General features: G+C 71.1%; 39 protein-coding genes and 4 pseudogenes (1 of these 43 running past the window's edge). 23 read left to right on the top strand and 20 right to left on the bottom strand.

Annotation, left to right across the window (positions count from 1 at the left end; all coding sequences use genetic code 11):
* From ACGFNV_RS39040 to ACGFNV_RS39030, 3 genes are all read left to right on the top strand, one after another.
* Positions 1 to 224: the 3' portion of a CBM35 domain-containing protein gene (locus tag ACGFNV_RS39040; protein ID WP_393629390.1), read on the top strand. The gene continues 2,242 nt to the left of window position 1, outside the view; 224 of the gene's 2,466 nt are visible here — the last part of the coding sequence; the start codon falls outside the window, past its left edge; the stop codon is at positions 222 to 224.
* A 328-nt stretch (positions 225 to 552) separates the two neighbouring features.
* Positions 553 to 807: an EF-hand domain-containing protein gene (locus ACGFNV_RS39035; RefSeq protein ID WP_393629388.1), complete on the top strand. Its 255-nt coding sequence runs from the start codon at positions 553 to 555 to the stop codon at positions 805 to 807.
* A gap of 110 nt (positions 808 to 917) precedes the next feature.
* The gene (locus ACGFNV_RS39030; RefSeq protein ID WP_393629386.1) at positions 918 to 2,396 is read left to right on the top strand and encodes a glutamate--cysteine ligase; all 1,479 of its coding nucleotides are present in this window, start codon (positions 918 to 920) and stop codon (positions 2,394 to 2,396) included.
* A 345-nt stretch (positions 2,397 to 2,741) separates the two neighbouring features.
* Here the strand turns inward: ACGFNV_RS39030 and ACGFNV_RS39025 are convergent.
* Together ACGFNV_RS39025 and ACGFNV_RS39020 are read right to left on the bottom strand one after the other, a co-directional pair.
* Positions 2,742 to 3,434, bottom strand: a pseudogene (locus ACGFNV_RS39025) (YhjD/YihY/BrkB family envelope integrity protein); the annotation flags it as partial.
* A 274-nt stretch (positions 3,435 to 3,708) separates the two neighbouring features.
* Positions 3,709 to 4,044 carry a hypothetical protein gene (locus tag ACGFNV_RS39020; protein WP_393629384.1) on the bottom strand — a complete coding sequence of 112 codons (336 nt, stop codon included), beginning with the start codon at positions 4,042 to 4,044 and terminating at the stop codon, positions 3,709 to 3,711.
* A 169-nt stretch (positions 4,045 to 4,213) separates the two neighbouring features.
* Here ACGFNV_RS39020 and ACGFNV_RS39015 point away from each other — a divergent pair, with 169 nt between their 5' ends.
* Complete coding sequence (locus ACGFNV_RS39015) at positions 4,214 to 6,061, top strand: glycoside hydrolase family 15 protein (RefSeq protein WP_393629383.1); 1,848 nt, start codon at positions 4,214 to 4,216, stop codon at positions 6,059 to 6,061.
* Between the two features lie 65 nt (positions 6,062 to 6,126).
* Here ACGFNV_RS39015 and ACGFNV_RS39010 read toward each other — a convergent pair whose 3' ends face one another.
* The 6 genes from ACGFNV_RS39010 to ACGFNV_RS38985 form a co-directional block, all read right to left on the bottom strand.
* Positions 6,127 to 7,041 carry a cyclase family protein gene (locus tag ACGFNV_RS39010; protein WP_393629523.1) on the bottom strand — a complete coding sequence of 305 codons (915 nt, stop codon included), beginning with the start codon at positions 7,039 to 7,041 and terminating at the stop codon, positions 6,127 to 6,129.
* A 114-nt stretch (positions 7,042 to 7,155) separates the two neighbouring features.
* Positions 7,156 to 8,520, bottom strand: coding sequence for a chloride channel protein (locus ACGFNV_RS39005; RefSeq protein ID WP_393629382.1), 1,365 nt, complete (start codon positions 8,518 to 8,520; stop codon positions 7,156 to 7,158).
* A gap of 31 nt (positions 8,521 to 8,551) precedes the next feature.
* Positions 8,552 to 8,848 (bottom strand): SHOCT domain-containing protein, encoded by a 297-nt coding sequence (locus tag ACGFNV_RS39000; RefSeq protein WP_393629380.1) that lies wholly within the window; start codon positions 8,846 to 8,848, stop codon positions 8,552 to 8,554.
* Between the two features lie 177 nt (positions 8,849 to 9,025).
* Positions 9,026 to 16,411, bottom strand: coding sequence for a MupA/Atu3671 family FMN-dependent luciferase-like monooxygenase (locus ACGFNV_RS38995; RefSeq protein ID WP_393629379.1), 7,386 nt, complete (start codon positions 16,409 to 16,411; stop codon positions 9,026 to 9,028).
* On the bottom strand, positions 16,408 to 19,614 hold the full coding sequence (locus ACGFNV_RS38990; protein WP_393629377.1) for a type I polyketide synthase: 3,207 nt from the start codon (positions 19,612 to 19,614) through the stop codon (positions 16,408 to 16,410). The genes ACGFNV_RS38995 and ACGFNV_RS38990 overlap by 4 nt, the downstream gene beginning before the upstream one ends.
* Positions 19,615 to 19,769: 155 nt before the next feature.
* On the bottom strand, positions 19,770 to 20,369 hold the full coding sequence (locus ACGFNV_RS38985) for a DUF998 domain-containing protein (protein ID WP_393629376.1): 600 nt from the start codon (positions 20,367 to 20,369) through the stop codon (positions 19,770 to 19,772).
* Between the two features lie 149 nt (positions 20,370 to 20,518).
* On the opposite strand from ACGFNV_RS38985, the gene ACGFNV_RS38980 reads away from it, so the two are divergent.
* Both ACGFNV_RS38980 and ACGFNV_RS38975 read left to right on the top strand, forming a co-directional pair.
* A complete protein-coding gene (locus ACGFNV_RS38980; RefSeq protein ID WP_393629375.1) occupies positions 20,519 to 20,665 on the top strand; it encodes a hypothetical protein in 147 nt (48 codons plus the stop codon).
* A gap of 254 nt (positions 20,666 to 20,919) precedes the next feature.
* Positions 20,920 to 22,098 (top strand): phytanoyl-CoA dioxygenase family protein, encoded by a 1,179-nt coding sequence (locus ACGFNV_RS38975; protein ID WP_393629373.1) that lies wholly within the window; start codon positions 20,920 to 20,922, stop codon positions 22,096 to 22,098.
* Between the two features lie 21 nt (positions 22,099 to 22,119).
* Here ACGFNV_RS38975 and ACGFNV_RS38970 read toward each other — a convergent pair whose 3' ends face one another.
* Complete coding sequence (locus ACGFNV_RS38970; protein ID WP_393629371.1) at positions 22,120 to 23,139, bottom strand: Gfo/Idh/MocA family protein; 1,020 nt, start codon at positions 23,137 to 23,139, stop codon at positions 22,120 to 22,122.
* Between the two features lie 258 nt (positions 23,140 to 23,397).
* Between ACGFNV_RS38970 and ACGFNV_RS38965 the strand changes: the two genes are divergently transcribed.
* Together ACGFNV_RS38965 and ACGFNV_RS38960 are read left to right on the top strand one after the other, a co-directional pair.
* Positions 23,398 to 26,172, top strand: coding sequence for an AAA family ATPase (locus tag ACGFNV_RS38965; RefSeq protein WP_393629369.1), 2,775 nt, complete (start codon positions 23,398 to 23,400; stop codon positions 26,170 to 26,172).
* Between the two features lie 164 nt (positions 26,173 to 26,336).
* Positions 26,337 to 26,720: a hypothetical protein gene (locus ACGFNV_RS38960; RefSeq protein WP_393629368.1), complete on the top strand. Its 384-nt coding sequence runs from the start codon at positions 26,337 to 26,339 to the stop codon at positions 26,718 to 26,720.
* Here the strand turns inward: ACGFNV_RS38960 and ACGFNV_RS38955 are convergent.
* From ACGFNV_RS38955 to ACGFNV_RS38935, 5 genes are all read right to left on the bottom strand, one after another.
* On the bottom strand, positions 26,717 to 28,246 hold the full coding sequence (locus ACGFNV_RS38955; RefSeq protein WP_393629521.1) for an MFS transporter: 1,530 nt from the start codon (positions 28,244 to 28,246) through the stop codon (positions 26,717 to 26,719). The genes ACGFNV_RS38960 and ACGFNV_RS38955 overlap by 4 nt on opposite strands.
* Before the next feature lie 190 nt (positions 28,247 to 28,436).
* Complete coding sequence (locus ACGFNV_RS38950; RefSeq protein ID WP_393629366.1) at positions 28,437 to 30,767, bottom strand: discoidin domain-containing protein; 2,331 nt, start codon at positions 30,765 to 30,767, stop codon at positions 28,437 to 28,439.
* Positions 30,764 to 31,957 carry a hypothetical protein gene (locus ACGFNV_RS38945; protein ID WP_393629364.1) on the bottom strand — a complete coding sequence of 398 codons (1,194 nt, stop codon included), beginning with the start codon at positions 31,955 to 31,957 and terminating at the stop codon, positions 30,764 to 30,766. The genes ACGFNV_RS38950 and ACGFNV_RS38945 overlap by 4 nt, the downstream gene beginning before the upstream one ends.
* On the bottom strand, positions 31,954 to 33,375 hold the full coding sequence (locus ACGFNV_RS38940; RefSeq protein ID WP_393629363.1) for an alpha-L-fucosidase: 1,422 nt from the start codon (positions 33,373 to 33,375) through the stop codon (positions 31,954 to 31,956). The genes ACGFNV_RS38945 and ACGFNV_RS38940 overlap by 4 nt, the downstream gene beginning before the upstream one ends.
* 211 nt (positions 33,376 to 33,586) lie before the next feature.
* Positions 33,587 to 34,606: a LacI family DNA-binding transcriptional regulator gene (locus ACGFNV_RS38935; protein WP_393629361.1), complete on the bottom strand. Its 1,020-nt coding sequence runs from the start codon at positions 34,604 to 34,606 to the stop codon at positions 33,587 to 33,589.
* A gap of 63 nt (positions 34,607 to 34,669) precedes the next feature.
* Between ACGFNV_RS38935 and ACGFNV_RS38930 the strand changes: the two genes are divergently transcribed.
* Both ACGFNV_RS38930 and ACGFNV_RS38925 read left to right on the top strand, forming a co-directional pair.
* Positions 34,670 to 36,484: a glycoside hydrolase family 35 protein gene (locus tag ACGFNV_RS38930; protein WP_393629360.1), complete on the top strand. Its 1,815-nt coding sequence runs from the start codon at positions 34,670 to 34,672 to the stop codon at positions 36,482 to 36,484.
* Between the two features lie 144 nt (positions 36,485 to 36,628).
* On the top strand, positions 36,629 to 38,434 hold the full coding sequence (locus ACGFNV_RS38925; protein ID WP_393629358.1) for an RICIN domain-containing protein: 1,806 nt from the start codon (positions 36,629 to 36,631) through the stop codon (positions 38,432 to 38,434).
* A gap of 15 nt (positions 38,435 to 38,449) precedes the next feature.
* Here ACGFNV_RS38925 and ACGFNV_RS38920 read toward each other — a convergent pair whose 3' ends face one another.
* Positions 38,450 to 38,836, bottom strand: a complete 387-nt coding sequence (locus ACGFNV_RS38920) for a winged helix-turn-helix transcriptional regulator (protein ID WP_393629356.1) — start codon at positions 38,834 to 38,836, stop codon at positions 38,450 to 38,452.
* A 133-nt stretch (positions 38,837 to 38,969) separates the two neighbouring features.
* Between ACGFNV_RS38920 and ACGFNV_RS38915 the strand changes: the two genes are divergently transcribed.
* The 5 genes from ACGFNV_RS38915 to ACGFNV_RS38895 all read left to right on the top strand — a co-directional run bounded on the left by ACGFNV_RS38915 (position 38,970) and on the right by ACGFNV_RS38895 (position 44,562).
* Positions 38,970 to 39,623: an FMN-dependent NADH-azoreductase gene (locus ACGFNV_RS38915; RefSeq protein WP_393629354.1), complete on the top strand. Its 654-nt coding sequence runs from the start codon at positions 38,970 to 38,972 to the stop codon at positions 39,621 to 39,623.
* A gap of 606 nt (positions 39,624 to 40,229) precedes the next feature.
* Entirely contained in the window at positions 40,230 to 41,180 is a 951-nt protein-coding gene (locus ACGFNV_RS38910; RefSeq protein WP_393629352.1) for a TIM barrel protein, read from the top strand.
* A 9-nt stretch (positions 41,181 to 41,189) separates the two neighbouring features.
* On the top strand, positions 41,190 to 42,641 hold the full coding sequence (locus tag ACGFNV_RS38905; protein WP_393629350.1) for a sugar porter family MFS transporter: 1,452 nt from the start codon (positions 41,190 to 41,192) through the stop codon (positions 42,639 to 42,641).
* 32 nt (positions 42,642 to 42,673) lie between these two features.
* Positions 42,674 to 43,690, top strand: coding sequence for a Gfo/Idh/MocA family protein (locus ACGFNV_RS38900; protein WP_393629348.1), 1,017 nt, complete (start codon positions 42,674 to 42,676; stop codon positions 43,688 to 43,690).
* A complete protein-coding gene (locus ACGFNV_RS38895) occupies positions 43,687 to 44,562 on the top strand; it encodes a sugar phosphate isomerase/epimerase family protein (RefSeq protein WP_393629346.1) in 876 nt (291 codons plus the stop codon). The genes ACGFNV_RS38900 and ACGFNV_RS38895 overlap by 4 nt, the downstream gene beginning before the upstream one ends.
* A 124-nt stretch (positions 44,563 to 44,686) precedes the next feature.
* Here ACGFNV_RS38895 and ACGFNV_RS38890 read toward each other — a convergent pair whose 3' ends face one another.
* Positions 44,687 to 46,147, bottom strand: coding sequence for an amino acid permease (locus ACGFNV_RS38890; RefSeq protein ID WP_393629345.1), 1,461 nt, complete (start codon positions 46,145 to 46,147; stop codon positions 44,687 to 44,689).
* Positions 46,148 to 46,403: 256 nt separating this feature from the next.
* Positions 46,404 to 48,059, bottom strand: a complete 1,656-nt coding sequence (locus tag ACGFNV_RS38885) for a PucR family transcriptional regulator (RefSeq protein WP_393629344.1) — start codon at positions 48,057 to 48,059, stop codon at positions 46,404 to 46,406.
* A gap of 385 nt (positions 48,060 to 48,444) precedes the next feature.
* Between ACGFNV_RS38885 and pip the strand changes: the two genes are divergently transcribed.
* On the top strand, positions 48,445 to 49,404 hold the full coding sequence (gene pip / locus ACGFNV_RS38880; RefSeq protein WP_393629342.1) for a prolyl aminopeptidase: 960 nt from the start codon (positions 48,445 to 48,447) through the stop codon (positions 49,402 to 49,404).
* Between the two features lie 108 nt (positions 49,405 to 49,512).
* On the opposite strand, the gene ACGFNV_RS38875 is transcribed toward pip, so the two are convergent.
* Positions 49,513 to 49,764, bottom strand: coding sequence for a hypothetical protein (locus ACGFNV_RS38875; protein ID WP_393629519.1), 252 nt, complete (start codon positions 49,762 to 49,764; stop codon positions 49,513 to 49,515).
* A 366-nt stretch (positions 49,765 to 50,130) separates the two neighbouring features.
* On the opposite strand from ACGFNV_RS38875, the pseudogene ACGFNV_RS38870 reads away from it, so the two are divergent.
* Together ACGFNV_RS38870 and ACGFNV_RS38865 are read left to right on the top strand one after the other, a co-directional pair.
* Positions 50,131 to 50,625: pseudogene (locus ACGFNV_RS38870) on the top strand (lectin); the annotation flags it as partial.
* 56 nt (positions 50,626 to 50,681) lie between these two features.
* Positions 50,682 to 51,677, top strand: coding sequence for a glycoside hydrolase family 95-like protein (locus tag ACGFNV_RS38865; protein WP_393629340.1), 996 nt, complete (start codon positions 50,682 to 50,684; stop codon positions 51,675 to 51,677).
* An 18-nt stretch (positions 51,678 to 51,695) separates the two neighbouring features.
* On the opposite strand, the gene ACGFNV_RS38860 is transcribed toward ACGFNV_RS38865, so the two are convergent.
* Together ACGFNV_RS38860 and ACGFNV_RS38855 are read right to left on the bottom strand one after the other, a co-directional pair.
* Positions 51,696 to 52,385 carry a DedA family protein gene (locus ACGFNV_RS38860; RefSeq protein ID WP_393629339.1) on the bottom strand — a complete coding sequence of 230 codons (690 nt, stop codon included), beginning with the start codon at positions 52,383 to 52,385 and terminating at the stop codon, positions 51,696 to 51,698.
* Complete coding sequence (locus ACGFNV_RS38855; RefSeq protein WP_393629337.1) at positions 52,382 to 53,107, bottom strand: methyltransferase domain-containing protein; 726 nt, start codon at positions 53,105 to 53,107, stop codon at positions 52,382 to 52,384. The genes ACGFNV_RS38860 and ACGFNV_RS38855 overlap by 4 nt, the downstream gene beginning before the upstream one ends.
* A gap of 123 nt (positions 53,108 to 53,230) precedes the next feature.
* Between ACGFNV_RS38855 and ACGFNV_RS38850 the strand changes: the two genes are divergently transcribed.
* The 5 genes and pseudogenes from ACGFNV_RS38850 to ACGFNV_RS38830 form a co-directional block, all read left to right on the top strand.
* A complete protein-coding gene (locus ACGFNV_RS38850) occupies positions 53,231 to 54,385 on the top strand; it encodes a sensor histidine kinase (RefSeq protein ID WP_393629335.1) in 1,155 nt (384 codons plus the stop codon).
* Positions 54,382 to 55,032, top strand: coding sequence for a response regulator (locus ACGFNV_RS38845; protein WP_393629333.1), 651 nt, complete (start codon positions 54,382 to 54,384; stop codon positions 55,030 to 55,032). The genes ACGFNV_RS38850 and ACGFNV_RS38845 overlap by 4 nt, the downstream gene beginning before the upstream one ends.
* Positions 55,033 to 55,187: 155 nt before the next feature.
* Positions 55,188 to 55,966, top strand: a pseudogene (locus ACGFNV_RS38840) (SGNH/GDSL hydrolase family protein).
* 129 nt (positions 55,967 to 56,095) lie between these two features.
* Positions 56,096 to 56,806 carry a class I SAM-dependent methyltransferase gene (locus ACGFNV_RS38835; protein WP_393629331.1) on the top strand — a complete coding sequence of 237 codons (711 nt, stop codon included), beginning with the start codon at positions 56,096 to 56,098 and terminating at the stop codon, positions 56,804 to 56,806.
* Positions 56,803 to 57,671, top strand: a pseudogene (locus tag ACGFNV_RS38830) (hypothetical protein); the annotation flags it as partial. The gene ACGFNV_RS38835 and the pseudogene ACGFNV_RS38830, both read left to right, overlap by 4 nt.

Genomic DNA, 57,671 nt, shown 5'->3' with positions numbered 1-57,671 from the left:
GCCACGCCTACAACACCGACATCATGTCCCGTACGGCGGACATCACGGTCGGGTCCGCCGCCCCGCGCCGGGTCACCTTCAAGAACACCTGGAGCCTGGAGGACTACTGGACCGTCGGCGTCCCCGTCGACCTGAGGAAGGGCTCCAACAAGGTGACGTTCGGCAACGCGGCCGCGTGGGCCCCGAACATCGACCGCATCGAGCTCGGCCGCGTCGTCGGCTAGGGCCTGTCGTTTGGATCAGGCCGGCTGTAAGGCTCGGTGCCTTGCAGCCGACCCGAGCGGGGTCTGGTGCGTGCAGTTGCAAGGCGGAGGAGGGCGTCAACGCGGAGCGTTGGCAACCGACGACAACCCGGCAGATGTGCGTGCCAGACCCCGCGACGCCGGGATGATCCAAACGACAGGACCTAATCGATCAACCGGCCCGGCACCCCGGCGGTGCCGGGCCCCTCCGGGAGGAAGGAACGGGGAACGCGGACCGGTGCCGAGGCGTTTACGTCTGGGAGCGGGGTGGGTGGACCCGCCCCGCCGGGGACAGGAACGAGGACGAGAGATGAGCGACAAGGCCCGGAAGCTGTTCGAGGCGCTCGACCTCGACCAGAACGGGATCCTGACCCGCGACGAGGTGATCATCGCGTTGCGCTCCAAGGGACCGTCTCTGGCCGCGTCGGGAGTGCTGCCGTTCTGGGGTCTCGGCGACGTCGACGACTCCTCCGCGCTGTTCGACGCCGCCGACCAGAACGGGGACGCCGTACTGACCCTGGAGGAGTTCGCGGCCGTCGTGGACCGCCGTTTCGGCTGGCACTGACACCGGACCGGCCCGCCGGGCGGGCGATCGCCGTCCGCCTGGTGGGGGTGGCCCGGCGGTGCGACGCTTGAGAGAAGAGGTGTCGTCCGAGGAGGCCCGCGGGAGGACCGATGGGACGGGACGTCCCGGCGCTGGTCTTCACCCGTGAGGACCGCCGCCGGTACCGGATCAAGATGCAGGAGTGCCTGGACGCCTTCGCGCAGATGCTGCGCGAGGCACGGTTCGAGTCCGAGCGGCCCCAGGTCGGTCTGGAGATCGAACTGAACCTGGTCGACGACGCGGCCGAGCCGACGATGCGCAACATCGACGTGCTCGAGGCGATCGCCGACCCCGCCTGGTCCACCGAGCTGGGCCGGTTCAACCTCGAGATCAACGTTCCGCCCCGCCGTCTCACGGAGGGCGGCCCCGACGCGTGGGAGTCCGAGATCCGCGCGGCACTGAACCACGCCGATCGACGCGCCAGGTCGGTCGGCGCGCGTCTGCTCATGATCGGCATCCTGCCCACCCTGCGGCAGGAGGACATCGGTGAGGCGGCGCTGTCGGAGAACCCGCGCTACCGGCTCCTCAACGACCAGGTCTTCGCCGCGCGCGGCGAAGACCTGCGGATCGAGGTGGACGGCGTCGACCGGCTGCGGACCTACGCCGACACGATCACCCCGGAGGCCGCCTGCACCAGCACCCAGTTCCACCTCCAGGTCTCCCCCGAGGAGTTCCCCGCCTACTGGAACGCGGCCCAGGCCATCGCCGGAGTCCAGGTCGCCCTGGCGGCCAACGCGCCCTTCCTGTTCGGCAAGGAACTGTGGCACGAGACCCGTATCCCCCTCTTCGAGCAGGCGACCGACACCCGCCCGGAGGAGATCAAGGTGCAGGGCGTACGGCCGCGGGTGTGGTTCGGAGAGCGGTGGATCAACAGCGTCTTCGACCTGTTCGAGGAGAACCTGCGCTACTTCCCGGCGCTCCTGCCCCTGTGCGACGAGCAGGACCCCGTGGAGACGCTGGACCGGGGTGACATCCCCGAACTGGCCGAGCTGACCCTGCACAACGGCACGATCTACCGCTGGAACCGCCCGGTCTACGCCATCGCGCACGACAAACCGCACGTGCGCGTGGAGAACCGGGTGCTGCCCGCCGGCCCGACCGTCGCCGACACCCTCGCCAACGGTGCCTTCTACTACGGCCTCACCCGCGCCCTGGTCGAGGAGGACCGACCGGTGTGGTCCCGGATGTCCTTCTCCGCAGCCGAGGAGAACCTGCACACGGCGGCACGGCACGGCATCGAGGCACCGCTGTACTGGCCCGGGATGGGCGAGGTGCCGGTGCCCGAACTCGTCCTACGGCGTCTGCTGCCGCTGGCGCACCGGGGACTGGAGCTCTCCGGCATGGACGCGGCCTGGCGGGAGCCGCTCCTCGGCGTCATCGAGCAGCGGTGTGTCACCGGCCGCAACGGCGCGGTGTGGCAGAAGGAGATGTTCCACCGCCTGGCCGCCTCCCACGGTGGCGGCCGCCACGAGGCCCTGCGGCGCACCACGCAGCTGTACATCGACTACATGCACCTCAACGCGCCCGTCCATACGTGGCCGGTCGACTGAGCAAGGCCGTCCGGGGGTGTTCCGCGCGCCGTCGGGGGCACTCGCATGGCAAGGCGTCGTATGACACGGCGTCAAAAACCGACTCAGTCGAACCATTCAGTCGAAGGGACGGGCACCGTGCTTGCCATCGTTTCGGCAGTCCTCTTCTTCATCTCCTTTCTGATCAACGCGGCCGACATCTCCACCAACGACACCTTCACCTCGACCAACATCATGCTGCTCGGCCTGCTGGCGCTGGCCCTCCACCTCGCGGGTGTCGGCAGCGGCTGGTCGGCCCGCGGCCGCAGGCGCTGAGGTCGGCGGACCGAGGCGACGTGCCAGGAACGGCTCCTGGGAGACGACGGCGCCGACGCTGATGCTGAGGGCGACGGCCACACAGACCACGATCAGCCAGGAGAGCAGCACGAAGATCGAACCCGCGGAACCGTAGTCGGACAGGGCCCGCTCGATGGCCCGTGGCATGTAGAAGTGCGCGGTCACCGACAGGGCGGTGACCGCGATCGCCGTGATGACGGCACCCGGCAGGAGGGGGCCCCAGCGGACGATCCCGTTGAGCAGGAGGTGCTGGGTCCACCACCACAGGGCCGTCTGTGTGATCAGGGTGACCGGCACACCCAGCCATGCGCCCAGGCCGAACCCGTGGCGCAACGGCTCCTGGAAGACCAGCACCACCAGCCAGACGACGATCCACACCAACCACCGCCAGGGAGCGAGGCTCGTCCCGGCCCGGGGTGTCGTCCAGGCCCGTCTGCACAGCCGCTGCATCGCACGGCTCACGGCGGTGGCCGACAGCAGCACCATGAGCCCGCCGACCAGACCGGTGGCCTGTTGCAGATCGTCGGTCGGCGGCTGGAACGCCTGCTCCAACTGGTCCTTCGCCTTCCCGCTCAGGCCGAAGACGGCGTTCACCGACGCGATGAGCTGCTTCTGCACGCCCGTCGGGGCGTACGCGCCGACCACGAAGATCAACGGCACCGCGGTCAGGAAGCACTGGGCCGCGAGGCGGGTGGCGGAGTCGAAGATGTTCACCGACACCATGCGGTCGACGACTCGTGTGATCACCGGCAGCCGGTGCTCCACGCGCGCGTGGTACGCCTGCGCCGAGACGGTCAGCCCATGGGCCCGGTCACGCCACCAGGACGCGCGCAGCAGGGCGGGGATCCGGCGACGCGAGCCGCCCTCGTGCCTCGCCTCGCCGGGCTCGGGCTCGGGCTCCATCGAGCTGCTCCTTCGCGGCTCCGTCGTCGGTGCGGCGGCGGTACCCGCTGTGCTCCTCCAGCCGTGGGGACTGATGGCGATCGCCTCGGGTACCTCAGTGCACGATGGTGAAACTGCGCCACAGCCCCTCAGTGGGGGCCACGCCGTCCGACGTCTGGGTGCTCAGATAGATACTCGCCCCGCCCGGCGGTTCGGTGCAGTCGGCTGTCGGGTAGAGCACGATGTCGTTCTGGGTGTGGTTGTCGACGTGGGTCACCCCCTCGATGAAGCGGTGACACCCGTCGACCCCGGGGTTCGAGATCTTCTCGACGCGCTTGCCCTCGTGGCGCGCCTCGATCGTGCCCAGGGCCTGCTTCTCCGCGCAGCCCGTCAGTGCGGCACCGAACAGGAGGATGCCGCTGAGGGCCATCGTCGACCGGGAAACGGACATCGAGCCTCCTGTGCCACAGCCGGGCGCCGGCCGGTACGTCGTCCGAGCACCAATATCCGTCAGAACCGGCCGGCTCGCCCGGTGAGGCGTCCGTCGCGCCGACCGCGGCAGGGCGACTTAGGATTGATGGGTGCGTTCAGGTGAATAGCCATCGAAACGGGGAGCATCCATGGATGACTACCCACTCATCGAGAACCACGGCCTTCTCGGCGATCTGCAGACCGCGGCTCTGGTGACCACCGACGGAACCGTCGACTGGCTCTGCTTCCCGCGCTTCGACTCACCCAGCGTGTTCGGCGCCCTGCTGGACAAGGACAAAGGCGGCCACTGCACGGTGCGGCCGAGGGGCGCGACGTACGCGACCAAGCAGTTGTACCTTCCGGACACGGCGATCCTGGTCACCCGGTTCATGACCGAGGCCGGCGCCGGGGAGGTCCTCGACTTCATGCCCGTGACGGGCAGGACGGTCACGCCCAGGCACCAGTTGGTCCGCATGGTCCGCTGTGTGCGCGGAACCATGACCTTCGAGGTCGTGATAGCCCCGCGCTTCGACTACGGGCGCCGCTCCCACCGGTTGCACCTCGCCGAACAGGGCGTGGTGTTCGAGGCGGACGACGGCACGACCCTCACCGTGCACCCCATACGCGAGCCGGACGACGAGCGGCTGCTGGACATCGTCACGGACCGGCAGAACGACCTGCACCTCACGCTGACCCTCCAGGCGGGCCAGCAACGCGGCCTGGCCCTCGAATCGGACGCCGACGGGCCGCCCCGGCAGATCCGGCTTGCCGAATACGAGGAACTGTTCGACCGCAACGTCACGTTCTGGCGCTCCTGGCTGGGCCAGTCGCAGTACGCGGGACGCTGGCGGGAGGCCGTGGAACGCTCGGCGATCACGCTGAAGCTCATGACGTACGCGCCCAGCGGCGCCCTGGTGGCCGCTCCGACGGCGGCGCTCCCCGAGCAACTGGGCGGCGAACGCAACTGGGACTACCGGTTCACCTGGATCCGCGACGCGTCCTTCTCGGTGTACGCCCTGCTGGGGCTGGGCTTCACCGAGGAGGCCCGGGCGTTCATCGAGTGGCTGAGCGACCGGGTCAGGGAGCGGGCGGGCAGCGAGGGCGACTCGGGCCCGCTCAACATCATGTACAAGGTCGACGGCTCCTCCGACCTGGACGAGCAGATCCTCGACCACTGGGAGGGCTATGCGCGTTCCGCCCCGGTGCGGATCGGCAACGGCGCCGCCACCCAGCTCCAGTTGGACATCTACGGCGAGGCGCTGGACAGCATCTACTTCGCGCACCGGCACGGGATCCAGGTGGGGCACCGGGGGTGGTCGTCGCTCCTGACGAACCTCGACTGGCTGGTCGACCACTGGGACCAGGCGGGAGAGGGCCTGTGGGAGACCCGCGGCGGACGCAAGCACTTCACCTACGGCCGTGTGATGTCCTGGGTGGCGTTCGACCGTGCCCTGCGACTCTCCGAGGCGAACGGGCGGCCGGCCGCGACCGCGCGCTGGCACGCCGCGCGGGACGACATCTACGACCAGGTCATGGCCAAGGGCTGGAGCGAGGGACGTCAGGCCTTCGTCCAGCACTACGGCAGTGACGTACTCGACTCGTCGCTGCTGCGCACGGCGACCGTCGGGTTCATCACCCCGCAGGACCCGATGTGGTCGTCGACCCTCGACGCCATGGAACAGGAACTGGTCAGTGACAGCCTGGTCTACCGGTACAACCCCGAGGCCTCGCCCGACGGACTGCGCGGCTCGGAGGGAACGTTCTCGCTGTGCACGTTCATGTACGTCGACGCCCTGGCACGCGCGGGCCGCCCCGACCGGGCCAGGCTGGTGTTCGAGAAGATGATGGGGTACGCCAACCATCTGGGCCTGTACTCGGAGGAGATCGACCTCACTGGCCGTCAACTGGGCAACTTCCCCCAGGCGTTCACCCACCTCGCCCTGGTCGACGCGGCCATCACCCTGAACGCGGCGCTCGACCAAAAGGTGAGTCGGTAGCACGCTCAGCCGGTCGACTGACGGCTTCTTCCCCGTCTCCGGCACGGGGTCCCGTGCCAAGTCGGTCAGAGGACGGCTATGGGGTTGACCGGGGAGCCGGTGGCCGCGGGCAGCCGCAGGGGTGCGACCACGCACAGGAATTCCCAGCGGGCCCGCCGTTCGCACTCCGGCACCAGGTCCTCGAAGTCCAGGTAGTCCATGAGGTGCAGTCCGAGGGCGTTCACGGCCAGCACGTGCACGGGGAACGGGACCTCGGTCACGGCGCTGGGTGCCGTGTCGTTGTTGCCGTCCGATCCGAGGACGGCCACGCCCCGCTCGGCCACGAAGCGCATCGCGGCCGGGTGCAGGCCCGCGCGGGACCGCGCCGCGTCCCAGGCGCCGAGGCGCTGCCGCCGTCGGCGGTGTCCGACGCGTACGAACAGCAGGTCGCCCGGTCCGACGGTGACGTCCTGGGCGGTCTCCGCGGCTTCCAGGTCGTCGGCGGTGACGTGGTCCCCGGGTTCGAGCCAGGGCACACCCCGCAGGCGGGGGATGTCGAGGAGGACGCCTCGGCCGACGATGCCGTCGCGGACGAGGTCCAGGGTGAGCGTGCCGGCGCCCCGTGGGGTCACCGTGCTCGCGGGGGCGCCGCCGTACAGTTCCCCGTCGAACACCACGTGGCAGAGGGCGTCGAGATGGCTGTCGGTGTCCCCGTGCACGTTCATGGCGAACCAGTCACGGGCGAACTGCTCTCCGTGCGCGTCCAGTTGCCCGTGCGTCGGCGCGATCATCCGGTGGGACGCGGGCTGTGGGTCGTCGGGGCCGGGTCGGGTCTCGATGGGGGCGGCCAACGACACGGTGCGTCCGTGTCGCACCTGGGAGGCGGCGGCCACGACCCGCTCGGGCGTGATCCGGCTCAGCGTTCCGCGTTCGGGGTGTCCGCCGTCCGCCGTCCGGTCACGGAGCCGGCGGTACAGGGAGCGGAAGGCCGCCTCGGACATGGGCGCCTGTGCTGTCGGGGACCGCTTGGCATCATTCGTCACGTGGGCTCCTCGACCGAGGCCGGACTCTCGTTCCAGTGTCGTCCTCGCCCCGCCCCCTCGCATGGCGGGCCCTCACTGCGGTGCGGGCGCTCGGCTCTCCGGCGACGGTGCCGGCGCCGGGTGGCCGGTGGGCAGCAGCTCGACCGTCACGAAGGCCGCCACGGCCGCGATGATCACCACCGGGATCATCGCGGAGCTGCCCAGCACCAGGACGATCAGCACCACGCTGCTGACCGGCAGCCGTAGCGCGGCCGCCGACGCGGCGGCCATGCCGGCCGCCATGCCGGGGACGACCCCCAGCCCGGGCAGCGGGGCGAGCAGGGCCCCCGCCGCGGCGCCCAGGAACAGCGCGGGAAAGGTGGGACCACCTCGCAGGGAGCCGAGACACAGCGCGTACGCCGCTCCCTTGCACACCAGCACGGCGACGAGGGCGCCGACGCTCCAGGCGTGGGGGTCCGCGGCCAGCTGGGCCAGCGTGGCCTGACCGGACGACGCCACGTCCGCCGGGGAACGGTCGACGGCCGCCGTGTAGACGGCGGCGCACGCCCCGGCGGCCAGCGCGCAGAGAGCCGTGTGGAGGACGGGCCGCTTCGAGACGAAGCCGGCGGCCAGGCGGCCCGTGGACAGGAACGCGTGGACGGCCACGGCGAGGGCGACAGCCATCAGCACCGACCAGATCACGTCCCCTCCGTCGAGCCGGGGAGCCGAAACACCCCAGGTCAGCGTGAGACTGCCCGTGGAGAGCCCGGTCCAGCGGTCGAACCCGGTGAAGACCAGGGATCCGACGCCACTGGACAGGAGCGCGGGCAGCATGACCGCGAAGAGTTGCGGTCCGCCGACGCCGGCCACCTCCATGAGGATGATGCCGCCGACCAGCGGGTTGCCGAAGATCGCGGAGAGAGCCGCCGCGGCACCGGCCGCGCCGAGCAGTGCCGTGCTCTGCGGCGTCACCGGGGCCCGGGCCAGGCGGGCGAAGAGCGCCGCCAGGCCGCCTCCCAGCGCGATCAACGGCGCTTCTGGGCCGAGCGTGGCGCCCAGCGTCAGGCTGGCCACAGCCGCGAGGATCACGCCCGGCAGCGCGGACGGAGCCTGCCCCGGGGCGTGCAGTCCCAGCGCGGGAACGTGGCCGCCCGCGCCCGGCAGATACCGGACGACCAGGCCGACGGAGAGGCCGGCGACGGTCAGGAGCGGCAGCGGCCACCACCAGGGAGGGGTGTCCCAGCCCAGCGCCTCGGGCCAATCGGTCCACAGCAGGTGCTCCAGCTCGTGCAGCCCGGCGAGGAACCAGAACGCGGCGAGCGCTACGGGGACACCGATGAGCGCGGAGAACAGGAGCGCCTTCTGGTAGGCCCGATCGCGCACCAGCTCGCGCAGCCGGTCCGCCTCTTCCGGCTGTGCGCCGGCACCGTGCGCCGGGGCGTGCCCCTGTTCCGTCACGGCCCGGTGTTCCCGCCTCGGCCTTCCCACGTCAGCCGAGCACGCGACGCTTCTGGGCCTCGAACTCCTCGTCGGTGAGCACGCCCTGCGCCTTGAGGTCGGCCAGCTGCTTCAACTGATCGATCTTGTCGGTCATGTCGTCGGCGACCGGCTGCGCTGCGGCGGGAGCGGCCTCCTGTTGCTGCACCGCCTGCTGCTCGTAGCCCTGCCGTTCGTAGTCCTGCTGGGCCCATCGGCCCGCCTGGCGTCGTGACACGCGGTTCGAGACCGCGGTGGCCGTGCCCGCGACCACTGCCGTGCGGGCGACACCGCGAAGGAGTCCTGGCATGTTCGCTCATCTCCCATGAGGCGGGCGCCCTGGGCGCAGCCGGACGGGACGGACAGTCCCTTCAGCCATTGCAACACCCGACCGAACGCTCCGCACGTCCGGCGGAGACACCGGGCGCATCAAAGGCACCGGGCGCATCAAAGCGGGCCGTGGCAGTGCCACGGCCCACCGTCGCCCTCACGTGTCGTGGCCGAGGGCCTCGCCGACCCCCTCGCTCAGCAGGCTGACGTAGTGGCGGGCCCAGTCCTCGATCGTCGTGCGGTCCCACAGGTCGGCCGAGTACTCCACGAAGCCCTTGAGTTCGTCGCCGGCCGGGACGAGCCCGAAGGTGAGCTCCGTCCGGGCGGCGGCGGGGGCGAGGTCCTCGACGGCCGTGGTCAGGCCGGGCAGTTCGACATCGGTCTCCAGGGAACTCTGGTAGGCGAAGCCGACGTCGAGGCGGTCCGGCAGGTCGACACCGGTCCGCTCCCGCATCGCCGGGGCGATCCGGCGCACCGGCAGGGCCCGGTCCATGCACTCGACCGCCGTACGGGCGACCTGGTCCGTCAGGGCCGCGAACGAACCCGTCGCCCCGTCGCGTACGGGCAGCGCGAACCCCGTGATCGTGCAGGCCAGGAGCGATTCGAACTCCCTGCGTTCACGGTTGGCGTGGGAGATGTTGAACACCACGTCCGGCTGGCCCGCCCGCCGCGCGAGCATCCGCGCCAACCCCGCCGCCGTGACGACGAAGGGCGTCGTGCCCCGCTGCCTCGCCAGCCGCTCCACGGCGGCGCGTGTCCGCGCCGGCACGGTGAACGTCACGACGCCACCGCGACCGCTCGCGCGCTTCGGCCGGGGCCGGTCCAGCGGCAGGTCGACGGTGAAGGGCACACCGTCGAGTTCGCGCAGCCAGAACTCCAGCTTCCGCTCGTCGGCGGCCGCGTCGGCCGCCTCACGCTGCCACCGCGCGTACGCCACGGGCTGGTACGGCGCGATCGACAGAGCGGCGGGTTCACCCGTGACCGCGGAGCCGTAGAGCGCGGCGAGTTCCTCCAGCAACAGGCTGACCGACCATCCGTCACAGGCGGAGTGATGCAGGACGAGGAGCAGGACCCAGGTGCTGTCGCCCGTGCGCAGGAGGCGCAGGGCCATGGGGGTCCCCCGGGTCGGGTCGATCGGTGTCTCGGCGGCCTCGGCGGCGGCCCGGCCCAGGGCGATCCCCCGCTCATGTGGCGGCCCTACGGTGAGGTCCTCGACGGGCAGCTCCACCGGGCGGGCCCGCAGCACCTCCTGCTCCCACTCCTCCCCGTTGTGGGCCAGGCGCGTGCGCAGGCCCTCGTGCCGCTCGACGAGCCGGTTCAGGGCGGTGCGCAGCGCCGGCACGTCCAGCGTGCCGGAGAAGGTGATCCGCATGGCCACGTTGAAGACCTGCGGGAGGTGGTGGTCGGCGTGGACCGTGGCGAAGCGGGCCTGCTGCGCGGTGGCGGGTGCCCGGCGCTCCACGGTGCCGGGCCCACCGTCGGGGCCGGTCGGCTGCGGCTTCCCCGACTCGTCCCCGGCGTCGGCCAGATGGGCCGTCATGGCCCGCAGCGTCGGTTCCCGGTAGAACCGCGCCATCGGGTACTCGCTGCCGAACTCCTCGCGGACCCGGTTCACCAGCCGCATCGCGGTGATCGAGTGACCGCCCAGGTCGAAGAACGAGGAGTCGGCCCCGATGCCGTCGGCATCGATGCCGAACTCGGCCGCCCACAGCTCCCGGACCCGCCGCTCGACATCCGTACCGGCACCGGTTGCTCGCGGCTCCCGAAGGGCTCCCTCCGGCTCCCGTCCCGGTGCCGCCGTGACGAGGTCGGGCGACGGCAGCGCCGAGCGGTCCAGTTTGCCGTTGCCCGTCACGGGCAGTCCGGGCAGGACCCGCCAGGCGCGCGGCACGAGGTACTCCGGCAGCCGGGCCGCCAGTCCCTCCGCCATGAGGTCGACGAACGCCTGCCGGTCGTCGGCGGATCCACCGACCGGGTCGGCGGGGGCGGCGTAGGCGGCCAGATACGCCTCGCCACGGTCGTTGCGGCGGGCCAGAACGGCCGCCTCGGCCACGCCGTCCAGGTCGTTGAGCGCGCGGGACACCTCCTCGGGCTCGACCCGGAACCCGCGGATCTTCACCTGGTCGTCGGCCCGGCCGTGGAACTCCAGCTTCCCGTCCACGGTCCACCGCACGCGGTCCCCCGTACGGTACATACGGGCGTCCGGACCGCCTGCCGTGCCTTCCGGGTCCGGCAGGAAGCGCTCCTCGGTGAGCTCCTGGCGATGCAGATAACCGTGGGCCACCCCCGGGCCGCCCACGTACAGCTCGCCCACCGTGCCCACGGGCACGGGGTTCCCCGACTCGTCGACCACGCTCAGCCGTACGTTGTCCACCGGGCGCCCCAGTGCGATCGGACGGGCCGGGTCCTGGCCGGTGCCCTCGGGGGTCACTGTCTCCACGGTGCACAGCACGGTGACCTCGGTCGGCCCGTACACGTTCACCGTCTCGTAGGGGGCCTCGGGCCGGGGCCGGGTGCGCAGCACGTCCCCGCCGAGCAGCAGGTGACGCAGCGGCGGCTGGTCGGCCGGCGGCAGCCGCAGGACCTGCTCGCCCAGGGCCGTGGGCAGGATGGAGAAGGTGACGGCCTGTTCGGCGTACCACCGGGCCAGGGCCGGCGGGTCCCTGCGCAGGTCCTCGTCGGCGATCGTGATCGACGCGCCCGCGGTCAGGGCCGGCCAGATCTCCAGGATCGAGGCGTCGAAGCTCTGGCTGCACACCACGGCGCTGCGGTCGGCGGCGGTGCAGGCGAAGCGTTCGTGGTGCCACTGGCACAGGTCCACGACGGCGCGGTGCGGGAGGACGACACCCTTCGGGGTGCCGGTGCTGCCGGAGGTGTAGACGACGCAGCACGGGGAGGCGCCGTCGCCGGCAGCGGGCAGGGTGTTCCCGGGGCTCCGGGGTACGGCGTCGGGTGACACGGCGGTCACTCCCCCGGGCAGCTTCAGGGCGGCCGCTCCCGCCCGTGTCGACACCACGATCCGGGCGCCGCATTCCGTGATCACCTGCTCGGCGCGTGCCTGACCGAGGGACGGGTCGAGCGGCACGTAGGCGTACCCCGCTCTGAGGACCGCGAGCATGGCCACGACGAGGTCGGCGGAGCGTGGCAGCCAGAGCGCCACGACCTCGCTGTCGCCCCGTGTCCGTCCCGTCGCCTGCTCCTCCCGGAGGGCGGCGGCCAGTCGCTCGGCGCGTTCGTCCAGGTCACGGTAGGTCAGCCGGGTGTCACCGCTGATCACGGCCGTGCGGTCCGGCCGGACGGCGGTCTGACGGGCGACCAGTTCGTGGACGGTGGTGTCCGTGAGGGGGCGGGACGGTCCGCGCTGCCACGACCGTGGGACGGGTTCTCCGTCGGCGGCCGCCGGAGCGAGCCGGGACAGCGGTGTCTCCGGTGCGTGGACGGCCGCCGCGAGCAGGTCCCGGAAGGTGGCGAAGAACCCCTCGACGGTGTCCTGGTCGAAGAGGTCGGTGTTGTACTCCAGGTGGCAGCGCACGCCCTGCGGTTGGTCGGTGAAGTAGACGGTGAGGTCGGTCAGCGCCTTGTCCGGTCCTGCGTCCAGCGGTGTGGCCTCGACACCGGGCAGTTCGAACCGGAACGGCTCGGCGCGCTGAAATTCCGCGAGCACCTGGAACACCGGTGTGCGGTCGGTCGCCCTGGGCGGGGCGAGTGCGCGCACCACCGTCTCGAACGGCACACCGGCGTGGTCGTACGCGTCGAGGGCGACCGTGCGCACCCGGTCCAGCAGTGTGCTGAAGGTGGGGTCGCCGGACAGGTCGAAGCGCAGAGCCAGGGTGTTCACGAAGAACCCGACCAGGTGCTCGGCCCGTTCCGGCCGGTCCGAGATCGGGGTGCCGATGACGATGTCCGTCTGGCCCGTGACCCGGTGCAGCATCGTCGCGTAGCCGGCGAGCAGGGTCATGAACAGGGTGCTCCGGCGGGTGCGGCCGAGTGCGCGCAGCCGCCGGGAGAGTTCCGGGTCGAGGGTCCTGAAGAGCGCCCGGCCGTGGGAGGTCATCGTCGCGGGGCGCGGCCGGTCGGTGGGCAGGTCCAGTACGGGCAGTTCCCCGCCGAGCGTTCGCAGCCAGTGGGCCAGGTCCTCGTCGGCCCCGGGGCCGTCCGCGGCGGCCGCGCGTTCCCTGGCGTGGTCGGCGTAGCTCCAGGTGAGCGCGGGCAGGGCGGGGGCGGTGCCGTCGCGTTCGGCTCGGTAGAGGGCGGACAGGTCGCGGGTCAGTACGGTGGCGGAGGCGGCGTCGACCACGATGTGGTGCAGCGAGAGGACGAGTACGTGCTCCTGGTCGCCGAGCCTGACCAGTCGGGTGACGAACAGCGGGCCGTCCGCCAGGTCGAAGCGGCGCGTGCTCTCCGCCGCGAGGACGTCCCGGAGCGCGGTCCGTGGGTTGCCGGTGCCTGTTCCTGTTCCTGTTCCGTCCACGATGTCGAAGTCGGGCTCGGCGGACGCCCGCACCACCTGTCGCGGCTCGCCCCCGCGCTCCCGGAAGACGGTGCGCAGCGCCTCGTGGCGGGCGACGAGGCCGCGCAGTGCCGTGCGCAGAGCAGGCACGTCGAGGGGGCCGTCGAGACGGACCGCCTTGATCTCGTTGTAGGCGGTACGCCCCGGGAGCAGGTGCTCCAGGAACCAGATCCGTTGCTGGCCCGGGGAGAGAGGAGCGTCCTCGGCGGCGGGTTCCGCCGCTGCCGGGGCGGGGGCCGGGGCGACCGGCAGGGAGTCCGCCGTGGTTCCTTCCCGGTAGCGGCGGCGCAGCGCGTCGAGGCGCGGGAGGCTCGCGCGCAGTTCGTCCGGCGCGACGCCGAAGTCCACCAGGGCGACGATCTCGTCCGCGCCCGCCGCGGTCACCGCGTCCACCACCGGACCCACGCTGTCCACCGTGCCGATCAGGGCCCGCTGGTCGCAGTAGCGGCCGTAGGCGCGGCCGAACAGCGCGTCCAGGTCGTCCTCGCTGAGGGCGGACAGGTCGACGTTGTGGCCGAGGCTGCTGGTGACACCGCTGAACAGCGACAGGGACGCGCGCATGTAGCGGGACAACGGTGCGTACGCCTCGGTCCTCGCGGTGTCGCGGTCGTCCGCGAGGTAGGTGTGCAGCAGGACGGCCACGCGCCCCGCGTCCGGGTCGAGGCCGTGCCGGGCCCGGGCGCGCCGGTAGCGGGCGATGTTCTCCTGGAGCTGTTCCACGCTCTGCGTCATCAGGTTGGTGACGATGCCCAGGTCGTGGCGGGCGGCGAGCTCGTAGGAGGCGGGGTTGGCGACCACCGCGGTGTACAGGGGCGGGGCATCCTGCACGGGGCGTGGGAACAGCCGTACCTCCACCTCGCCGTCCCCGCTGGTGCGTCGCAGCGCGTCCCCGCGCCAGAACTTCCTCAGCTGCTCCAGCTGTTCGTACATCAGCTCCTTGTGCCGGCCGAAGCGGTCGGGGAAGAAGACGAAGTCGTTGGCGTTCCAGCCGCTGGCCACGCCGATGCCGACGCGGCCGCCGGACAGGTTGTCGACCATCGACCACTCCTCGGCGACCCGGATCGGGTCGTGGAGCGGCAGCACGACGGAGCCGGCGTTGAGCCGGATGCGGTCGGTCTCGCGGGACAACGCGGCCGCGAGCACCGCCGGGTTGGGGAAGAGGCCGCCGAAGGAGTGGAAGTGGCGCTCCGGCATCCAGAGCGCGTGGAACCCGCTCCGGTCGGCGAACCGGGCGACGTCCATGAGGAGTTCGTACTGGCCGTGCCGCGGGGTGGAGGTGTCCTGCGGGTAGTCGCCGAAGAAGTAGACGCTGAAGTCGGTGGTGCGGGGCGCGACCGCGCTCGTGGGTGCCGTTGCGGTGCGGGAGGCGTCGACGGCGGCGGTGTTCCAGGCCATGGAGGCCACCGGGGCGGGCTCGGGCGCCTGGGGAGCGGTCGTTCGCCCCGTCGCCGGTTGGGGCGCCACGGTTCGCCCGGCCGCCGGTTTCGGCGCCACGGTTCGTCCGCTGGGGAAGAACCCCGCCGACCGCAGCTCGCGCAGCGAATCCCGCACCGCGTCCGCGACGAACTCGATGTCGGTGTCCGTGTGGGCGGTGGACAGGAAGAAGTTGCGCCACTCCCAGACGTGCACGCCGCGCAGCATCAGGTGGTGGTAGAGGAGCTCCATGTCGGCGTGGTGCTCGAAGCGGAACTGGGAGCCGAAGTGGCTCATCCGCAGCGGGTACTCCTCGGCCTCGAAGAAGCCGTTGAGCGTCGTGGCCAGCTCGGTGGTACGGGCGTTCAGCCGCTGTTGCAGGCGCGGGCTGTGCTCCTTGAGGTGGGCCAGGACCGCGCGCGCGGCGACCATCGACACGGGGTGCTGGATGTACGTACCGCCGAAGAACGTGGTGTCGGCGGGCGGGTAGCTGTCGTCGCCGTACGTCCAGTGGCCGCCGTCGACGCCGTCCATGATGTCGGCGCGGCCCGCGATGGCGCCGATGGGGAAGCCGCCGCCGAGCAGCTTGCCGTAGGTGGCGAGGTCGGGTGTGACGCCGTACAGCTCCTGCGCGCCGCGCAGCGCCGGGCGGAAGCCGGTCAGCATCTCGTCGAAGAGCAGCACGATGCCGTGGCGGCGGGTCAGCTCCCGCAACGTGCGTACGAACTCGACGGGTTGGAGCGACGGGTGTCGGCTCTGCACCGGTTCCACCACGACGGCGGCGATGCGGTCGGCATGCCTCTCGATCGTCTCCAGGGAGGCTTCGGTGCCGTAGTCGAGCACCAGCAGATCGGAGACGGCGGCGTCGGGGATGCCTCGGGAGACGGGGACGGTGATCCGGTCGGCGCCGCTGCCCGAGGTACGGCCGAGGACGTTGTCGGCGTGGCCGTGGTACGCGCCCAGGAAGCTGACGATCTTGTCGCGGCCCGTGGCGGCGCGGGCGAGGCGGATGGCGGCGGAGTTCGCCTCCGTACCGGAGTTGGCGAAGGCCACCCGCTCCAGGCCGGTCAGTTCGGCCAGCAGTTCCGCCGCCTCACCGGTCTCGACGGCGCGCGGGCCGAGCTGGACGCCACGGGACAGGTGCTCACGGACGGCGTCGGCGACGAAGGCCGGATCGTGGCCGAAGAGCAGGACGCCGAAGCCCATGGTGATGTCGACGTACTCGTTGCCGTCGACGTCCTCCAGCCGGGCCCCGCTCGCCCTGCGGCCCGCCAGGGGGTACAGCATCTCCTTGGTGCCGCTGCGGAAGCCGACGACGGCACGGCTGTCGGCCAGGACACGGCGGTAGCGCTGGGCGATGCGCTTCGAGGTGGGGGTCTTGGCGGTGTAGCGGCGGACGAGGTCGTCCAGGTGCTGCTGCTGGGAGTGCGGGGAGGCGTCCCGCACCATGCCGGAGCCGCGGGGGACGGTGACCCGGGGGCCGTGGGCGCGCTGGGGCTCGGGGGGTTGTGCCGCGGCGGGCGCCTCGGTGCCGAGTTGCTCGGCGATGCGCCGTGAGAGTGCCTCCATGGCGGCCAGATCGCGGCCCAAGGCCTCCGAGACGCCGTTCAGGCCCGTCACTTGGCCACCTTGCCGTTGAGCTGGTGCGCGGCCGAAGCGGTCTGGAGGGCGAGGAGTTGGGAGAGCTGGGACATCATCTGGAGCTGTATCTGCGATATCTGGTGGAGCTTGTGGGCGAGGTCCTCCAGCTCCTCGCGGGTCGCGTACTCGGGAGCGGCCGCGGTGGCTGTGACGGCGGGCGCGGGGTCAGGTTCCCGAACGGGTTCCGGCTCCGCCACCGACGCCTCGACCCCCGGCATGCGGGCGACGATGAACTCCGCGAGCCTGCGGGGCGTGCCCGTCTCCTCGAAGAGCTGGCGCATCGTCACCTTGACCTGGTGCTCCTGCTCCAGCTCACGCAGCACACTGATCATCTGCAGCGAGTCGGCACCGAGGTCGAAGAAGGACATGTCGCCGCTGATCCTCGACGCGTCGTCGCCGAGGTGCCGGGCGGTCGACTCGGCGATGCTTCGGAGGACCCGTGCGACCGCTGCCTCTTGCTGTACCACTTCGGCTCCATTTCTCGCTGGTGTTCCCGTGCGCGGGGGCAGGGCCGTGAGTTCCGGCCCCGTCCAGTGGTTCTGGTGCTGGAATCGGTATCCGGGCAGCGGAATCCGTCTGCCGTCGCATCCCTCGAGCAGTACGCGCCAGTCGATGTCCGCGCCCGCGCAGTGCAGCCCCGCCGCGGCGCCCCACAGTGCGCCGAGCCCGGTGCCGCGCCGCAGGGAAGGGAGCGACCGCACGTCGGGCAGCGCCCGCCGGGCCAGACCGCTGAGCGTGGTGTGCGGCCCTACCTCCAGCAGGACGTCCGGCTGTTGTCCGCCGATACCGCGCAACGCCTCGTCGAAGCGGACGGGTTCGCGGGTGTGGCGGACGAGGTAGTCGGCGTCCGGTGTCCAGCCGGGCGGGCGGGTCACGCCGTCCAGCGCGCTGACGAACGGGATCCGCACCGGTCGTAGGGCCACCTCGCCGAGAACCGTCCGGAACTCCTCCAGCATCGGTTCCATCATCGCGGTGTGGAAGGCGCGGGCCACCGGCAATCGTTCGCCCGGTATGCCCCGCTCGTCGAGCAGGGCGCACAGCCGGTCCACGGCCCGTACGGGCCCGGCGAGCACCTGGGCGCGCTCCCCGTTCGTCACGGCCGGCTCCAGGCCGGGCACTTCGGCGGCGAGGGCGAGGGCGGCCTGCCGGTCGAGCGCCACCGCGGCCATCGCGCCGGGCGCACAACGCTGCTGCATCAGACGGCCGCGTAGGGCGGTCAGGCGCAGGCCGTCCTGGAGCGACAGGGCTCCGGCCGCGTACAGCGCGGCGTACTCTCCGACGCTGTGCCCGGTCACGGCGTGCGGGTCGACGCCGGCGTCGTGCCACAGCCGTACGAGGGCGCACTGGAGGGCGAACAGGGCGGGTTGCGCGGTGGCCGTGTTCGACAGCGGCTCGCCTTGCTGTCCCGTGAGCAGACCGGCGAGCAGGGAGCCCCCCGTGAGGGCTCGGTGGTCGTGTTCGCAGGTGTCGAGCACCTCGCGTGCGGCGGGGAACCGCTCGTAGAGAGCGTCGGCCATTCCGGCGTACGGGCTGCCCTGCCCGGTGAACTGGAAGGCCACGCGGGGGGCGCCTTCCCGAGGTGTCGCCCCGGTGGTCACCGCTCCCCCGACGGTGCCCGCGAGCCAGGTGTCGAGGGCGTCGGCGAGGGCGGTGGGGGTGGAGCCGCGGGCGGCGAGCCGGTGGCGGCCGTGGGTGCGGCCGAGGGCGGCGGTGGTGACCAGGTCCGCCACGGGGGTGCCGGGCCGCTGCCGTAATCGGTCGCGGAAGGCGCGGGCGTTGTCCGCGAGGGCGTCCTCACTGCTTCCAGAGACCAGGAGGACGTCCGGCGGCGGAGCCGTGCCGGAGCGGGGCGCGGGTTCGGGAGGCTGTTCGAGGACGAGGTGGACGTTGGTGCCGCCGACACCGAGGGAGGTGACGCCCGCCCGGCGGGGCGTGTCGCCCTCGGGCCAGGGTCGGGCGGCGCGGGGGATGTAGAAGGGGCTGTGGTCGAGGTCGAGGGCGGGGTTGGGCTCGGTGAAGTTGGCCATCGGTGGGATGACGCCGTGCTTCAGGACCAGCAGGGCCTTGATCAGTCCGGCCAGTCCGGAGGCCGCGTCGAGGTGGCCGATGTTGGCCTTGGCCGAGCCGAGGGCGCAGTAACCGGTGCGGTCGGTGTCCTCGCGGTACGCGGCGGTGGCGCCCTCGAACTCGATGGGGTCGCCCTTGAGCGTGCCGGTGCCGTGGGTCTCCAGGTATCCGATGGTGTCCGCGCCGACGCCCGCGCGTTCCAGGGCCTGGCGGATGGCAACGCGTTGGCCCTGTGCGCTGGGTGCGGTGTACGCCTTCTTGCCGGACCCGTCGTTGCCGATGCCCCAGCCGCGGACGACCCCGTGGATGGTGTCGCCGTCGGCGACGGCTCTGGCCAGCCGCTTCAGTACGACGGCCAGGACGCCGGTGCCTCCCACGGTGCCGTCGGCGCCGGCGTCGAAGGCACGCAGGCGGCCGGATCTGGAGAGGATCGAGCCCTTGACGTAGCGGTAGCCCAGGACTTGGGGCACATGGACGGCGGTGGCGCCGGCGAGGGCGATGTCGCAGTCGCCCATGAGGAGCGACTGCGCGGCGAACTGCACGGCGGCGAGGGAGCTGGAGCAGCCGGTCTGGACGCTGACGGCGGGGCCGGTGAGGCCGAGTCGGTAGGCGACACGGGTGGCCGTGAAGTCGCTGTAGTTGCCGAACGTGATCTGCATGCCCGTCATCCAGTCGTCGACGGGCTGCGTGGGCAGGACGTTGTTCAGGAGGTAGCTCTGGAGGGCGTACAGGTGGTAGCCCGTACTGGCGTACACGCCGACGCGGGTGCCGTCCCGTTCGTCCGGGTAGCCGGCGTTCTCCAGGGCGTGCTGGGCGCATTCCAGGAACATGCGCTGCTGGGGGTCGGTGAGTCGGGCCTCACGGGCGCTCATCGCGAAGTGCTGTGCGTCGAAGCCGCCGATGTCGTCCAGGACCGCGGAGGCACCGACGAAGTCAGGCGCCCGGTACTGCTCGGCGGGGACACCGGCCGCGGCGAGCTCCTCCTCCGTGAAACGGGTGACGCAGTCCGTGGCGTCGTGGATGACGCGCCAGAACTCCTCGGGGGTGTCGGCGCCGGGCAGCCGGAAGGCCATCCCGATGACGGCCATACGCGGGTCCGGATCGTTCCTGGTCATCGGCTGCGCCCTCCGTCACCGTCGGTCTGTTCCAGATGTGGAAAGGGCGCGAAGCCGATTCGGTCGCACCCAAGCAGACTCGACTGCACATGATCAAGACCGCACAGACGTCTCGGCGGAATCCGGCCCGCATTTGGCGATTAAGGGGGGGACACTCAGGTCGGGAATTCGTCGTGATCCCGGTGGCGGACGCAGGAGGCCACGACCACAAAGGGCCACAGGGACTGAACGGACGTCACGAGGCGTTCCGCGATGCCGGCGGCACCGTTCCCCTGGATTTCGATCAGGAACCATGCCGCGCCCAGACCCATCAGCCCGGTCGCCATGAGGGCGGGTGCGGGGCGCAGCCCCCACGGTGCGGCTCGGCTGCGGTTGGCGGCGAGGACCGGCCACACCGCCAAGAGAGTGAACCCGAGCGCGGCGACCGAACCGTGGCGCAGGGAGCCCCCGCTGTCCGGCGCCGGGAGCAGTGCCACCACCAACGCCGTCACTCCCCCGGCACCGAGCGCCACGCGCCCGGCGAGGGCGGCCGGGCGCAACCCCCAGGCGGTGAGCAGGTGACAGGCGCCGAGGGCGACCAGCGCTCCCGTCATCACCCAGAACCCCGGAGCACCGTGGGCCGCCAACACGCTGATGGTCTGAGTGACGGGGTCGTAGGCGGATCCCTCGAGCAGTCCCGCGATCGTCCAGCCTCCGGCCAACAGGACAGGCGCACACCCCGACGAGAGCAAGGCCCACCTCGGCACAAGTCGCATCGGTCTACCGTAAAACACGCAAACTTCCACCTGGTGCACACACGCGGGCCGCACAGGCCAGGGCCGACCGGCCCGGCCTGAACGGATACGCCCCGGGTAGAAGGACAAGCAAGTGATCACATCCTGGAAATCCAGGGAAAGGGGGACTCATGTCCAGCGTCATCCGTCGTATCAAGCAGTTCGCCGGCAGCCCTCAGGGGCGCCGCACCATCGAGAAGGCGCGGCAGGCCGCCGCGGACCCGCGCCGCCGCGCGCAGGCACAGAGCCTGTTCGACCGGCTGCGCAAGCGCAGGTGACCGCCGGCGTCCGGGACGCTCGCAGCGGGTTCGGTCGGAGGTCGGCGCGGACGGGGGCGCCCCGTGGCCTGTAGAGCGGCGTGACCACCTGGGCCCTGGAACCGCGCTCGGCGATCCCGTCCGGGTGCGGAGCCGCTCGTCCGCCCGTGCTCAGCCCGGTCCGTCCGGCGACTTCCCTGATCGGGCAGGGGTGTCGCACGGCTGATCCGCAAGAATGACGATGCGGAAGCGCACGGACTGCGAAAGGACCCGGGATGTCCCTCACTGGTGCGGGAGCACGGACTTGGCTGACCGAGGCGGACTGCGACCTCGAGTCGTTCCGCTCGCTCGTGGAACAGCGCACCGACCCGGCCGACCACCCTTCGGCGGAGCGGATCGAGCAGAACGTTCCGCTCTACGACAGCGAGCGGCTTCGCTCCCTGGCGGCCACCCCGCGGGGCCGTCGGGCCGTGCAGGAGGAGCTGGTCCGTACGATGCTGGACGGGCCGGGCATCGTCGTGCTGAAGCGTGCCTTCACCGACGCCGGTGTGGTGGACGGCATGTCCGAGGCCTTCCGCGCGCTGATCGAGCAGGAACGGGCCGACGGGACGGCCCGCGGCGACCACTTCGCCAAGCCCGGCGCCAACGACCGGGTCTGGAACGCGCTGGACAAGGTCGCCGTACGGGCGCCGGAGGTGTTCGCCGACTACTACGCCAACGACGTCCTGGAGCTGGTCTGCGAGGCCTGGCTGGGCCCCGCCTACCAGGTCACCTCACAGGTCAACGTGGTCAACCCCGGCGGCGCCGCGCAGAGCGTGCACCGCGACTACCACCTCGGTTTCCTCTCCTCCCCGCGTGCCGCCGCCTACCCGGCCCACGTCCACCGCCTCTCCCCCGTGCTGACCCTGCAGGGCGCGGTGGCCCACTGCGACATGCCCGTGGAGTCCGGTCCCACGCTGTATCTGCCGCACTCACAGAAGTACGAGCCCGGCTACCTGGCCTGGCGGCTGCCGGAGTTCATCGCGTACTTCGACGCCCACCACGTCCAGCTCCCCCTGGACCAGGGCGACGCCGTCTTCTTCAACCCCGCGCTCTTCCACGCCGCCGGACACAACCGCTCCGCCGGCATCAGGCGCATGGCGAACCTGCTGCAGATCTCCTCCGCCTTCGGCCGGGCCATGGAGAGCGTGGACCGCGAGGCGATGGCCAACGCCCTCTACCCGGTGCTGCTGCGCCGCAAGGCGGAAGGCGCCTCGCAGGACTGGTTGCGCCGGGTGGTCGCGGCCACCGCCGAGGGCTACGCCTTCCCCACCAACCTCGACCTCGACCCCCCGGTCGAGGGCCTCGCCCCGCCCTCCCAGGCGGACACCGTGTGGCAGGCCGTCGACGAGGGCTGGACCCCTGAACGACTGCGCCGCGAGCTTCAGGAGGCCGCCGAACGGCGCCGAAGCTGAAGGGGGCACCGTGGTCGCGGCTCACCCGTAGAGCGAGGGCCGGTCGATCAGGTCGATCTCGACGCGTCGCCCCTCCCGCTGGGACAGCACGCCCGCCTCGCACACGGCCGCGGCCGCGTAGCCGTCCCAGGTGCTCGGACCGGTGGTCCCGCCGCGGCGCGTGGCGTCCACCCAGCTCTGGATCTCGCGGTCGTAGGCGTCCTCGAAGCGCTCGACGTAGTCCGGTGTGATACGTCCGCCCCAGCGGCCGTCGGCGCTCAGCCGCGGCCCGTGCTCGTCACCGATGCGTACGGTGCCCCGCTCGCAGACCGCTTCGGCGTGCACCTGGTAGCCGTAGCCGCAGTGACCGAAGATCTCGACGTCGACGAGCGCGCCCGAACGAGTCTCGAAGAGGACGAACTGAGGGTCGCGCATACCGGCCGGGGCGTACGACGACGGGGCCGGCTTGTGCACGGTGACCGCGGTGATCTCCTGGTCGAGGAGCCAGCGGGTCGCGTCCACCTCGTGCGCCACCGAGTCGCTGATGAGCATCTCCTCGGTGAACCAGGGCGGCATGGCGAGGTTGCGGTGCCGGTGGTGCACCATCAGTGCCCTGCCCAGCTCCCCGCCGTCGAGGAGCCGCTTCAGCTTCATGTACTCGGGGTCGTAGCGCCGCATGAAGCCCACCTGGATGCGCCGGTGCCCGAGCCGCTGTTCCGCCTCCAGGACGCGCAGGGCGGAAGCCGAGTCAGGGGTGAGCGGCTTCTCGCACAGCACCGGCAGGTCCCGGCCGAGGGCTTCGCGCAGGGCCGCCTCGTGGGCCGGCCCCGGGGAGGCGATGAGGACGGCGTCCACGTCGTGCGCCGCCATGGCCGCCGCGGCGTCGGTGTACGCCGTACAGCCGTCGATGGCGTCCGCGAGTGTCTTGGCGCGCTCCGCCTCGATGTCGACGACGGCGGTCACCTGGGCCCCGCTGATGACGTCATGGAGTCTGCGCACATGGTCGGCGCCCATTTTTCCGGTTCCGACGACGGCAACGCCCAGTGCTCGCTGAGGTGGCATGTTCGTGATGTCTCCGGTGTTGGTGACGGCCGGGGGCCCGAGGTGCGCCGACCCGCGTTCCATTGTGCCGTCGACGTGCCGTGCGGACACCACTCGGTCGGGTGAACGTGCCGGAGGCGGCGAACCACCGGTCGGTGGCCGCGCGTGATGGCGTACAGGCGCGGCCCGGCGCGTCGGAGGCCCTCGCGTGACGGGGCGTTCACGGCGCGGGCCCGCCACAGCACGCCGACGCGCCGAGCCATCCACGAGGAGCGAGATTTGCCGCGGCAGACACCTGAGTCGCTGTTCCTGGGCAGGGAAGAGGAACTGGGGAGGATGAGGGACCGGCTGGACGCGGCGGCCCACGGCGCGCCCCAGGTGGTCGTCGTCGACGGGCCCGCCGGGATCGGCAAGACCTCACTCGCCCGATGTTTCCTGTCCGGTGCCGCCGCCGGTTGCCGTGTCGTGAGGGCCAGCGGCGAGGAACTCGAGACGGACCTCGCGTACGGGCTCGTCGCGCAGCTCCTGCCGCAGCTGCCCGAGGCCGCCGAGATGTCGCGGGAGCCAGCCCTCAGCGGGTCCGACAGCGGCGTCCCGCAGGACCCGATCGCTGTCGGTGCCCTGTTGCTCGACGCCCTCGGTCACCTGCAGGACCGCGCCCCGGTGGTGTTGCTGATCGACGATGTCCACTGGGCGGACACACCCTCGCTGCACGCACTCACGTTCGTCCTGCGGCGCCTGCGCAAGGACCGGGTCCTGGCCCTGTTGTTGACGCGGGACGTGAATGATCCCCGGCTGCCGCAGGGGCTGCACCGCATCATGCACGACGACACCACACTCGGGTTGACCCTGGAGGGCCTCGGCCTGTCGGAGATCGTCGCGCTCAGTGCGGCCGTGGCTCCATCGGCCCTCCCCCGGCGGGCCGTTGCCCGCCTGCGGGAGCACACCCATGGAAACCCGTTGCACACCAAGGCGCTTCTGCGGCAGTTTCCGGCCGACGTCCTCGGCGGCGACGCCGTGCTGCCCGCCCCTCGCCGGTACGAGCGGCTCGTCACGGCGCAGTTGGCGCGCTGCGGCGCCCCGGCACGTCGCCTGGTCGAAGCCGCGAGCGTCCTCGGCATGTCCACTCCCCTGCACCAGGTCGCACAGGTGGGCGCCGTGCCGGACGCACTGGACGCGCTGGCGGAGGCGATGCGGCACGAACTCCTGGAAGAGGACCCCGCCGGTGCCATGCCCAAAGTCGCCTTCCCCCATCCGCTGTTGCGGGCGGCCGTGTACCGGGGGCTGGACCCGGCCGAACGCTCCCGCCTCCACCAGGTGGCGGCCGCGCGCTCGGACGATCAGTACGCCGCGCTCCAGCATCGGGTGCGTGCCGCCGGCGCGCCGGACGACGTTCTCGCGGATGAACTCATGGGCTTCGCCGCGCGGCAGGCGGCGAAGGGTGCCTGGGCGCAGGCCGCGTCCGCTGCGACGGCCGCTGCCCGACTGTCCACGGGAAGCGGCCCGCGCGAGCGATGGTTGACCCAGGCGGTCGAGTACCGTCTCCTCGCCGGTGACGTCAGCCAGGCCGCCGAACACGAGGGGACGGTCCGGGACATGGCACCCGGCGCCGAGCAGCAGTACGTCCTGGGGCACCTCGCCCTCACCACGGGCCGGCTCGAGGAAGCGCGCCGCAGACTTGCCGCTTGCTGGGAGAGCTGCGACGCGACCACAGGCGCCGAGACCCTGCGGAAGGCCGCCGAACAGATGGCCTGGCTGTGCCTCATCCAGGGCGACGCAGCCGGCATCGTCAGGTGGGCGCGCCGGGGTCTCGACCTCCCGCCGGGGACGCGATCGTCCTTCCTGCGCGACTCCCTCGCGATCGGGCTGGCGATCTCCGGCGACTACGACGAAGGCATCCGGTCCCTCGCCGACGTCCCGCTCGCGGGGCCTCGGCACAGCCCGGAGCACCTGGACGGTCTGCTCGCGCGGGGCATGCTGCGGCTGTGGAACGGGCAGCTGGACGAGGCCCGCCGGGATCTGCGGGAGACGTTCTCCGCGCACCGGCGCGGCGGGCTGCCGTACGCCGCTCTCGTGGCGCTGGGCTTCCTCACCGACGCCGAATACCGCGCCGGGCTGTGGGACGAGGCCGTCGCGCACGGCACCCAGGCCGTGTCGCTCGCCGAGGACACCGACCAGATCTCCATCCTGGCGGTCGTCCACGCCTTCACCGCGTTGCCCCTCGCCGGCCGGGGCGACCTGGAGGCCGCCGAAACCCATGCCAGGACAGCCGTGCGACACGCCCAGGTGCTCGGCGACGTCAACGACGCCGCCTTCGCGGCGACGGCCCTCGCCCTCGTGCACTCCGCCCGCGGCGACGACGAACGCGCGGTCGCGGAACTGACTCCGTTCCTCAGCCGGGAGATCGTCCACCGCAGTGGCCTCGACGAGGTCGGCATCGTCGCCTGGCGCCCGGTACTGGCCGAATCCCTGATCCGCCTCGGTCGCAAGGACGAAGCCCTCGATGTGCTCGTCCCGTACGAGAACGGTGCGGCCGAGCGGCGCCGATGGCTCGACCAGGCGTCGGCCGCGCGCTGCCGGGGCCTGCTGGAAGAGGCGTACGGCAACCGGGAAGCCGCGGACGAGGCGTTCCGGACGGGGTTGCACCACTGCGAGCGGGGAGAACAGTGCTGGGAGGAAGCGCTGCTCCACCTCTCCTACGGCACCTTTCTGCGCCGCGCCGGCCGACTCAGGAAGGCGGTGGCCGAACTCCAGGCCGCGCACCGGACGTTCCTCCGCTTGCAGGCCACGCCGTATCTCGAGCGGTGCGCCCGAGAGCTGGCGGTCTGCGGCCGCACGACGAGACGCCCCAGCGGGGCCCGTGCCGGACTCACCCCGCAGGAGCTGACCGTCGCCGGACTCGCCATGCGGGGCATGTCGAACCGGGAGATAGCGCGCGAACTGGTCCTCAGCGTCAAGACCATCGAGTACCACCTCGCCAACGCCTACGCGAAGCTCGGCATCACCTCGCGGACGGGGCTCTTCGGCAAGCTGGGTCGTACAACCCAGGGTTGAACCCCGGGGATTTCACCGGGGTGCCGGCGACTGCCTTTCCGTAGCGTGCAGAGCGGATGGAACCCATGCGAATCCGATCTGTAGGGGGGATCATGCGACGTGCTGTGCCCGTCTCGGCGTCTCGGTTCTTCGGCGCCCTGATGCTGAGCTTGACCCTTGTGGGCGTGACTGGCTGCTTCTCACCGGATCCTCCCGAACCGCCCGACCGGAGTGACCTGGTGATCCCCGACTCCGCCGAGACCACCCCTGAAAGCACCCCGGAATGGTCCGTTCCCGACAGCGTCGTGGGCGTGTGGTGCGGTGGGGCGAACGACACACCGGACGGTCACTGGACGTACGTCTTCACCGCGCAGGGCGAGGTCTCGGCGCAGAACGAGAGGACCGGCTTCTCCGGGCACGTCGTCACCGACGCGGACGTCATGACCTTCTATGTCGAGGGGAGCGATCCCTGGCAGTCGACATGGGCGGTGGGCTACGAGGAAGCGCTCGACGTCAACCTTCTCTACCTCGACGACTACAGCTACTTCCCCGGGTCCTGCGACTCCTAGGCCACCGGGGCCTGATGGGGCGTCTGCTCGGCCGTGGCCGGCTGCCGGCCGGCCGGGTGGCGCAGGGCGCAGAGGAAGGCGACGCCGAGGGCGACGGCCATGCCGTAGAACACCCACTGGTTGGCCTCGGCGAAGTCCATGCGGATCTGGGGCATCGAGTCGCGCATGGCCGTCGCGACCGGGCTGTCGCCCGTGGGGGCGCGGGCGTCCGCCTGGCCCGTGATCTCCTGGGTGACGTCACCCGCCACGGAGTGGGCCGTGTCCGACGGGATGCCGCTTTTCCGGAGGGTGTCCTCGACGCGGTCGGTCATGGTGTGCGTGAGGATCGTGCCGAAGACGGCAAGGCCCACGCTCGCCGCGTAGTTGCGGACGGTCTGGGTGATGCCGGTGACTTCGCCGTAGGAGGCGTCGATCGAGCGGTTGACGGCGTCCGTCGAGGCCGGGGCGAGGATGAAACCGATGCCCGCGCCGGCGAGCGCCACGTACGGCCACTGGTCGTGCATGGACAGGTCGGTGAGTTCGCCGGCCCACAGCGCGAAACCGACGGCACCGAGCACGCAGCCGATCTTCAACGAGGGCCGGGCGCCCTTGCTGTCGAGGATGCGGCCGCCCCACTGGGAGGCGATGGCGAACCCCGCGAAGAAGTACAGCAGGTACAGGCCGGCCTGGTTGGGCGAGGCGCTGAGGGAGACCTGGGCGTAGACCGAGGCGAAGAAGAACACGGGGACGAACGCCAGCATGGAGAAGAAGAGCACCAGCGCGTCCACCGTGAACGCGCGGTCACGGAAGACCGACAGGTTGATCAGCGGGTGGCGGGTGCGCAGTTCGTAGCGGCAGAAGACGTACAGCAGCGCGAGGCCGCCGACGATGCAGGCCCACGTCGCCGCGCTGTCCCAACCCCAGTAGGACGCTTGCTGGAAGCCGAGGACGCTCGCGCCCATGCCGGCGGCGACCAGCAACGCGCCCATGACGTCCAGCGGCTCGTCGCGCCGCCGGTCGGAGATGCGGGCGAGCGCCGTGAGGATCAGCGCCACGATCGCCACGGGCACGTTGACCCAGAAGATCGCCCGCCAGGTCCAGGAGGTCAACCAGCCGCCCAGCAGCGGTCCCAGAGCCGTGAGGGCGCCGGTGACGCCGAAGAACAGGGCCAGGGCGCGTCCGCGCCGCTCCACCGGGAAGACCGCCACGACGACCGCGAGCGCGGCGGGGAACAGCAGCGCGGCCCCGAGCCCCTGGGTCGCGCGGAAGACGACGAGCCAGGTCAGCGCGTAGTCCCCGGCGGGTACGCAGCCGCACAGCGCCGAGGAGACGACGAAGACCAGGGTGCCGGCCACGACGACGCGGCGTGGTCCCCACAGGTCGGCGAGGCGCCCGCCGACGGCGAAGAACGCGGCCAGGGACAGCAAGTAGGCGTTGACCACCCACTGCATGCCCGAGCTGGACAGTCCGAGCTGGGAGACGATGCTGGGCGCCGCGATCGACACGATGGTCTGGTCGATGAACGTCATGGCCACCGCGAACATCATCGCGGCGAGCGCCAGCGGCTGCGAGGCCGCGCGTCCGGCACCGTGCGTGCTCTCGTAGCGTTGCGTGTGCGTACGGCTCACCCGGCCAGTCTGCGCCGGGGCCGGTGACGGCGCATCCCGAGCACAGGGGGGTGGGTGGACGCCGTGACGTCCCCCCACCCTTGCCCGTACTGGCGCGCTCGGGCCCGGTCTACGCGCCGGTGCGGTACACAGCGATCTCCGTCATCGTCGGGGTGTACTGCTCCGTCGCGATCTGCCCGGTGAGCGCCACCCGGAGCCGGGAGGTGGTGACGCTGCCGAAGCCGGTCACGGTGAGGTCGTGTCCGATGCCGGTGTCACGGCTCGCGAAGGTCACCCACCGACCGGCCCCCGCGTCCCACCGCTGGAGTTCGAAGGACCGCACGCGCGGGTTGGTGCCCGAGTCGGTGTACTCGTCCAGGTAGACCTCGTCGAAGGCCGTGTTCGCCCCGAAGTCGACATCGAGTGTGATCGGGTAGGCCGCGTCGTCGGCCGCGGCCCAGCGGGTCGTGAGGTCGCCGTCGGTCAACTTGTCCGCGGTGAGCGTCCCGTTGGCCCCGGGGTGGGTGGAGCTCGCGGTGACGGGTCTGCCGAGCGCGAGGTCGACCCGGTTGTCCGTCTCCTCCTCGACGGGATCGTCGTCGACCGGGTCGGTGACCTGCGGACCGACGCGCGCCTCGGCGATACCGATGTCCGGTGCCCTGCCGTAGTAGAGGTGCGTGCCGAGGAAGTCCTCGGTGCCCAGGTGCGGGTTGTACCGGCCGGCGTCGATGAGCGGGGAGTCCTCGCGCAGTGCGAAGTGCGCCGCCGCCTTCCGGATCTGTCGCACGCCCGCTCCGGTGACGTAGTCGGCGGGGTCGCCGACGAACCGCGGGTCGGCCCGGGAGCCTCTGGGGTCGGCCGGTTCCTGGGTGGAGTGGTGGCCGCTCGCCTCGTAGTAGTCGTTGTGGGAGAACACGGCCTGCCGTAGGGCGCCGGTTCGGCGGTACCAGGGTGTCTCGGTGGTCTTCGAGGTGTTGTAGAAGATGTTGTTCAGGAAGTAGACGCGGCTCAGGAACGTCTCGTCGTGGACGTAGTCGAGGTCCGCGCCGTCGTAGACGAAGGTGTTGTTCGTGAAGTAGGTCGGCGAGTAGTTCGTCGACAGCATGTTCTTCACGAGCACGCCGTTGTCGTTGACGCTCAGGTTGTAACGCGCCACCGAGTTGGAGCTGTTGCCCATGTAGGCCATCCAGCCCGCCGCGTTGTCGTGCGAGTAGTTGAACTGGTACGTCACGTTGAAGTTGGTGTACTCGAGGTCCCAGGGGGTGCCGTCGTACTCGTTGTTCGGCCCGCCGTAGACCTCGTTGTACTGCATGACCGAGTCTGCGCCCGCCCACAGGTAGAGGGCGCAGGACACCGCGTCGTAGCGCTTCAGATAGCCGTTGACCTCGTTGTACTCGACCGTCATGTTCTTGGTGTCGGCGAGCTGGATCGCGCCCTGACCGATGCTCTGCGCGTAGTTGTGGCCGATGTAGACGTCACGGCTGTACAGGTCGCGGGTGCGCACCCACAGTTGTTCCCAGCCCTCGTGCCACTTGCCGTTCTCGTCGTACTGTCCGGCGTCGGCGCCGTCGGCCGCGAACCAGTTGAACGCGAACTGGACGGCGTGCAGTTCGACGTTCTCGAAGGTGTTGTTCTCGATCCGGACGTCCTTGAAGTGGTAGCCGCCGGTGCCGTACGCCTTGTAGCCCTTGCTGCCGAAGACCTGGAAGTCGACGGCACCGTAGTGGATCTTCTGCCAGTGGCTGGGGCCGTCGAGGTTGTGGACGTACACGTCCGAGATCCGGAAGTGGTCCATGACGCTGTCCTCGCCGCTCTTCAGGAGGTCGGCGTTGATCGACACCATGATGCCGTCGCGGACGTAGGACCCCGTGGTGATGTCGGTCGCGAAGTCGTCGTCGTTGGACAGCTCGACGTTGTTGATCTCCCAGAACTGCTGGTTGCGCAGCACGACGGCACCGGTCAGGCCGACGGTCGCGGGGTTCTTCGTGCCGTCCGCGTTGAACGGGCTCGGCACCTTGCCGTTCGTCGCGATGTACGGCCGTCCGGCGCTCGGTTCGCCGTACGCCGAGATGGTGATCGGCCTGCCCGCGCTGCCCGAGCCCTTCGGCCACAGCTGCTGGTCCTGCCACTGCTCGCCGGCCTTGAGCAGGATGCGGTCGCCGGGCTGGAACGTCGTCGCGTTGGCCTTGGCCAGGGTGCGCCAGGCGGTGGCCCGGGAGGTACCGGCCGCGCTGTCGCGGCCCCGCGTGGCGTCGATGAAGTAGTCCTTGCCTCCGGTCCTGTTCGGCGTGTTGCCCGGCCACTGCTGGGCGGCGGTGGGGGCGTTGGCGGAGACGTGATCCGGGGGTGCGGCGGCTCGCGCCTGCGGGACGGACGATCCGACGAGCAGCGCGGCGAGCAGGGCGACGAGGCCCGCGTACAGCGTCCGTATCACGGGTGGTCCGGTGTCGACGGGTCTCATGGCTGCACATCCTCCGCGGTGATGGCGTCCATCGCCGTGGTGTCGACATCGATGTCGCTGTCGCCGACCCGACGCTGGACCAACTGGTCGAACTTCTCCTCGACGAGCGACTCCCGGATCCGCCGGCGGTAGTCGGCGAACGCCTTGTCCTCGTCGACGCTCCTGCTGTCGAGCTCGTAGTACGTGATTTGGCCGGTGCCCGTGACGGGCGCCGAGATCCGGCCGGGTGCGAGGGTGCCGAGCACCGCCATGAGGTCCTGGTCGTGGGCGTTCGGTCCGGTGGAGCCACCGCCGTCGTACGTGCCGGTCGTGAGCCTGGCACCCGGTTCCCCGGCGGCGACGGACGCGAGGCGCCCGGCGGCCGTCACCCGTCGCCGGAGGCCGGCGGCGTAGTCCGCGGGGGCGTGGGCGGGCACCGGCACGACGAGTCGGGTGTACGTGTACGTGGTCGCGTTGGCGCTCCAGGCGTCCCGGTCGGCGTCGAACGCGTGCCGGACCTCGGCGTCGGTGACCCGCAGCGGGCCGTCGGCGTGCGCGCCGAGCCGCTCCTTCAAACTCGTGGTGAGCTCGGTGAGCCGGTGTGTGTAGTACTCCTCGGGGGAGAAGTGAGCGACGCCGTAGACGGTCCGGCCCTCGGCGACGGCGTCGGCGCGGGACTGGTTCTCCTTGTCGAGGTCGGCGAGGAAGTCCTTGTGGTCCACGGAGTCGACGAGCCCCTGCTCCTTCGCGAGGACGAGGGTCGTCTTGTCCCGCCAGATCTCGTCGAGCGCACGGCTCTCGAGCCGCTGGAGCGCGGTCCTGTCGCCGGCCTTCGCGTTCCAGTCGACCGCGCCCCGCAGGCGGTACTTGTTGCGCAGCTCGTTCTGCACGGTCGGCGCGAGTCGCCGCATGTGGAAGAGCAGTTCGTCGCGGGTCACGGGGTGCCCGTCGAGGGAGGCGACCTGGTCGGCGCGGTGATCGCGGAGCATCGTCACTCCGGTGACCAGCAGCGCGGCGAGGGTGAGGCACACGCCGGTGACGAGGAGGACGGCCCGGCGCGACGGCCTGCGGGAGGTGTCCGGTGTACGCGATGGGGCGGCCTTGCGGGGGGCGCCGGGTCTGCGGGAGTTGCCAGGCCTGCGCGAGGTGCCTGGACCGCGGGAGTTGCCCGGCCTGCGCGAGGCGCCCTGTCCGGGCAGGGTGCCCTTCATGACGCGGCCCCGATCGTGGTGACCCACGCGACGACGGGCGTGCCCCGGGATCGGGTCACCTCGACGCGTACCGCGTCCGTCTCTGCCGGCGGAAACGTCAGGATGCGTTGGTAACCGACGGCGTCGGCCTCGGCGAGTGTCGTCCACCGGCCCTCCCGGTGGCCCAGGACGACAACGTGCTCGATGCGCTGGCCCTGCTCGATGTCCTCCCCCAGGACGACCGCCTCGACCGGGCGGGGGCGTGCCAACGCGATTGTCACACAGGGCAGTTCGTCGGAGTCGTCCGGCCGCCACGGCGTACGCCCTCCGCCTGGCCATGCGGTCGCGAGGTCGCCCGGGGTGCCGGACGAGACCGTCGCGGTCGCCTCGATCCGTCGCGCCCGGAAGTCCGCGATGCGTTGCCCTAGCCGTTCGAGGACCGCCACGTCGGTGTCGCCGATACGCCCGTACCGGTCCGGTGGGACGTTCAGCAGGAAGCAGGAGTTGCCGCCGACCGCGCGCAGATAGATGGTGAACAGCTCGTCCACGGAGCGGACTTCGGTGTCCTCGGCCGGGTGATGGAACCAGCCGGGGCGGATCGAGGTGTTGACCTCGGCCGGGTACCAGACCAGGTCGTCCTCGTGCCCGGCCAGCGCGACGCGGCTGCCGAGGTCGCGGTCGTCGCTGCGTACGCGCCGGGCGAAGGCGGGGTCGTCCGCCTGCTGCGAGCGGGCGGCGGTCCGCTCGGCGTCCTGGAGGGCACGCGGTACGACGCTCCACTCGTCGGGGCGGGTGTCCCCGGCCTCGTTGCCGCACCAGCGGACGTCGGGCCCGCACACACTGATGACCGCGTCGGGCTGCAACGCGCGGACCACGGCGAAGTACCGCTCCCAGTCGTAGACCTGGCGCCTGCCGTTCGGGCCCTCGCCGTTCGCACCGTCCAGCCACACGCAGAACACCGGCCCGTACCGGGTGAGCAGTTCGGTGAGCTGGGCGACGTAGAAGTCGTCGTACGCAGTCCCGGATCCGTAGGACACCTCGGTGCGGTCCCACGGGGAGAGGTAGATCCCGAACCGCAACCCGTGGCGCCGGGCTGCTTCGGCGACCTCCGCGACCACGTCGCCCCGGCCGCCTCGCCACGGCGACGAGGCGACCGAGTGGCTCGTGACGTCGCTGGGCCACAGGCAGAATCCGTCGTGGTGTTTACAGGTGAGGATCACGCCGGTCATCCCGGCGCTCTTGAGGGCCGCGGCCCACTGGTCGGCGTCGAGTCCGGCCGGGTCGAAGCCGGCGGGGTCCTCGTGTCCCTCGCCCCACTCCCGGTCCGTCATCGTGTTCATGCCGAAGTGGACGAAGCCGTAGAACTCCATTCTCTGCCAGGTGAGTTGGCGCTCACTCGGCCGGACCGCGGCCGGCGCCGTACACGTCGATTCCTTCATGCCGGTTTCCTTCCGCTGATGCCGCGGGGGGCCGATCAGCCGGGCGAGACGAACCGAGAACCGTGAGTGGTCATCGATGCCGGAGCGCGGGGAGCAGAACCCGTGCCCGTAAGCGTGGCACCGATAACATGGAGGCTTACGGTGGCACTCCGGCGCGTGCGGGCGCAAGGGGCGCACACGAGGTGATTCGGTGAACGGCCGCCGTGCCGGCTCAGAGGGAGCGCGGCGGCGCCGTGGAAGCGCGTACCGACAGGTGCGCGGTGGCGGCGGACGCGTCGGGGTCGGCGTCGTCGCTCTGGAGCAGGAGGCCCACGGCCGCGGCGCCGTAGCGGTAGAAGTCCTGCCGGACGGTGGTCAGCGGTGGTGAGCAGTAGGCCGCGAGGGCGATGTCGTCGACGCTGACGATGGACACGTCCTCGGGCACCGACCGGCCCCGCTCGCGCAGGGCGCGGATCACCCCGAAGGCCATCTCGTCGCCGGCGACGAACACCGCGGTCACCTCCGGGATCATCGCGAGGATCTGTCCCTGCCGGTGTCCCGAGTCGGGCGACCAGTCGCCCTCCAGGACCGGCGGCGCCTCGACCCCGGCGGCGGCCAGGCACTCCTGCCAGCCCTGCCGGCGCCGGCGCGCCTCGATCCACTCGTCGGGTCCTGAGACGTGCCAAACCTGACGGTGCCCCAGGTCGAGCAGGTGACGTGTGGCGACCCGGCCCGCTTCCCGCTGGTCGATCCCGAGCACCCGGGCGCCCGCCGTGCGCGAGCCGTCCAGGGTCACGGTCGGGATGTCGCGGGTGATGTCCTCCATCTTCCGTGTCACGGAGATGAGCGGCACGGCGATGACGAGCCCGTCGACACCCTGGTCCGCCAGCTTGGACAGGGACCGCTCCATCAGGGCGGTGTCGAGCGCGGCGATGGTCGCGATGCTCACCGCGTACCCGGCCGCGCCGGCGGCAGCCTCGACCCCGGCGGTCACCGCCGAGCGCGCGTAGTACCCGCCGGACGCCAGCAGCACGAGCCCGATGGTGTGGCTGCGCCCCGAGGAGAGCGCCCTGGCGGCGCTGTTGAACCGGTAGCCGACCTGTTCCACGGCGGCGAGCACGAGCCTTCTGGTCCCGGGGTCGACGTTCGGCGAGCCGCGCAGCGCACGGGAGACGGTCTGCGCGGAGACCCCGGCGGTCCGGGCCACGTCGGCCATGCTCGGCTGCCTGGGCCTCGCGGTGCCTTCGACCATGGCGCTCCTTTCCTGCGGCAGGACCGTGCCGTCCTCCCTCAGATCCTAGCGGTCTTGTTACGCATGGCATCGATAACATACGCTCCCACCGTGACCGAGCCGCCCGCGCCAGCCCTCACCTGGCGCGCGGGACGCGTGTACCGGCACGGCGTCCCCCATCGCATCCTGTCCGGCGCGCTGCACTACTTCCGCGTGCACCCCGACCTGTGGCGGGACCGGATCCGCCGGATCGCCGACCTCGGACTCAACACGGTCGACACCTATGTGCCGTGGAACTTCCACCAGCCCCGCGAGGACGAGGCACCGCGCTTCGACGGCTGGCGGGACGTCGAGGGGTTCCTCCGCACCGTGGGCGAGGAGGGCCTCGACGTCATCGTCCGGCCCGGCCCGTACATCTGCGCGGAGTGGTCCAACGGCGGCCTGCCGAGCTGGCTCACCGGCCGGGACGTCGCGGTCCGCAGCTCGGATCCGGCGTTCACCTCCGCTGTCGGCCGCTGGTTCGACGAGCTGGTCCCGCGTATCGCCGCGCTCCAGGCGTGCGAGGGCGGGCCGGTCGTGGCGGTGCAGGTGGAGAACGAGTTCGGCAGCTTCGGCGACGACCAGGCCTACCTGCGCTGGAACCGCGGGGCACTGACCGCGCGGGGCATCCGGGAGCTGCTGTTCACCGCCGACGGACCCACCGAGCTGATGCTGGACGGCGGCACCCTGCCCGGCACGCTGACGGCCGTCACCCTGGGCTCCGGTCCCGAGGCCGCCCGACAGCTCCTGGCGGCACGGCGACCGGACGAACCGTTCCTGGTCGCCGAGTTCTGGAACGGCTGGTTCGACCACTGGGGCGGGCGGCACCACGTGCGCGGGGTGGACAGCGCGGTCCGTACGCTCCGCGGCATCCTCGCCGACGGCGGCAGCGTGAGCATCTACATGGCTCACGGCGGCACCAACTTCGGGCTGTGGGCGGGCGCCAACGAGGACGAGGGCCGGCTGCGTCCCGTCGTGACGAGCTACGACTCCGACGCACCGATCGCCGAGGACGGCAGCCTCACCGCCAAGTTCCACGCCGTGCGCGAGGCGCTCGGCGCACGGGGGCCCCTCCGGTCGCCCGCGCGCATGCCGACGCTCCCGCCGGCCCGCGTCCCGCTCGTCCACCGCGCCGACCTGCTGGCAGGCCTGCGCGCCGTGCCGGGCCCGACGTCGACCGCTGCGCGCCCGGCCTCGTTCGAACGGCTCGGACTCGACGCGGGCATGGTCCTGCACACCGCGCACCCGCGCATCCCGGCGGGCGAGCACCGGCTGGTCCTCACCGACGTGCGCGACCGGGCGCTGGTCTTCGCCGACGGCACATGGCTGGGCGTCGCCGACCCCGACTCCCCCGAACTCCCCCTCCACGGAACCGGCGCCGTCGTACGGCTGGAGATCCTGGTCGAGAACCTCGGCCGGGTGAACTACGGGCCGGGCATCGGCCGGCACAAGGGCCTGCTCGGTCCCGTACTCGTCGACCGGCGCATCGTGCAGGGCTGGGACAGCACACCGGTCGCGCTCCAGGAGTGGTCCGCCGCGGAGTTGACCGTCGCGCTCGGCGCCGGGCCCGCGACCACGCACGCCGGGTTCGCCGTCGCGACACTCCACGTCGACACGCCCGCTGACACCTTCCTCGCGCTGCCGGGGTCGAGCCATGGCCTCGTCTGGGTCAACGGGTTCCTGCTCGGCCGGCACCGCGCGACCGGGCCGCAGGTCACCCTCTACTGTCCGGCACCGCTGCTGCACGCGGGCGAGAACACCGTGACGGTCCTGGAAACGGAACAGCTCGGCTCCGTACTGGAGTTGCGGGATCGTCCCGAGCTGGGGCCGCCGGAGGAGTACGTCGAGGAATTCGACTGACGTAGTCCGGGTCGGATCGAGGGATTCGGACCCTGTGCCGCCGAATACGTACCGAACCCTTGACGGGACCGGCAGGGCTGCGCTGTCATGACCGCGCTGTCATGACTGCGCAGTCAGGCAGAGAACGCACCGTCTGGAGGGGTTATGCAGAGAAGAAGAATCGGGCGAGCGCTGGGAACCTTCGTGGGGGCATCCGTGTTGCTGGCGATCCCCGCGTCCAGCGCGCTCGCGTACAACCCGACGGGCGGGACTCTCTACCAGCTCGGCAGTGAGCCGTGCCTGAAGGGGCGCGGCAACTGCGCGGTCTACCCGAAGTCGGCGCAGTTGCCGAGCGGACGTCTGGTGGCGTCGTTCGAGAAGTCGACGGTCGTCGCGGAGACCGGGAGCGCCGACAAGCAGACCCTCCCGGTCTACAAGAGCGACGACCGGGGAACCACATGGCAGCCGCTGTCGGAGGTCAAGGCTCCGGCGTACCTCTCCAGCGACCCGCAGTACGCGAAGTACACGAGCAACTGGACCAACCCGTACCTCTACGTCCTTCCGCAGGACGTCGGGAACCTGAAGCAGGGCACGCTGCTCCTCGCGAGCGTCGTGTCGGGCGACGACTACTACTACAAGGAGCACAAGGCAGCCGACCCGAACTGGACGCCGTCCAACGACGGGGACCGCAAGGACCTGGCGATCGCCCTGTACTCCAGCACCGACGAAGGCGCGACGTGGAAGGTCGTCAACGTCGTCGCGACGGGCGGCTGGCAGGGCGGCAGCGCGGGCGCGGTCGGCCAGAACATCGCGGCGGCGAACACGAACAAGCAGGTGGATCCCCTGTGGGAGCCGTACCTGATGGTCTACAAGGGCAAGCTCGTCTGCTACTACTCCGACGAGAACGACTACCTCGGCTTCAACGCGACCACCGGCGTCCCGACCCTGGACCCCGCGAACGACACCGCCCCGGACTCGCACGGCCAGATCCTCGTGCACAGGACCTGGGACGGCCGTGGCGCCCAGTGGAGCTCCCCCGTCGTCGACATCGCCGGCCTGACCGAGGACAGGGGAGGCGGCAAGACGGAGATCGGGGGCGGGCGGCCGGGCATGGCGAACGTCGTCCGCACGACGGACGGCAAGTGGCTCCTCACCTACGAGTACTGGGGCGGCGGAGCCAACACCCGCTACCGGATCGCCGATGACCCGCTGAAGTTCTACACCGGCTCGCCCACCGGCACAGGGGTCGACTCGCTGCCTCTCGACACCGGTTCACATGCCCTCTCGACCGGCGGCAGCCCCGTGCTCATCAGGCTTCCCGGTGGACGTCTGGTCTACAACGCGGCGGGCAGCGGCAACGTCTGGGTCAACGAGAGCGGACGCAGCGACGGCACGTGGAAGGAGTACCAGACGACCTCTCAGGCCGGTTACAGCCGCAATCTGCAGTACGTCGAGGGCACGGGTCGCGTCTCGATACTCAACAACCAGGGCACGTCCACGCTCAAGTTCGCCGAGGTCGATCTCGGCCACTCGGACGGCCCCTACTACCAGTTGGTGAACCGGAAGACGGATCAGGTCATCGGCACCGGCAACAAGACCAACGACGCGAACATCGGCAACGGCGACGTCCCCGACGTACGCCTGGAGGCCCCCGGCTCGGCGGCGAACGCGGACACCCAGTTCTGGCACGTCGTGACCGAGCCCAACGGTGGCGTGACGCTGCTCAACAAGTCGGGCGGACGCGCGGCAGCCGTCTGGACGGGGAACGCGACCGTCGGTCAGAAGATCGGCCAGTGGGTGGACAACAGCACCACGGGCAGCTGGAACCTCGTCAAGACCGACGACGGCTTCTACAGACTGCAGTCCGTCAAGAACACCGCCCTGTACCTGACCGGTACGTCCGCGGGGGCGCAGCTGACCTTGCAGAACGCGACCTCGGACGGCTCGCAGGACTGGGAGCTGGTCCAGTAGGCCACCCGGCGGGTTCTAGCACCCGGGCGGGGCGGTCGCCTCGCCCGGGCACTGCAGCCCATCGTGCCGGGCGTCCGGAAGGTGTCGCTCCGCCCAGCCCCGCAGTTCCTTCAGGGCCGGCTCCAGGGCCGCGCCGGCGTCGGTCAGTCGGTACGAGACGCGCAGTGGCGGTCCCTCGTCCACCTCGCGCAGGACGAGCCCCGCCGCGCCCAGCTCCGTCAGCCGGTCCGACAGCATGCGTTCGCTGATGCCCGGGATGGCCCGGCGCAGGTCGGAGAAGTGGACCGGGCGCTCCATCAGCACGGCGACGATCAGGCCGGTCCAGCGTTTCCCGAGCAGTCCGAAGACGCGCGCGATCGAGACGTCCACCGTCTTGCAGGGCTCAGGTACCGCTTCCTCCATGCCTGGAGTGTACTGCAATCCCTATTGGAGGTGAAAAAAAGTAAGTAGCTGTGCTACCAATAGGGACACACGGAACGGCAGCGCGCCTGCCGCGTATCAGTCGTGCCGTTCCCCTCCCTGTTGGAGATTTCTGATGGCAACGCTGCTGCACCTCGACTCGTCGCTGTTCCCCGAGTCCGCCTCCGCCTCCCGGTCGGTCACGGCGGCCTTCCGCAAGGCATGGGAGGAACAGCACCCGGACGGCACCGTCGTCTACCGGGACCTGGCCATCGACCCGGTGCCGCACCTGGACGCCCTCACCGCGTCCGCCGGGTTCACCGCGCCGGCCGACCGCACCCCGGAGCAGGCGGCGGCCTTCGCCCCGCGCGAGGAGCTGATACAGCAGCTGGAGAACGCGGACGCCGTGCTCATCGGGGCCCCGATGTACAACTTCACGGTTCCGTCCACGCTGAAGGCCTGGCTCGACCAGGTGATCCTCATGGGCCGCACCGCCGGGGTCGAGGAGTCACCGATCAAGGGCACCCCTGTCTACATCGTGGCCAGCCGCGGCGGTTCCTACGCCCCCGGCACGCCCCGCGAGGGCTACGAGTACGTACAGAACTTCCTCCAGGCGCTCCTGGGCGACATGCTCGGCATGGCCGTCGACTTCATCGTCCCCGAGCTCACCATGGCCCACTCCAACCCCGCCATGGCCGAACTGGTCCCGCTCGCCGACGCCTCGAAGGCCAAGGCCCACGAGGACGCCGCCACCAAGGGCAAGGCCGCCGCACTGAAGGCCGCCGCCTGACACGCCGTACGACGCCTCCCACGTCCGCGTCGCCCGAGCAGGCGACGCGGACGCCGGGCTGGGGCCCACCGTAAGCCCGACCCGGTGACCGGCGGCGAAAGTGACACCGCCGAAGGCGACCGGGCCGACCGCACCCCGCCCGGCCTTGCCGCTCTCGCGCGGGCCGGCGCCGCCGCCCCGCACGCCGATGGGCACGTCGGCCGCGGCGGCGGCATCCTGCACCGCCCGGCAGCACCCCTGGGACCCGGAGTCGACGTTCGGCGTTCTATCGTCCGTGGTCCGCCGCAACCGTTCCTCGTCGTGAGCCCCGCCCGCGCTCTGCGGGCGGGGCTTCCGTCATGCCCGGCGGGCAGTCACCGCACTCCACTCTGTGCGAGCTATTGACATGACATTTGGACAGGCGTCATCGTACTGGCACTAGAGCGCGCTAGTAGAGCGCGTCAGAGATGTCATGGCCGGTCCGGGGCAGGAGCGTGCCTGGCTGATCTCCGACGACCCCGGCGGCTGGAAGGACTCCCTCATCGGCGACTCCCCCGTCCACGGCTTCGAAGGCATCCGCTTCCACACCCGCCCCAAGGTCGTCACCACCCGCTGGAAGGACACTCCATGGCAACGACGCCATCCCCGCTCCGTACCGTCGTGGGCAACCTGTGCCTGGGTTCCGCGCCCGACTCGTGGGGCGTCTGGTTCCCCGAGGACGCCCACCAGGTGTCGTACACCCGCTTCCTCGACGAGCTGGCCGCGGCTGGTTACACGTGGCTGGAGCTCGGCCCGTACGGCTATCTCCCCACCGACCCACAGCGGCTGAAGGAGGAACTCGACCGCCGCGGTCTGCAGGTGTCCGGCGGCACCGCGTTCGGTGCCCTGCACCGGCCGGAGGTCTGGGACGAGATGCTCGCGCACGTCCGGCAGGTGGCCGCGCTGACGGCCGCCGCGGGCGCCCATCACCTGGTCCTGATCCCGCCGATGTACCGGGACGAGAAGACCGGCGCGTTCACCGAGTCGCCCGAGCTGACCGCGGCGCAGTGGGCGGGCTTCGGCAGGAACGCGGACCGGCTGGGCAGGCTCCTGCTCGACGAGTACGACGTGCGTCTCGTCGTCCACCCGCACGCCGACAGCCACCTCCAGACCCAGCCGGAGATCGAGCGGCTGCTGAACGAGTCCGACAGCCGGTACACCAACCTCTGTCTGGACACGGGGCATGTGGCCTACGGCGGTGGGGACAACCTCGACCTGATCCGCCGGTTCGGCGAGCGGGTGGGCTACGTCCACATCAAGCAGATGGACCCCGAGGTCCTCGCCCAGGTCCACGACGAGGACCTGTCGTTCGGCGAGGCGGTCAAGCGCGGCGTGTGTGTCTCGCCCCCGGCCGGTGTACCGAACCCGGCCGACGTGGTGGCCGAACTGTCCCGGCTGGACGCGGAGTTGTTCGTGATCGTCGAGCAGGACCTGTACCCGTGCGCTCCCGATGTGCCGCTGCCCATCGCGGTCGGCACCCGTGAGTACCTGGCCGGTTGTGGCCTCACCGGAACCCGACGCCCCGACGCCGACAAGTAGGAGGTGCCCATGGACGTCAGCGACGACACGACCCGGGCCTCCACCCCCACCTCCGAGGCCACCCCTGCCACCACCGTCCCGGACGACGCGGCGCCGACGGTCTCCCGGCGGCTGCGGATCATCACGGTCATCGCCACCTTCGGTGGCCTTCTCTTCGGCTACGACACCGGTGTGATCAACGGTGCTCTGCCGTACATGACCGACGACCTGGGCCTGACTCCGGTCACCGAGGGCATGGTCACCAGCTCGCTGCTGCTGGGCGCCGCGCTGGGCGCTATCACCGGCGGCCGGCTGTCGGACGCGCGGGGCCGGCGGCGCACGATCCTCACGCTGGCCGTGCTGTTCTTCATCGGAGCACTCGGCTGCACGCTCGCCCCGACCACGGCGGTCATGGTCGTGGCGCGGTTCGTGCTCGGCCTCGCAGTCGGCGGCGCGTCGGTGACCGTGCCCGTCTACCTCGCGGAGGTCTCCCCCGCCGAGCGGCGCGGCGCGCTGGTCACCCGTAACGAGCTCATGATCGTCAGCGGTCAGCTGCTGGCGTTCACGTCCAACGCGATCATCGCGCGGGTGGGCGGCGAGTCCGGCGGGGTCTGGCGTTGGATGCTGGTGATCGCCACGGTCCCGGCGGTCGTGCTCTGGTTCGGCATGCTGGTCATGCCGGAGAGTCCGCGCTGGCTGGCCTCGAGGAGCCGTCACACCGAGGCCCTGGACGTGCTCAGGCAGGTGCGGTCCCGGCAGCGGGCCGAGGCCGAGCTCGCCGAGGTGACCGCGCTCGCCGTCAAGGACGAGCAGGAGAAGCTGGGCGGCTGGCAGGACGTCAAGGGCGTGCCGTGGGTGCGCAGGCTGATGTTCATCGGTTTCGGCATCGCGATCGTGCAGCAGATCACCGGTGTCAACACGATCATGTACTACGGCACCCAGATCCTCACCGACGCCGGCTTCGCCGCCGACAGCGCGCTCACGGCCAACATCGCCAACGGTGTGATCTCGGTGCTGGCCACCTTCGTCGGTATCTGGCTGCTCGGCCGGGTGCCCCGGCGTCCGATGCTGATGACCGGTCAGCTGGGCACGACGGCGGCCCTGTTGCTGATCGGTGTCTTCTCCCTGGTGCTGCCCTCCGGCGACGGCCGGGCGTACGCCGTGCTGGCGATGACCGTCACGTTCCTCGCCTTCCAGCAGGGGGCGATCTCGCCCGTGACGTGGCTGATGCTGTCGGAGATCTTCCCGATGCGGATGCGTGGCTTCGGGATGGGGATGGCGGCCGTGGTGCTGTGGCTGACCAACTTCGTGATCGGACTGGTCTTCCCGTCCCTCGTCTCCGGGATCGGGATCTCCAACACCTTCTTCCTCTTCGTGGTGGCGGGCCTGGTCTCCCTCACCTTCGTCAAGCGCTACGTCCCCGAGACCAAGGGCCGCACCCTCGAAACGCTCGAAGCGGAACTCCGGGCGCGCTTCTCCTGAACTTGGCTGTTCCCAGAAAGGAACCACCACCCATGACTGTGCGCGTAGGTGTCATCGGCGCCGGCTGGATCGGCAAGGAGCACATCCGGCGCCTCACCGAGGCTGTCACAGGCGCCCGCGTCACCGCGGTCACCGACATCGACGTGGCCCGCGCCGAGGAGGCGGCGGTGCCGGTCGGTGCCCGGGTCCTGCCCGACGGCGCGTCCCTGATCGCGGCGGAGGACGTCGACGCCGTCCTGGTGACGTCCTGGGGCCCGACCCATGCCGAGCACGTGCTGAACGCGCTGGCCGCCGGGAAGCCGGTGTTCTGCGAGAAGCCGCTGGCCACGACCGCCGAGGACTGTCTGAAGATCGTCGAGGCCGAGACCGCGCTCGGCCGCCGCCTGGTCCAGGTGGGCTTCATGCGCCGCTACGACACCGGTTACCGGCAGATGAAGCAGGTCATCGACTCCGGTCGGATCGGTGAGCCGCTGATCGTGCACTGCGCCCACCGCAACCCGTCCGTCCCGGAGTCGTACACCTCCGGCATGGCCGCCCTGGACACGGCGGTGCACGAGGTGGACGTGCTGCGCTGGCTGCTCGACGACGAGATCGTCTCCACGCAGGTGGTCACCCCACGCTCCACGAGCAAGCGGTTCGCCCATCTCAAGGATCCGCAGATCATGCTCTTCGAGACCGCGAAGGGCGTCCGCGTCGATCTGGAGGTCTTCGTCAACTGCCAGTACGGCTACGACATCCAGTGCGAGACGGTGGGCGAGGAGGGCCTGGTACGGCTGCCCGACCCGGCCGCCGTCGGCGTGCGCACCGCCGGACAGAACCGCACCGAGGTGCTCACCGACTGGGTGGGCCGCTTCGCGGACGCCTTCGACACCGAGTTCCGTGAGTGGATCGCGGGCGTCGCCGCCGGCGCCGAGTCCACCGGCCCCTCGGCATGGGACGGCTACGCGGCCACCGTCATCACCAGCGCCACCGTCGAGGCCCTGGGGTCGGGCCGCGTCGTGGCCACAGACCTCAAGCCCCGGCCCGCACTCTACGGAGGCCTCGCGTGAAAATCGCCCTCGACCCCTACATGTTCCGGGCCCTGCCCCTCGACGACATGGTGCGCACGGTCGCCGAACTCGGTTATTCGTACATCGAGTTGTCGCCGCGCGAGGACTTCATGCCGTTCTTCCTGCATCCGCGGGCGGACGACGAACGCATCGGCGCACTCAAGAAGTCCCTGCGTGAGCACGGCGTTCAGCTCTCCTCCGTCCTGCCCCTCTACAAGTGGTCCTCCCCCGACGAGACCGAACGACAGGCAGCCGTCCGCTACTGGAAGCGGATGATCGAGATCACCGCGGACCTCGAATGCCCGCTGCTGAACTCGGAGTTCAACGGCCGTCCCGAGCGTGCCGCCGAGAGCGAGGCCGCCTTCTGGCGTTCCCTGGAAGAGCTGCTGCCCCTTTTCGAACGGGAGGGCATCGCTCTGAACCTGGAGGCGCACCCGGACGACTTCTGCGAGGAGAACACCCCCGCGGTCGACCTCGTCCGGGCGATCAACAAGCCCTGGGTGAACTACCTCTACTGCGCCCCGCACACCTTCCACCTGTCGGGCGCCGATCCGACGGCGGACATAGCGGCGATGATGCGTTACGCCGGCGACAAGCTGAAGCACGTGCACATCGCGGACTCCTTCAACCACAAGGGTTCCTCCGGCCTGCGCTACATCCTCAACCCGCCCGGCACGCCCGCCCGCATCCACCAGCACCTGGACATCGGACAGGGCGAGGTCGACTGGGACGTGTTCTTCGGCACCCTGCGCGAAATCGACTTCGACGGAGTCGCGACGTCCTGCGTCTTCGCCTGGGAGGAACGCGCCCGAGAATCGTCCGCGTTCATGCTCGACCGCATCACCGCTGAACTCGCGGAGTCCTCCGGCTAGCGCTCAACGGTTTCAGTCCGCCTGTCCGCCCCTCCGGGACGGACGGACCCGGCCCACCAGCAGAACGGCTCCCCGCCGAACGAGCGGCGGGGAGCCTGGAACGCCGTACGGCGGTTCGGGGTGGTTACCGGGCCGCGGCCATCTCCTTGGCGTTGTTGCGGCGGGTCCGCTCCCGGACGAGCGAGATCGCGACGACCAGCGCGGCGACGAGCACGGAGAGCAGGACCTGGCTGCGGCCACCGCCCTCGCTGTCGTCGGTGAGCATGTAGAGGAGCACGAAGGCGATCATCCCGATCGTCGCCCACGTCAGGTATGGGAACAGCCACATCCGGACGACGAGCTTCTCCGGGCTCTCGCGCAGGATGATCCCCCGCATGCGCAGTTGCGAGAAGCAGATGACCATCCACACGAAGAGCGCGACCGCGCCCGAGGAGTTCAGCAGGAACTGGAAGACTGTGTCGGGCCACAGGTAGTTGAAGGCGACCGCGAGGAAACCGAAGGCCACCGAGGCCAGGATCGCGGGCTGCGGTACACCGCGGGCGTTCGTGCGGACGAAGGCCCGCGGGGCGTCGCCGCGCTGGCCGAGGGAGAAGGCCATCCGGGAGGCGGTGTAGAGGCCGGAGTTGAGACAGGACAGCACCGCGGTCAGCACGATGAAGTTCATGATCTGCCCGGCGTGCGGGATGCCGATGGTGTCGAGGGCCGCCACGTACGAGCCGTTCTTGGCGATCGAGGGGTCGTTCCACGGCAGCAATGCGAGTACGACGAGGATCGAGCCGACGTAGAAGACGCCGACCCGCCAGATCACGCTCCTGGTGGCCTTGGCGACGGCCCGCCGCGCGTCCGGGGACTCACCGGCGGCGAGGGTGACGATCTCGCTGCCCATGAAGGAGAAGACGACCAGCAGGATGCCGGTGAGGATCGCGCCAGGTCCGTTGGGCAGGAATCCGCCGTGTGCGGTGAGGTTGTCGAAACCGGTGGCGGCGTGGTCGGAGCCGGGCAGCACACCGAAGACCGCCAGGCCGCCGAGGATGATGAAGCCCGAGATGGCGACGACCTTGATGCCCGCGAACCAGAACTCGAACTCGCCGAAGGACCCGACCGAGGCCAGGTTGGTGGCGGTGAGCACCACCATCACGATCAGTGCCCAGGCCCACTGCGGTACGGCCGGCACCCATCCCTCCAGGATCACGGCACCCGCGGTCGCCTCCACGGCGAGCACCACGACCCAGAAGAACCAGTACAGCCAGCCGATCGAGAACCCGGCCCAGCGGCCGAGCGCCCGGTCCGCGTAGGCGGAGAAGGAGCCTGAGGACGGGTTGGCCGCGGCCATCTCGCCGAGCATCCGCATGACGAAGACGACCAGGGCGCCGACGAGGACGTACGAGACCAGGATGCCGGGCCCGGCGGCGGCGATACCGGAGGCGGAGCCCACGAAGAGGCCGGCACCGATCACCCCGCCGATGGCGATCATCGACAGATGGCGGTTCTTGAGACCGGCTCGCAGACCTGCCTGCTCCGGAGGCCCGCCGTCGGCGGGCGGAGTGCCGTCGGGGGGCAGCGAATCGAGGGGACGTGTAGTCATGTCGACATCCAGTGAGTGGTGGGGAGGGCCATGGGGAGTGGCTGCCCGGATCGACGGATGAGTCGGGCATGCATGGTCCTGGCGTTCCCGAAAGCGTTCACAGCCGCGGAGCGCTCCGACTCCTTGTGGGAGGTGAGCCGCGTCACTTACGGAATCTGATTTGCGCAAGCGTATGGGGGCTCAGAGGGCGCGGTGTTGGTTCCGGAGTACAAACTCGGCCCCGATGGTTGTCCTGCCGGCCAATGCGGAGCCGGTTTCAGCTGGTGGGCGGCAGCCGCAACTGGAGCATGGCCAGCAGCCGCTGGTCGGGGCGGCCCAGATCGAGACCGGTCAGCTCCTCGGCCCGACGGATGCGGTAGCGCAGGGTGTTGGGGTGCACATGCAGCTGGGCGGCGGCGGCCCGGACGTCACCGAAGGAATTGAGATAGGCCAGCAGTGACTCGGCCAGTCGGCCCTGGTGGCGGCTGTCGTGCGCCACCAGGGTGGTCAGTCGTGGATCCCGTATCTCGGGGTGGGTGGAGAGCAGCGTGAGCATCTCGCTGACCAGTACTTCCGCCTGGATGTCCGGCAGCGCGGCGACCGCGGTGGACAGGCCGGCGCCCATCATCGCGTCGAGGATGCGATCGGCCTCCCGGCGCGACTCGGGGGCGTTCCCGAGCCCGGAGACCACGCAGCCGACCGAGCCGCGCAGGTGCAGGCCCAGGTGGCGGCGGGCGGCGTCGGTGATGTCCTGGCCCCAGCCGCGCAGCGTGCAGGTGTCGATGCTGCGGGGCAACTGCGGCAGGAGCACGTAGATACGAGGGTCGAGCTGGGTGACCAGCGCGCTGCGGTGCCGTGCGGCGATGTGCACGGAGATCAGGTTGGTGACCTCGGCGTGGGTCAGCTCCGGCGCGCCGCCCATGTGCCCCGTGTCCGCCGCGGTGGCTCCCGTGGTTCCGTAGGAGAAGCCGAGCACGGCGGCGGGGCGGGAGGCGTCGAATCCCAGGTGGGTGGCGAGCGGCTGGGGCCCGGTGCTCCCCTCCAGCAGTCCGGCCAGCAGGGTCCGCGTCAGGGTGAGGTCCTCGGAGAGCTCGCGGCGACGGCGTACCAGGTGGTGTGCGGCGACCCGGGCGGCACCCAGCAGTGCCTGCTCCGAGTGTTCGGACAGGGGCGTCGAGCCCTCCTGCACCCAGATGGTCCCCAGTTGCCGCTCCCCGGACCGGATGGCCACCGCGAGTCGACGGCGGATGCCCAGCTCCGGGTGGCTGTCGATGCCGATGACCTGGTCGCTGGAGTGCAGATGCTGGAACACGCCCCACTCGCGCAGCTTCGCCAGATACGCCTCCGGTCCCTGCCAGCCGAGGATGGAGCGCCGCCGCAGGTCGTCGATCTCGTCGGAGTCGGTGGAGCGGGAGTAGGCCAGCACCCGGTTGGCGGCGTCCTCGATGCTGACGATGCCGCTGGTGAGGATGGCGGTGGTCTGGGCGAGCGAGAACAGATCGCCCTCCTCGGCCCCTTCACCGGGGCGGCCCGGAGGCGCGTCGTCGAGGGCGGCGCGGGCCAGCGCGTTCACCTGCTCCCAGCGTGCCTCGCCGCGCAGGGAGAGCAGAGCCACACCGGCCTCGGCGGCGGTCTCGCCGAGCGCCGCGGCCTGGCCGGGACCGTCCAGTTTGACCACGACTGCGGCGGCCGAGTCGCGGGCGGCGGCCCGCAGTGCGGGCAGGGCGGCGCGGCCGCGGGCGCCGATGACGAGGACCAACTCGCCCGGCTGGGCGGTCGGAGGGTCCTCGGGGTCCAGCAGGGCGACACCTCGGATCTCGACGTCCAGGCCGGCGGGGGCGGCCTGGACCTCCACCAGCGAGTCGCCCAGCGCCATCAGCAACTGGCGCAGGCTGATGCTCGCTGGGGGCGGAGTGACCGCGGCCGGATCCATGAACGTCGCCTCTGCTGGGAAACACGCAGGTCCTCGATGCTATCCCTCCGGGTGGCGGGGACCGAAGACGCTCCGGGAAGCCCCTCGTCCCAGCAACCCGTGGCAGCGGGCGTCGGAGGTCCCTTCAGGGCCGGTGCGCCGCCGCGATCCGTTCGTGGAACGGGCAGCGGCGCACCGCGTCCGTGCCCTGCGGCCGAGAGCGTCACGGACGCCGCCCGCGGCCAAGTCGCGGACGGCGGGCGGGCCTTCGGGCAACAGCGCCCGCACGACCGGGAGAAGCGGGGGCGGTACTCGGCGAGGTCCTGTTCCTGGTAGACCTTGGCCACGTCGCCGTCGAGCAGTTCGAGGACGTGCGGCGCCGTCGAATCCAAGGAGGGGCGTCCCAGTGGCCGAGTTCCATCCCCCCATCGAGCCGTACGAGCACGGCATGCTCGACGTCGGCGAAGGCAACCGAGTGTACTGGGAGACCTGCGGAAATCCCGCGGGCAAGCCCGCTCTCGTCCTGCACGGCGGGCCGGGGTCCGGGGCGGGGCCGTTCTGGCGTCGGCTGTTCGACCCGGAGGCGTACCGCATCGTGCTCTTCGACCAGCGCGGGTGTGGCCGGAGCACGCCCGACGCCGCCGATCCGCACACCTCGCTGGACGCCAACACCACCCCGCATCTGATCGCCGACATCGAGCTGCTGCGGCGACACCTCGGCATCGAGAACTGGCTGGTCATGGGCGGCTCCTGGGGCGTGACCCTTGCCCTGGCCTACGCCGAGCAGCACCCCGGACACGTGTCCGAGCTGGTGCTGTTCAGCGTCACCAGCACCACCCGCCGCGAGGTGGAGTGGCTCACCCGGGACATGGGGCGGGTCTTCCCCGAGGAATGGGCCCGGTTCCGCGACGCCGTACCGGAGCCGGAGCGCGACGGCAGTCTGGTGGACGCGTACGCCCGGATGCTCGCCGACGCCGATCCGGCCGTACGGGAGCGGGCGGCGCGGGAGTGGTGCCGGTGGGAGGACGTGCACGTGTCCACCCACCCGGGACACCAGCCCGACCCCCGGTTCGAGGACCCGCGCTTCCGGCTGCGCTTCGCCCGTCTCGTCACGCACTACTGGCGGCACGCCGGCTTCCTGGAGGATGGAGCCCTGCTGCGCGACGCCGGGAAGCTCGCCGGCATTCCCGGCGTGATGATCCACGGGCGTCTGGACATCAGCAGTCCCCCGGACATCGCGTGGCGGCTGGCTCAGGTGTGGAAGGACGCGGAGCTCGTGCTGATCGGCGAGGAGGGGCACGGGCTGTCGGGGAATGCCACGGCGGAGGCGGTGTTGGCGGCTACGGACCGGTTCCGGCCGGTCTAGAACGCACGCGTCGTTGTCGCTGTCGTCCGGGGGTGCCCGTAGGAGCTGCCCGCCCGTGCCATGACGGCCTCGGCGGGCAGCTTGCGTATCCGCGTGACCCGGGCCGGGTCAGACCAGTGGCCACAGGGCCGCGGTGAGGGCGAAGCCGGCGCATCCCATGGCGGTGGTCAGGACCGTCCAGGTGCGCAGGCCCGCCGCCACGTCGAGACCGGCGAGCTTGGTGAACATCCAGTACCCGGCGTCGTTGATGTGGGACAGCGAGAGGGCTCCGGCGCCCATCGCGAGGGCCACCAGGGACAGTTGGCCGGTGGACAGGTCGGCGCGGTGCAGCAGCGGGGTGAGGATGCCGGCGGTGGTGATGAGGGCGACGGTCGCCGAGCCCTGGGCCGCTCGAAGGGCGAGGGGCGTCAGGAAGGCCAGCTGCGGGCCTTCGTGTCGCGCACCGACGCCGTCGCGGTCGTCGAGATCACCGGTGAGCGGCTCGACCTGGTCCTACGGCTCTCCGGTGAGCTGCCCGGCCGCCCGCCCGAGGTCACCTTCACGACGTCCGCCGAGGCCACGGGGCGCGGTGAGGCGTCGCTCGCCGTCGTGGGGAGGTATCCGCCCGGCCCTGGCGCGGCGGGGTTCGCCGGCGTGACCCGGGTCGTCGTCACCGGCGGCCGGGTCGGGGCGGAGGGGGACGCGGTCCGTGTCGAGGGGGCGAGCCGCGTGGTCCTGCTGACGCGGATGGACCGGTCGTCGGCCCCTTCGGACGTCGAGAGGCTGCGCGCGGCCATGGCCGAACTGCCCGCCGACTACGACACGCTGCTCGCCCGGCACACGCCCGTCCACGGTGAGCTGTACGGCCGCGCCGAACTCGATCTGGGCGTCCCCGAAAGCGAGCGGCGACTTGCCGTGGGTGAGCTGATCGCTCGCGCCGGCACCGGGGAACTGGACGGCGCGCTGGTCGAGGCGCTGTTCCACTCCGGTCGCCACCTGCTGCTCAGCTCCAGCGGGGTGCTGCCGCCCCGGCTGACCGGACTGTGGCTGGGGGAATGGGGCGCCGCCTGGTCCGGTGACTTCACCACGGACGCCAACATCAACCTCCAGACGGCCGGGGCGGTCCTCACCGGCATGCCCGAACTCATCACGCCGTACGCCGCGTTGATCGGCGCGCAGATCGACGACTGGCGCACCAACGCCCGTACGGTCTTCGGCGCCCGCGGCGTCCTCGCGCCGAGCCGGACCGACGGGAGCACGGGCTGCTGTTCCACCTCGACGACGACTGGCCCTGGACGATGTGGCTGGCCGGAGCCGACTGGCTGCTGTTCCCGCTGTACGAGTACTGGCAGGCCTCCGGCGACGACGACTTCCTCGCCCGCGCTCTCGCGCCCTGGCTCGTGGAAGCCGCCGTCTTCTTCGAGGACTTCCTCACCCACGAGGACGCCGACGGGCACGTCGTCCTCGTCCCGTCCTACTCCCCCGAGGTCGGCCCGAAGGGCGTCCGGGGCGTCGCCGGTGTGAACGCCACCATGGACCTGGCCGCCGCCCGGCACGCGCTCACCACCGCGGCCGACGTCTGCGCGCACCTCGGCATCGAGCAGGACGCGGCGAACCGCTGGCGCACGCTGGCCGAGCGGCTGCCGCCGTATCGCGTCGACGGCCACGGAGCACTCGCCGAGTGGGCGTGGCCGGACCTGGAGACCGCCGACGACCACCGGCACATCAGCCACCTCTACCCGGTGTGGCCGTTGCACGAGATCACCCCCGACGACACCCCCGCCCTGGCGACCGCCGCGCGAGAGGCACTGCTGCGGCGCGGCGACGAGAACCTGTCCGCGCACGGCAGCCTGCACCGTGCCCTGGTCGCCGCCCGCCTGAAGGACAGCGAGACGGTGAAGGCGAACGTCCTGAAGATCCTGGGCCGGAACATGCTCTTCCGGTCGCTGATGACCTCGCACAACCCCGACCTGGAGACCTACAACGCGGGCGCCGCCCACTGCCTGCCGGCCGTGGTCACGGAGATGCTGATCGACTCCCGGCCCGGGGTCGTGGAACTCCTCCCCGCCCTGCCCCAGGAGTGGCGAACCGGCAGCCTGCGCGGCATCGCCACGCGAACCGGGGTGAGCGTCGACGGGCTGACGTGGGACACGGTGGAAGGCTTCGCCGGGGTGGTCCTCACCTCGCCCCTCGATCGGGACGTCACCCTCGTGTGCCGTGCTGCCGTGGACCGGCGGCGGACCGTGCACCTGTCGGCGTACTCCCCCACGACAGTCACCGTGCCGCTCGCTTGACCGTTCCTCCCGTGGCCGTCAGGTGCCGGCGCTGGGTGGCGTCGGTGGCGTTCCGGTCCCGGAGGACCAGGTCGGGGACGTCTCCCGTGGTTCTGGAATCCCTTGCTGCGGGGAAGTACGGCGTCTCTTCGTCCAAAGGAGCGCGCCCCCGAACGCGATCAGCGCGGCGGCGGCAAGAGCGGGGCCGCCCACCGTGAAGACCCGTTGAAGGGATGTCGCGGCGGCGTAGCCGGCGCCCGCTTCGGCTGAGGCCCACAAGCAGGCCGCGGCGGCACTGTAGGGAGCCATGCGGTGGTAGGGCAGGCCTGTGGCGCCGGCGAAGTGGGGGGCGAGGGTGCGGACCACCGGCACGAAACGGGCCAGGAAAACGGCTCGCCCGCCGTGGCGGGTCATCAGGGTCTCGGCCCGGTTCCAGGCGGCGCCGGGAACGCGACGGCCCATGCCGCCTGCGCGCAGCCGATGGCCCAGGAGCCTGCCGGTGCGGTGGGCGAGGAACTCACCCGCGACAACCGCTCCCGCCGCGGCCGCGACGACGAGTGGAAGGCTGATGTGGCCGGTGCGGGCCAGTGCGCCGGCCGTCATCAGCAGGGCGAGCGAGGGGATCAACGTCCCGATCAGGAGGTTCGACTCGGCGAATATCGCGAGCGCCACCACCGTGTAGGCGGCGGCTGGGGGAAGGTGGCCGAGGGTGTGGGAGAGGCTGTTCACCGCCACGCTTCCTTCAGCGGACGCTGCTGCTCGTGGGGCGAGGCAGGGGGGCGTCGCAGCTGCCAGACGTGTGCCGGGGGCAGGTTCGCCCACACCGGCCAGCGGCCGATGGCGTAGTCCCTCTGGTAGGCGGCCATGACCTCGTGCACCGCGGCGCGCCGACGTGCTTCCGCCCGTGAGGTGAGCAGGGTGCGGGCCCGGCGGGTGCCACGGGAGACGGGGTAGGTCAGGATTCCGCCGGGGTGCAGCAGCTCCATGTACCGGGCCATGACACGCTGGGCCTGGTCAGGGGTGTGGTGGGTGAGCGACAGCCCGGAGATGATCACGTCGTAGCGCTGGTCGGTGTCGAGCTCGTCGACGTACGCCTGGTGCACGCTCAACTGCGCGAGCCTGCCCGCCGGGTAGGGGTGGTTGGCGACGAGCTTCCGCAGCCGTGCCGCGCGGAGCGGGTTGGCCTCGACGACGTCCAGAAGGCTGCCTCGGGGAAGCTGCGATATCAAGGCGCGGGTGACCGCGCCGCTGCCGGCGCCCGCTTCCAGGACCGCCAGCGGCCGGGGTGCCTGGGCCCGTACCGGATCGGTCAGCAAGCGGGCCAGGGCCTTGCCGCCGGGAGCGGTCACGCCCGTGGCCCGCAGATCGCGGGCCGCTTCGACGAGGAACGTCCGGCCGTCGGCTCGACGCGGCCCCAGATCCCAGTGGTGAGCGGTGGTCCAGTCATTCATGGAAGAGACGCTAGAAACCGGATCCTTCGATCAAAACCGCCGTTGGGCGGCCACTTCCCCCTACGAAAGTAGGGGCCTGGCGTGGTAGATCGTCGAACGCGGAGGCGCGGAGGCCTGCCTAGCATGGCCAGCGTGAGCAGGAGCAAGGGTTCGAGGTGGGCCGCGTACGGGCGTGTGGGGCTCGTGGCGTTGTTGGTGGTGGCCGCCGTCCTGAACGACGAGTCGACCAACCACGGCCACCATGTGGTCCCCATCGCGGCCGTGGCCCTGCTGTGCGGGGCGGCCCTGCTCGTGCCCCGGCTGCGCTGGCCCCTCGCGCCGCTCCTGGTCACCGCGGCCGCGATGTGGTGGGGCTGGCCCATGCTGGGCCTGCTGGCGGTTGTCCTGTTCGACCTGGCCGTGGCCCGGCGGGCGTGGGTCGCCGTGGGCTGTGCCGTCGCCGCGCTGGGCGCCAACCTCCTCACCGGCCCGGCGACCTCGCTGTGGACGCCGGACCGGTACGGCTCCACTCTGTTCGTGCCCCTGCTGGCGATACTGGTCGGTCTGTGGCTGGGCAACCGTCGGCGCCTGGTCCGGGCGCTGGCCTCCCAGGTCGATCACCTGAGGGTGGAGTCGCAGCTCCGTGAGGAGGCGGCCCGTACCGCGGAACGGTCCCGTATCGCCGCGGAGATGCACGACGTGCTGGCCCACCGTCTGAGCCTGATCGCCCTGCACACCGGTGTCCTGGCCACCAGGACGGACGCGATGCCCGCGCAGGTCACCGAACGGCTCGGCCTGCTGCGCACCACCTCCACCGAGGCGCTGGCCGACCTGCGCGACGTTCTCGGCGCCCTGCGCGACCCCGACTCCACGCCGCCGGAGTCCGGTCTCACACCCGTCATGAGGGACGTGCGAGAGCTGGTCGACGAGGCACGCGCCGCGGGTCAGAACGTGCGGTTGACCACCGACGGCGTTCCCGAAGGTGTGCCCACCACGCACCGCCTGGCGGTGTACCGCATCGTCCAGGAAGCGCTGACCAACGCCCGCAAGCACGCCGACGGCGCCGAGGTGACCGTACGCGTCGACTACCGGGACGTGGCCACGGTCGTCGAGGTCACCAACACCCCCGGCACCCCCCACGCGGGTGCCGTCCACTCCGGATACGGGCTCGTCGGTCTGCGCGAACGCGTGACCGCCCTCGGCGGGCACCTGAATGTCGGGCCCGCCGGCGGGGGCGCCTGGCGGCTGGCCGCACGTATCCCCCACCCCGCCACCGGACAGAACGGCACCCGTACATGATCCGCGCCATGATCGTCGACGACGACGCCCTCGTCCGCCTCGGCCTGACCGACCTCCTCGACGGTGATCCGGGCATCGAGGTCGTCGCCCAGGCCACCGACGGGCTCCAGGCCGTCGAGCAGGCGACGGCCCACCGCATCGACGTGGCCCTGGTCGACGTGCGCATGCCCCGTATGGACGGCATCGCCGCCATCACCGGGCTGCGCGCACTGCCCCACTCCCCGAAGGTGATCACCCTGACCACCTTCGACCTCGACGAGTACGTCTACAACGCGCTCGCCGCGGGAGCCGACGGCTTCCTGCTCAAGGACACCGACCCGGCCGAGATACTGCGAGCCGTCCACGTGGTGGCGGCCGGCTCGGCCATGCTCCACCCCACCGCGGCCCGTCGGCTCATCGACCGCTACCACGCGACCACCCAGCCCAGGGCCACCACGGCCCACGCGCGCCTTGACCGGCTCACTCCCCGCGAACGCGACGTGCTCACCCTGCTGGCGCAGGGAGAAACCAACGCGGACATAGCCGCCCACCTCACCATGCGTGAAAGCACCGTCAAGGCCCACGTCAGCCGCATCCTGGCCGCGCTGGAGGTGACCAACCGCGTCCAGGCCGCCCTGCTGGCCCGCGACGCGGGACTCACCGGGTGAGTCTCGGAGGATGAGGGCCACCAGTACCGCGGTACTGGTCGTCGGCCGAAGTCGGTCCCGCGGTGCCGGGGTCGCGCCGGGATTCGCTCCTAGCTTGAGATCCGGGTCGTCCGACCCGTTCTCGTACCAATGTCTTCCCTGCTGGGAGTAACACCGTGGCTACGTTCCTCTACCGGCTCGGCCGGTTCTCGTTCCGGCGACGACGGCTCGTGCTGATGCTGTGGATCGTCGTTCTGGCAGCCGTCGGCACAGGGTCCACCAGTGTCAGCGGCAAGACGTCCGACGCCTTCACGCTGCCCGGCACCCAGTCGCAGAAGGCGACGACCTGCTGGGGAAGGAGTTCCCGCAGGCCTCCGCGGGCGGCGCCACCGCACGCGTCGTCTTCGGCATCGGCGGCAACGACATCGGCTTCAGCTCGATGATCACCAAGTGCGTCACCGCCGGAGCGCTCTACAAGGCAGCCGCCAACCTCACGGACGTGTCCGAACAGGCCCCCTGCGAACGCCGCCACCACTCGGGCGACACCGACACCGTGGGACAGAGGATCGAGACGACGGGGCAGCGACTCGACCGAGCCCTGGACGAAGTGAAGCGGCGTGCACCCCAGGCCCGCGTCTACGTCGTCGGCTACCCGGCCATCCTGCCCGCCACCGCATCCGCCTGCGACGGCGAGCTCCCCCTCGCCCCCGGCGACGTGACGTTCCTGCGCGAACAGGAAGGCAAGCTCAACGCCATGCTGCGCCAGCGCGCCGAGGCAGCCGACGCCACCTACGTCGACACCCACACCCCCTCCACCGGCCACGACGCCTGCTCGCCCCCGAAGACCCGCTGGATCGAGCCACTCGAACCGAGTAGCCCGGCGGCCCGCGTCCACCCCAACGCACGCGGCGAACGCGGCATGGCCGACGCCGTTCTGAGGGCCGTCAGGTCCTGAGCTGCGCCGCCGCGATCGCGACGGCCGTTCCGACCGACGAAGTGCCCTACCGTCCTCCTACTTTCGTAGGGGGAGACCGTCGCAGAAGGAGGGATCTAACGGTCGTCAAGAGTTTCTAGCGTCGAAACCATGAACGACTGGAAGACCTCTCACGACCGTGTTCTGGCACAGCGTCAGGCCGAAGGCTGGATGTTCCTGATCGAGGCGGTCCGCGATCTGCGGACGACCGGCGCGATCGCCCCGAGCGGCAAGGCCCTGTCCCGCTTGCTGACCCGTCCCGTACAGGTCCAGGCACCCCGCCCGCTGGCGGTCCTGGAAGCGGGCGCCGGCACCGGCGCGGTCACCCGCACGCTGATGCCCCAGCTGCCCGGGGGCAGCCGTCTGGACATCGTCGAAGCCAATCCGCGCTTCGCCACACGGCTGCGCCGCCTCGTGGACAGCCACCCGGAGGTGAAGGCAGAGGTCCACCAGGCGTACGTGGAGGAGCTCCACACCGACCAGCACTACGACGTGATCGTCTCCGGCCTGCCATTGACCAACTTCGAGCCGAAGCAGGTCGAGCGCATCATGGCCCGGTACATGGAACTGCTGCACCCCGGCGGGACCTTGACCTACTTCGCCTACCTCGGCACCCGCAGGGCCCGGACCCTGCTGTCATCGCGGGCGGAAGCGCGCCGGCACGCCGCGGTGGACCACATCATGGCCGGCTACCAGCGCAGCTACGCCACCGCCCGCTGGACGACGTGGGCCAACCTGCCCCCGGCCCACGTCTGGCAGCTGCAACGCCCCCTTGTCTCCTCCGACGACCAGCGGCACCGCGGGGACGGAGCACAGCGTTGACTCCGGCCGACTCCCTCGCCGCGCGCGAGTCGCACACGCCGTCACCTCCCCGACTGCGGCGGGTGCTCCGCGGCCCGCGTCCCGACGCCGTTCCCGCCCTGGTCGCCCGGGCCTGTGTCTTCGTGGGTCTCGTCGATGTCCTGGCCGGCGTCTTCACGCGGTTCCGGCAGAGCCGCGTGCACATGATCGCGGAGGTACTGCCCGGCGCGCTCGGCCCGTTCGCGGCCGCCCTCTCGCTCAGCACCGGTCTGCTGCTGCTCCTGCTGGCGCACGGGCTGCGCCGCCGCAAGCGCCGCGCCTGGCGCGCCGTCGTCGCCCTGCTGCCGGCGGGCGCCGTGGCCCAGTTCACCTACCGGCACTCGATCTTCGGCGTGCTGATCTCGCTGGCGCTGCTCTTCCTGCTGGTGCGGCACCGTGCCGAGTTCGCCGCGCTGCCCGATCCGCGCAGCCGCTGGCGCGCGCTCGCCAACTTCATCCTCATGGGCGCCGGTTCCGTCCTGCTCGGCCTGGTGATCGTGAGCGTCCACGGCAAGCGGATGGTCGGCGACCCGGGCCTGGCGGACCGTCTCGCCCACGTCCTGTACGGCCTGTTCGGCTTCGAGGGCCCGGTCGACTACGAGGGCAGCACCTCGTGGACCGTCGCCTTCTCGCTCGGCGCGCTCGGTCTGCTCACCGCGGTCACCACCATCTACCTGGCCTTCCGCCCCGAACACCCCGCCGCCCGCCTCACCGAGGAGGACGAGACGCGCCTGCGCGCCCTGCTCGACAAACACGGCCGCCGCGACTCCCTCGGCCACTTCGCCCTGCGCCGCGACAAGGCCGTCGTCTTCTCCCCCAGCGGCAAAGCAGCCGTCACCTACCGCGT

It is taken from the genome of Streptomyces sp. NPDC048751 (assembly GCF_043198595.1).
Classification (GTDB): Bacteria; Actinomycetota; Actinomycetes; order Streptomycetales; family Streptomycetaceae; genus Streptomyces.
This window is presented reverse-complemented; position numbering and strand designations above follow the sequence as displayed.

Excerpts from the sequence above, each read along its gene's own strand:
- ACGFNV_RS39035 (WP_393629388.1), top strand. The coding sequence starts at position 553 with ATGAGCGACAAGGCCCGGAAGCTGTTCGAGGCGCTCGACCTCGACCAG.
- ACGFNV_RS39030 (WP_393629386.1), top strand. The coding sequence starts at position 918 with ATGGGACGGGACGTCCCGGCGCTGGTCTTCACCCGTGAGGACCGCCGC.
- ACGFNV_RS39020 (WP_393629384.1), bottom strand. The coding sequence starts at position 4,044 with ATGTCCGTTTCCCGGTCGACGATGGCCCTCAGCGGCATCCTCCTGTTC.
- ACGFNV_RS39015 (WP_393629383.1), top strand. The coding sequence starts at position 4,214 with ATGGATGACTACCCACTCATCGAGAACCACGGCCTTCTCGGCGATCTG.
- ACGFNV_RS39010 (WP_393629523.1), bottom strand. The coding sequence starts at position 7,041 with ATGTCCGAGGCGGCCTTCCGCTCCCTGTACCGCCGGCTCCGTGACCGG.
- ACGFNV_RS39000 (WP_393629380.1), bottom strand. The coding sequence starts at position 8,848 with ATGCCAGGACTCCTTCGCGGTGTCGCCCGCACGGCAGTGGTCGCGGGC.
- ACGFNV_RS38990 (WP_393629377.1), bottom strand. The coding sequence starts at position 19,614 with ATGACCAGGAACGATCCGGACCCGCGTATGGCCGTCATCGGGATGGCC.
- ACGFNV_RS38985 (WP_393629376.1), bottom strand. The coding sequence starts at position 20,369 with ATGCGACTTGTGCCGAGGTGGGCCTTGCTCTCGTCGGGGTGTGCGCCT.
- ACGFNV_RS38980 (WP_393629375.1), top strand. The coding sequence starts at position 20,519 with ATGTCCAGCGTCATCCGTCGTATCAAGCAGTTCGCCGGCAGCCCTCAG.
- ACGFNV_RS38975 (WP_393629373.1), top strand. The coding sequence starts at position 20,920 with ATGTCCCTCACTGGTGCGGGAGCACGGACTTGGCTGACCGAGGCGGAC.
- ACGFNV_RS38970 (WP_393629371.1), bottom strand. The coding sequence starts at position 23,139 with ATGCCACCTCAGCGAGCACTGGGCGTTGCCGTCGTCGGAACCGGAAAA.
- ACGFNV_RS38955 (WP_393629521.1), bottom strand. The coding sequence starts at position 28,246 with ATGATGTTCGCGGTGGCCATGACGTTCATCGACCAGACCATCGTGTCG.
- ACGFNV_RS38950 (WP_393629366.1), bottom strand. The coding sequence starts at position 30,767 with ATGAGACCCGTCGACACCGGACCACCCGTGATACGGACGCTGTACGCG.
- ACGFNV_RS38945 (WP_393629364.1), bottom strand. The coding sequence starts at position 31,957 with ATGAAGGGCACCCTGCCCGGACAGGGCGCCTCGCGCAGGCCGGGCAAC.
- ACGFNV_RS38940 (WP_393629363.1), bottom strand. The coding sequence starts at position 33,375 with ATGAAGGAATCGACGTGTACGGCGCCGGCCGCGGTCCGGCCGAGTGAG.
- ACGFNV_RS38935 (WP_393629361.1), bottom strand. The coding sequence starts at position 34,606 with ATGGTCGAAGGCACCGCGAGGCCCAGGCAGCCGAGCATGGCCGACGTG.
- ACGFNV_RS38930 (WP_393629360.1), top strand. The coding sequence starts at position 34,670 with ATGGCATCGATAACATACGCTCCCACCGTGACCGAGCCGCCCGCGCCA.
- ACGFNV_RS38925 (WP_393629358.1), top strand. The coding sequence starts at position 36,629 with ATGCAGAGAAGAAGAATCGGGCGAGCGCTGGGAACCTTCGTGGGGGCA.
- ACGFNV_RS38920 (WP_393629356.1), bottom strand. The coding sequence starts at position 38,836 with ATGGAGGAAGCGGTACCTGAGCCCTGCAAGACGGTGGACGTCTCGATC.
- ACGFNV_RS38915 (WP_393629354.1), top strand. The coding sequence starts at position 38,970 with ATGGCAACGCTGCTGCACCTCGACTCGTCGCTGTTCCCCGAGTCCGCC.
- ACGFNV_RS38910 (WP_393629352.1), top strand. The coding sequence starts at position 40,230 with ATGGCAACGACGCCATCCCCGCTCCGTACCGTCGTGGGCAACCTGTGC.
- ACGFNV_RS38905 (WP_393629350.1), top strand. The coding sequence starts at position 41,190 with ATGGACGTCAGCGACGACACGACCCGGGCCTCCACCCCCACCTCCGAG.
- ACGFNV_RS38900 (WP_393629348.1), top strand. The coding sequence starts at position 42,674 with ATGACTGTGCGCGTAGGTGTCATCGGCGCCGGCTGGATCGGCAAGGAG.
- ACGFNV_RS38890 (WP_393629345.1), bottom strand. The coding sequence starts at position 46,147 with ATGACTACACGTCCCCTCGATTCGCTGCCCCCCGACGGCACTCCGCCC.
- ACGFNV_RS38885 (WP_393629344.1), bottom strand. The coding sequence starts at position 48,059 with ATGGATCCGGCCGCGGTCACTCCGCCCCCAGCGAGCATCAGCCTGCGC.
- ACGFNV_RS38865 (WP_393629340.1), top strand. The coding sequence starts at position 50,682 with ATGTGGCTGGCCGGAGCCGACTGGCTGCTGTTCCCGCTGTACGAGTAC.
- ACGFNV_RS38855 (WP_393629337.1), bottom strand. The coding sequence starts at position 53,107 with ATGAATGACTGGACCACCGCTCACCACTGGGATCTGGGGCCGCGTCGA.
- ACGFNV_RS38850 (WP_393629335.1), top strand. The coding sequence starts at position 53,231 with ATGGCCAGCGTGAGCAGGAGCAAGGGTTCGAGGTGGGCCGCGTACGGG.
- ACGFNV_RS38845 (WP_393629333.1), top strand. The coding sequence starts at position 54,382 with ATGATCCGCGCCATGATCGTCGACGACGACGCCCTCGTCCGCCTCGGC.
- ACGFNV_RS38835 (WP_393629331.1), top strand. The coding sequence starts at position 56,096 with ATGAACGACTGGAAGACCTCTCACGACCGTGTTCTGGCACAGCGTCAG.